Here is a 56,453-nt window from a genome sequence, read left to right on the forward strand (position 1 = left end):
GCTGGGCGGCCGCGGCTCGGGCGGCGAGGGCGTCGAGCAGTTCGTCGATGTCCACCGGCGCCTCGGGGAAGAACGCCCCGTGCTTCGCCATGAAGTCCTCGAACTGCTCCGGCGTGTCGGCCCCCCGCGCGTGCGCGTCGAGCAGTTCGTTCAGGTCGGTGAGCATGTCGTTGATCGCGGCCCGGTCGGCGTCGGTGGCGTTCTCGAGCGCCTGCTTCATCCCGGCGAACCGCTGGTCGAGCATCTCGCGCCCGAGCAGGTCCTTGATCCGCCCGTAGGCCGCGGCCGCCTGCGGACTCTGCCACCGGTAGTCGCTGAGCTCGCTCACCGCCGCGGCGGGGGAGGACGGGAGGCTGTCCAGCTGCATCTGGGCGAGGGCGCGGACGCCGTCGTCCATCTCCACGTCACGCGCCAGCTGGCCGCGCTCCTGCGTGACGGCCTGGTCCAGCAGCTCGCGGATCTCCTCGAGCGTGCCGTCGAGGTTGTGCTTGCGCGTCAGTTCGCGGCGACGCTCGGCGACACGGCGGGCGAGGTCGTCGAGCCCGGCCTGGTCACGACCACCACGGCGGAGGAACTCCCGCATCGCGCGCTCGGGTGAGTACCCGGCCATGACGTCCTGACCGATGGCGTCCATGGCCTCGCTGGTGTCGACGGGCGGCGCGAGCGGGTCCGGGCCGCCGGCGTACTTCCGGTACCGGGCGTCGCGGGCGAGCCGCCGGTTGGTCCCCGTCATGCGACCTCACATCCCATACGCTGCTTCGCCCCCGCCGGTCTCCTTGCTCACGCGACGGGCCAGGTACAGCCCCTCGAGCGCGAGTTCGATCGCCCCGGCGCGCTCGCCGTCGGTGTGCGCACCGAGCCGGTCGGCGACCTGGTCGTACAGGTCGGACTCGCCGAGTGACGGCAGGCCGGACAGGAAGTCCCGCGCGGTCACCTGCTCGCCCGTGGTGACCATCCCGCCGCGTTCGAGCGCGTCGACGAGCACGCCGAAATCGATGCCTCGGAAGTGCGCGCGCACCGTCTCGGCGGTCGCCGTGCGGAGCAGGTGCTCGAGGACGTCGTCCGCGCGGTCCTCTTCGCCCGACTCGAACTCGATCTTGCCGCCGAGCACGTCGACCGCGGTCTCGAGGTCGATCGGGCGCGCCACGGCCTCGTCCTCGCCCTGCCGTGTCGCGCGGTGGACCGCCGCGGCGGCGATGGTCTCGGCACCGGCGATCGCGAACCGCGCGCTGACGCCGCTGCGCTGGTCGACCGCGCTCGACTCGCGGAGCGCGCGGGTGAACCGGGCCAGGATCTCGACGAGCACGTCCGGCACGTCGGCGGTGAACTCGGCCTCCTGCCGGATGACCGCGATCTCGTCGTCGAGCTCGGTGGGGTAGTGGGTGCGGATCTCGGCACCGAAGCGGTCCTTGAGCGGGGTGATGATGCGCCCGCGGTTCGTGTAGTCCTCCGGGTTGGCGCTCGCGACGACGAGCACGTCGAGCGGCAGGCGGAGCACGTACCCGCGGATCTGGATGTCGCGTTCCTCCATGACGTTGAGCATCGCGACCTGGATCCGCTCGGCGAGGTCCGGGAGTTCGTTGATCGCCACGATCCCGCGGTGGCTGCGGGGGATGAGCCCGAAGTGGATCGTCTCGGGGTCACCGAGGCTGCGGCCCTCCGCGACCTTCATCGGATCGACGTCGCCGATCAGGTCCGCGACGCTCGTGTCGGGCGTCGCGAGCTTCTCGACGTACCGGTCCTCCCGGCGCCGCCACTCGATCGGCAGGGCGTCGCCCAGCTCCGCCGCCCGGCGCACGCTCTCGGTCGTGATCGGCTCGTACGGGTGCTCCCCGAGCTCGGAGCCGGCGATGACGGGCGTCCACTCGTCGAGCAGGCCGGCGAGCGTCCGGAGGATGCGCGTCTTGCCCTGGCCACGTTCCCCGAGCAGCACGACGTCGTGACCGGCGATGAGCGCACGCTCGAGCTGCGGGATCACCGTCGACTCGAACCCGTGCATGCCCGGCCAGGGATCCCGACCGGCGCGCAGGGCGGCCAGGAGGTTGTCACGGATCTCGGCGCGGACGCTCCGGGCCTGGTGGCCCGAGGCGCGGAGATCGCCGACGGTGGTCATCGTTGGACGCATCACCCCGTCAACGGTACGCCCGCCCCCCCGCGGGCGGGCGGTCAGTCGTCGAAGTCGGTGCTGCGGCTGACGGCTTCCCAGGTGTCCGCGTCCGCGCGCAGCGCGTCGAGGGCGGATCGGAAGCCGTCCGACGCGTCGTTGCCGAGCAGGAGCATGAACGGCGGCTCGTCCGACTCGACGGCGGTGATGAGCGCCTCCGCCGCCTTGGCCGGGTCGCCCTTCTGCGTGCCGTGGACGGTGTCGTGTTCCTTCCGGCGTCTGCCGGCGGTCTCGGCGTAGTCCGCGATCGGCTCGGCCGACTGGGTCAGCGAGCGTCCGGCGAAGTCCGTCCGGAACCCACCGGGCTCGACCACCATCGCGGTGATGCCGAGCGGCGCGACCTCAGCGCGGAGCGACAGGGTCAGGGCCTCCATCGCCGCCTTGACCGCGGCGTAGTAGCCGGATCCGGCGGGCGAGATGCGGGCGCCGATCGACGAGATGTTCACGATGGTGCCGGATCGGCGGCCGCGCATGCCGGGCAGCACGGCCTTGATCGTGCGGACGGTCCCGAACACGTGGGTGTCGAAGAGGGTCTGGACGGGTCCTTCCTCGCCCTCCTCGACCGCCGCCCGGTACCCGTACCCGGCGTTGTTGACGAGGACGTCGACGGCGCCGAACCGGTCCTCCGCGGCCCGCACGGCGGCGGTGACCTGCGCGTCGTCCGTGACGTCGAGCGCGAGCGCGAGCGCGGAGTCGGGGTGGTCGCGGGCGATGTCCTCGACCTTCGTCACGTCGCGCGCGGTGACGACGGCGTTGTGACCGTGGGCGAGCACGGCCCCGGCGAACGAGCGCCCGAGTCCGGTCGAGCAGCCGGTGATGAGCCAGGTGGCCATGGTGGGTCCTTCCGTGGTGGTGGAGATGGTGGTCGTGGTGGTGGACCCGGCGCCGCCGCGGGGTCAGACCCAGTGCGGCTGCGCGAGGACTCCGTGCGGGTCGACCGACGCGGCGACGCGGCGGAGGCGGGCGGTGTTGTCCCCGCTCACACGACCCGCGGCGCGTAGGCCTCGGCGAGGCGGTCCATGAGCGCGTCCTTCTCGGGGTCGACCTGCTGGCGCTCGGGGTGCGCGTCATACCAGGCGACGATCTCGCGCGCGCCCTGCCGGAACGTCGTGCGCGCCGCGAACCCGGGCACGAGCGTCCGGATCTTGGCGTTGTCGAACACCATCGTGTTCGCCTTGTCGCCGATCACCCCCGCACCCCACGCCGCGTCGTTCGCGAGGATCGCCTCGGTCGGCACGTGCACGAGTTGCGGCTCCGGCGCGTCCGCAGCGGCCGCCACCTCGGTGAACAGCTGGTTCCACGTCGGGGTCTCGTCGCCAGTGATGTGGAACGCCTCGCCGATCGCCTCGGCGCGGTCGAGGACGCCCGTGAACCCGACGGCGAAGTCGCGGCTGTGGGTGATCGTCCAGAGCGAGGTGCCGTCGCCCGGGACGACGACCGGCTTGCCGGCCCGCATCCGGGCGATCACGGTCCAGCCGCCGTCGAACGGGATGAGCGTCTCGTCGTAGGTGTGCGAGGGTCGGACGATGGTCATCGGGAAGTCGTCGTCCCGGTAGGCCTGCAGCAGGAGCTCCTCGCAGGCGATCTTGTTCCGCGAGTACTCCCAGTACGGGTTCTTCAGCGGGGTCGACTCCGTGATCGGCAGGTGGGTCGCCGGCGTCTGGTAGGCCGACGCGGAACTGATGAAGACGTACTGGCGGGTCCGTCCGGCGAACACCTCGATGTCCTGACGGACCTGGTCCGGCGTGAACACGACCCAGTTCACGACCACGTCGAACTGCGCGTCTCCGAGCGCCGCCTCCAGCGCCTCCCGATCGGCCGTGTCCGCGGTCAGCCGGGTGACCTCGTCGGGGATCGCCCGCAGGTCGCTCGATCCGCGGTTGAGCACGGTCACGTCGAACCCCTGCCGCACGGCCTCCCGCGTGCAGGAGGCGCTGATCGCGCCGCTCCCGCCGATGAACAACACCCTGGCACCCGTCATCGTCCGCTCCTTCGCGTCCGCGCCCGTGGTCCGGGCGCACGCTCCCAGCCTGGCACCCGCCGGGAGGCACGGTCCAGGTCCGGCGGTCCGGCCCGGCGCGGTCCGGCCCGGCGCGGTCCGGCCCGGGCGCGACGGGAAGGGGTCCCGCCGACGTCGGAGGGCCGGAGCGGGGTAGCGTCACTGCCGTGCTCCACCGCTCCACCTCGCCCTCACGGGTGCTCCGTCCCGGCCTCGTCCTGGTCGGCCTGCTGCTCGTCGCCGCGAACCTCCGCGCCGGGATCACGTCGGTCGGGCCGGTGCTCGCCGACGTGCAGCAATCGGTGCATATTCCCTCGGCGACGGCGTCGGCGCTCATCAGCCTGCCGTTGCTCGCGTTCGCGGCCGTCGCACCGGTCGCGCCCGCGATCGCGCGCGCCCTCGGGATCGAGCGCACGCTCGGGGTGTCCTTGGCCGCCCTGGCGGTCGGGATCGTCCTCCGCTCGGTGCCCGGACCGGCGCTGCTGTGGGTCGGCACCGTCCTGCTCGGCGTCGCGATCGCGGTGGTGAACGTCGAACTGCCCGCGCTCGTCAAGCGGGACTTCCCCGACCGCATCGGGCAGGTCACGGGCGCCTACTCCGCCGTGCAGTCGACGTTCGCCGCGATCGCGGCCGGGATCGCGGTCCCCGTCGCCGGGTCCGACGGCTCGGGCTGGCGGCTCGCGCTCGGGCTCTGGGCGGGTCTCGCGCTCGTCGCGCTGGCCGTCTTCGCGCCGCAGCTCCGGGCCCGGACGGTCGTGCCGCCGGCCGCGGACGACGTCGCGCTCGACGAGGTCCGGCACCCGGACCCGACCCACCGGTCACCGTGGCGCTCGGCGCTCGGATGGCAGGTCACGGCGTTCATGGGCCTCCAGTCGGTCGGCTACTACGTCGTCATCACGTGGCTGCCGACGATCGAACGCACCGCCGGGGTGAGCGCCGCCGCGGCGGGCGTGCACCAGTTCCTCCTCAACGCGTTCGCCATCGCGGGCAGCCTCCTGTGCTCCGCCGCGCTGCCGCGGTTCCGGGACCAGCGCATCCTGGCGTCGGTGAGCCCGCTGTTCTTCGTGGCGGCGATGGCGGGACAGCTCGTGGACCCGCACCTCGCCGCGGTGTGGGACAGCCTCATCGGTGTGTCCGGTGGAGCGTGCATCGTGCTGGCCCTGTCGTTCTTCGGCCTCCGCACCGAGCACCACCGACAGGCGGCGGGGCTGTCCGCGATGGCGCAGACCGTCGGGTACCTGTTGGCCGCGGCCGGACCGATCGCCGTGAGCGCCCTCCACGACGCGGTCGGTTCCTGGCGACCGGCACTCGTGGTGCTGCTCGTGCTCGAGGTCGCGCTCGCCGGGCTCGGCCTGCTCGCCGGGCGCCGCCGGGTGATCGGCTGAGGCTCCCCGCCCTGGTGACCAGCACGACGGCTGCCGGCACGGCCGTCAGGTGAACTGGATCGGCGTCCCCACCGGCAGGGTCGCGAGCGCGGCGGTCATCGCGGCGGAGATCCGGACGCAGCCGTGGGAGCTGCCCGTGGGGTCCGGGTAGTAGTGCAGCGCCGTCAGGGCGGAGTTCCCCCCGTACCCGGGAAGCAGGGCGGAGTGCGCCCCGGTCAGGGCGATCGGGTGGCCCTCGGTGTACGCGATCCTCGTGTCGACGTAGTCCGCCTCCATGTACGTCGAGGTGGCGGCGGGCGTCGGATCGGTCGGTGTGCCCAGCCGGGCGGCCTCGCTCGTGGCCGTCGCACCGCTCTCGGTGACGATCGCGATCGTCGAGGTCGCGTTGTCGACCCGGATCATGCGGTCCGTCCGGGTCAGGGTGAAGTCGGCCGCCCGCGCCCACGCGAAGGTCGCGCTCGGGGCGGTGGCCACACCGTTCGTGCCAGGGGTGCTCTTCCGTGACGGCGTGGACACCAGGACCATCCCGCCGTCGGCACCGGGGGAGCGTCCCCAGACCGCCGTGGCCGCTGGCCGGTTGACGGTCGGCACGGTGGCGCCGAGCGCTGCGATCGGCGCGCTGTCGGCGGCGGGGCTGGCGTACAGCGGCACGAGCGCCTGCCTCGGTGTCGCGATCTCCCACTGGTTCGCGGGGTGGGCCGTGGTGCCGTCGAGCAGGCCGGGGATGACGGCGTCGTAGTACGCCAACGGCAGCGCCGCGAGCGCCTGGGGACCGACCGGCGGCGGCACGGCCGCGAGGGTGGGTGTCGGCGCGGGCGTCGGGGTGATGCGGCGTGCCTCGGCGGTGGGGGTCGTCGCGGGCGTGGCCGGACGACCGTGGGTGACGCCGACCCCGATGCCCACCGCGACGAGCCCGACGACGACGACGCCCACCGCGACGAGCAGCGGACGCTGCCGCCGCCTCGACCGGGAGGCCCGCAGCGCGTCGGCCTGGTCGCCCGGCTCGTCGACGTGATCGGTCGTGTCCACTGTTCCCCCTCCGGCACGAGGGGCCCTCGACCCTCGTGCGCCAGGTCCATTGTCGTCCGCGGGTGCCCCGTCGTCCGCCGCCGCTCCGGACGGTCAGGCGGGACGGAACCGGCGGAGCCGCAGACTGTTGCCGACGACGAACACCGAGGACGCGGCCATGGCGGCACCCGCGATCATGGGGTCGAGCAGCCCGGCCATGGCGAGCGGGAGCGCGGCGACGTTGTACGCGAACGCCCAGAACAGGTTGCCGCGGATCGTCCGGAGTGTCCGTCGGCTCAGGGCGATCGCATCCGCCGCGGCCGCCAGGTCACTCCGGACCAGGACCACGTCCGCGGCGTCCATCGCCACGTCGGACCCCGTGCCCATCGCGATGCCGAGGTCCGCGGCGGCGATCGCGGCCGCGTCGTTCACACCGTCCCCGACCATGGCGACGACCGCCCCGGCACGTTGCAGGTCGGTCACGGCGCGGTGCTTGTCCTCGGGTCGCACCTCCGCGACCACCTCGTCGATGCCGACCTCGGTGGCGACGGCACGGGCGACCTCCTGCCCGTCGCCGGTGAGCAGGACCGTCCGGAGACCCATGCGTCGCAACCGCTCGACCGCGGCGCGACTCGTCGGGCGGACCGCGTCGGCGACGAACACCAGGCCGAGGACGTGGCCGTCGTGTGCGACCGCCACGACGGTCCGCCCGGTCGCGGTCGCCCGCTCGACGTCGGCCACGAGTGCTGCCGGCAGGGGTGTCGCTCCGAGCCCCGTGACCCAGCCTGGACGACCCACGCGGACCACGGCGCCGTCGACCACGGCCTCGACGCCGGATCCCGCGGTGGAGCGGAAGGCCAAGACGGTCGCAGCGGTGTCGTGACCCGCGCGCTCCACGAGGGCGCGCGCGACCGGGTGTTCGGACCGACGTTCCACGGCGGCGGCCAGGGCGAGCACGGTCTCCTCGTCGGTCCCCGTGCCGGGCGCGAGCACGACCTCTTGGACCTGCATGCGACCGGTGGTGACGGTGCCGGTCTTGTCGAGCACGACGGTGTCGACGCGCCGGGTGACCTCGAGCACCTGCGGGCCCGTGATGAGCACCCCGAGCTGCGATCCACGGCCGGTCCCGACGAGCAACGCCGTGGGCGTGGCGAGACCGAGGGCACAGGGACAGGCGATCACGAGCGTCGCGACGGCGGCGGCGACCGCCGGACCGGTTCCGGACCCCATCGCGAGCCAGCCGACGAGCGCGACGAGCGCCAGGCCGATCACGACGGGGACGAACACCGCGGAGACCCGGTCGGCGAGCCGTTGCACGGACGCCTTCCCCGTCTGGGCGCGGACGAGGAGGCGACCGATCCGCGCGACCTCGGTGTCGGCGCCGATGCTCGTCGCAGCGACGACCAGGGCCCCGCCGACGTTCACGGTGGAGCCGGTCACGGCGTCACCGACCGCGACCTCGACGGGCACCGACTCGCCCGTCATGATGCTGGTGTCGACGGCGGAGGTCCCCTCGACGACGACACCGTCGGTGGCGATCCGGTCGCCGGGACGGACGACGAACCGGTCGTCGACGCGGAGCGCCGTGGTGGGCACCTCGACCTCCCGACCGTCGCGCAGCAGGCGGGCGGTCGGGGTGCCGAGGTCGAGGAGCGCCCGCAGCGCGGCCCCCGAGCGACGACGGGCCCGGAGTTCGGCCACGCGGCCGGCGAGCAGGAACACGGTCACGACCGCGGCCACCTCGGCGTAGGAGTGCGTCCCGGCCACGTCCCGGCCGGCGAGACCGGCCACCAGGGACCAGACCGACCAGAGCAGGGAGGCGGTCACCCCGAGCGACACGAGCGTGTCCATCGTCGCGGCGCCGTGTCGGGCGTTCACGACCGCCGACCGGTGGAACGGCCACGCGCCCCACGCCGCGATCGGGAGCGCCAGCACGAGCGCGACCCAGGTCGACCCGGGGAACCGCAGGACGGGCACCATCGACAGCGCGACCACGGGCAGGGCGAGCGCGGCGGAGACAGCGAGTCGGCGGCGCAGGGGGAGGGCGGGGTCCCGTTCCTCGACGTCCGGTTCGGGCAGGTGCGCGTGGTACCCGGCGGCCTCGACCGTCCGGATCGCGTCGGGGACCCCGATCTCCGGCGGGAGGAGGACCGTGGCGGTCTCGGTCGCGTAGTTGACGCTCGCCGCCACGCCGGGCAGCTTGTTGAGCTTGCGTTCGATGCGGTTCGCGCACGATGCGCAGGTCATGCCCTCGATCGCGAGGTCGACCGGTGCGGCGGTGTCGCTCATGCCTCCGCCAGCGCGTACCCCGCGTCGTCGACGGCGGCCGCGGCCTCGGCGTCGCCGAGCGGACGCTCGCTCGTGACCGTCGCGGTCGAGATCCCGCCGACCTGCAGGTCCACCACGACGCCGAGGACGCCCGGGAGCTCGCGGAACGCCTCGTCGACGCTCATGACGCAGTGCTCGCAGGTCATCCCGCTGATCCGGTAGTCGGTCGTCGTCGGCTCGGTCATGCTCGTCTCCCTCGGTCGTCGCGATACCCTGGCGGGGTACCGCACCACGATACCGCCACCGACCGGGAGGCACGGCATGACCGACGAGACCACGCACCACCACGGGTACATCTCCGCGAAGGACGACTACCTGAAACGGCTCCGGCGCATCGAGGGGCAGGCGCGCGGCCTGCAGCGGATGGTCGACGAGGAGCAGTACTGCATCGACATCCTGACCCAGGTCTCCGCGATGACGAAGGCCCTGCAGTCGGTCGCCCTCGGACTGCTCGACGACCACCTCGCGCACTGCGTCGCCGACGCCGTCGCGGAGGGCGGCGATGCCGCGGACGAACGCATCCGAGAGGCATCGGCGGCGATCGCGCGACTCGTGCGCTCCTGATCGGGCGCGGCCGCCGGTGACGGTGGTGCTCCCTACGCTGCAGTCCGTGGCCGAACCGGTGGGTGTGTGGTGGGCTCGACGGCAGTGGTCGCGCGGGCGCGAGGTGCCCTACGCCGTCGGTGAGTTCCGCGAGGCATGGCGTTCCTTCCCGGTCCTCGTGCGCCAGTACCACCCCGACCGCAACAGCGGCATCGTCCTCAGCCAGATCCCGCCCGCCGCCGACGTCTTCCTGAGTTGGGAGTGTGACGCGGGCCACGTGTTCGTCGCCACACCGAGCGAACAGCGGTCCCGTCCCGGCCGGGAGCGCCGGCGGTCCTCGTGGTGTCCCGAGTGTGCCGCGCAAGCCCGACCCCGCGGACCGCTGACCCTGCTGCACCCCGCCGTGGTGCCGGCCACGGGTCGGGGCGGGGTCACCGGGCCGGCATCCGACGCACCACGTGCGCCCGCTCCGCTCGCGACGCGTCCGACTCGACCCACACGTCGTGGCCGGGACGTCTGCACCCGGACCCCCGACCTCCCGGTGGGGACCCCGTTCCGCAGTGCGTGCGCCCCGCGCCCGGCGTCCGCGGTGGAGGCGCAGCTGCGTGCCGACCTCCGCGCGCGGCTCGAGCACACCGAGGGCGACAACGCGGTGCGTCTCGCCCGACCCTTCTTCGACCACCTCGAGGCGTGGCCCGACGTCGTGCTCCCGGAGCTCCGCGTCGCGATCGAGTACGACTCGACGGGACGCCACGGTCTCGAGCACGTGGGCCGCCGTGAGGACGCCGACCGCCGGAAGGACCGTGCCCTCCGAGCCGCGGGGTGGGAGGTCATCCGCATCCGGACCGGACGGCTCCCGGCACTCGGGCCGCACGACATCGAGGCCGGCGGGTGGTCCCGGCGGACGCTCGCCCGGCTCGTGGACGAACTGCGGGCGGTGCGCGGGGACCTGCTCGTCGACGCCTACCTGCGCGACTGACACCGGGCACGGTCCGTACGGGGCCCGAGATCAGGTCCGGAGCGCGACGGCCTCGCTCACCCAGCGCGTGTAGAGGTCCCACGGCGCCGGCTGGCCGTCCGTCACGCGGCCGACGTGCTGGCGGAGGTCGTCCTCGATCCTGAACCACTCCGACCCGGGGTACCGCAGGTGCGCGAACTGGTGGTGTCGGGCGCGTTCCAGGGCGCGCCCACCCCGTTCGAACCCGAGGAGTTCCTCGTGCCAGAGCCGGGCGAGCCGCTGGCGGGGGTTGGCGGAGGTGCCGATCTTGATGCGCTCCTCGAAGCGGATGTAGTAGACGACGTCGACGCGTGGCGGACGTGCCTCGCCGTCGGGCACCGCCCCGACGCGCCACTCGCACACCCCGCAGACCCACCCAGAGGGATACCGCACGCCGGTCCGTGCTCCGCAGGCGGCGCACGGCGCGGGGAGGACGTCGTCGACACCGCCCGTGGCGCCGGCCCACTCGGCCGCCACGGCCAGGTGCTGCGCGCAGAGCGCGACGGGCGCGTCCGGAGGGACCGGGCGGCGGCAGGACGAGCCGCACATCGGACCCGCACAGGCGGCCGCCCGTGTTCCCCGCGAGCGTCGCGCGGCGGTCCCGTGGCCACGGTCGTCGATCCCGTCGTCGTTCGTCACCCTCGCACGGTACGGCGGACCCCCGACGCGACGGCGCTCCCGCACGCGATGTGCACGGCAGGGCGGTCCGTTCCACTCCGCTCCGAAACGGCTGGGAATCGGATTGCCGTACGGAGTCCAGGAAGACCGACTCCCGCGGAAACACGGGGACCGGGAAAGCATACCGAGTATCCTTTTCCTGAACCATGCTCACGCATGGTTGTATGACGGCCATGGGGAAGATCTGGGAGTTCGGTCGGCGCACGAGCGGCAGCGCGGGGGAGGCGCTCCTCACCGCCGCTGACCGCGCGTCGCTCGCGACCGTGTCGGGCGCGGTCACCACGGCACGACCGTGGTTGCACTTCTGGTACTGCGACACCGAGCGGGACGCCCGAGCAGCGGCCGACCGCATGCGCGAGTCCGGATGGGGCATCCGTCGCCTCGGCCGGGCCGTCGGTGAGGACGGATGGGCCGTGATCGCGGTCCGCACCGTCTCCGTGATCGACGAACGCACGGTGTCCGACGCCCGGCGGTTCTTCACCGACCTGGCCCGTCGCCACCACGGTGACTACGACGGCTGGGAGTACGGCGTCGACGCGCCCGCTCCCTCGCATGCACTTCGGCTCTGACGACGACGTCGACCGACCACGACACCGCTGATCGCGACCGGGCCCGAGGCGGCCGCGCGCGGCGGGGAGCACGGCGCCGGGAGGTCCTCCGGCGCCGACACGCGGAAGCGGCGGCGCGCACAGCGCGCCGCCGCTTCCCTACGCTGTCCCTCGTGCAGCTGTTCCTGATCCGCCACGGGGAGACCCCCACGAACGTCGTCAAGCGCCTCGAGACCCGCGTCCCGGGTCCGGACCTCACCCCGACGGGACGCGAGCAGGCCGACGCCCTCGCGGCATCGTTCGTGAGCCGCAGGCTGGACGCCGTCTACGTCTCACCGCTCGTCCGGACGCACCAGACCGCGGCCCCGCTCCTCCAGGGGCGTGACCTGGTCGCGGTGGAACTCCCGGGCCTGCTCGAGATCGAGGCGGGTGAGCTCGAGGGTCACGACGACCGTGCCGCCGTCGAGCGGTACCACGGCACGATCGGTGCGTGGGTCGCGGGGGACCTCGACCGTGCGATGCCCGGCGCCATCACGGGCCGCACCTTCCTCGATCGATTCGACGGTGCAGTGGAGCAGATCGCGACCGCCGGCGACGAGGTCGTGGTCGCGGTGAGCTCGGGCGCGGCCATCCGGGCGTGGGTCGGCCTCCGGGTGGACAACGTGGACCTCGCGTTCGTGGCCGACCACGTCCTCGGCAACACGGGTGTCGTCGAGCTCCAGGGGTCACCGGACGACGGGTGGACCTGCGTCGCCTGGGAGGGTGCCGGAGTGACCGCGGGCGCGACCGACGCGGCCGGTGGCGTCATCTGACCGCGGCTGGCGGGATCTGACGACGGTCGGAGACCACTCCTCGGCGACCCATGCCGCGCCTCCCGGCCGACGCCGCCCGCGACCCGAGTCGACGAGCGTGGAGAGGGTCCGGGCGCGACCCGAACGCACCCGGACCCTCCGGTGCCCGGCGTCGCGATGTGCGACGGGGCGTCCACGCGGACGATCGCGCCATGACCCGAACACGGCTCGGTCGCCCCGTGGGCCCGCCTGGTGGCGGGCTGGTCCAGTGTCGATCGCGGTCCCGACGGGTGCAGGGGGGATGCATCCACCAGGAGCGCGTGCATGACCGACGCTGGAGGTCTGGCTCACGGCACGGGCCGACCCTTCCGTCGGCGCTGCCGGAGGACGACAGCGCCGACCGCGGCCTGGAGCAACCCTGCGGCGACCGCGGCGAACGGAGCGAGGTGCCCCGTGGACGGCGCGAGCGCGAGGAGTCCGGACGCCGCGGTGGCGGCGCCGATCGCGGCGACGACGACCGAGATGCGGCGTGGTGTCGCAGCGACCCTCCGCACGACGACGGCGGCTGTCACCGCCGCGGCTCCCGCCGTCACCATGAGGCCGGCCTCCACGACCCCGGCCGACGCGATCGGCGGCGAGGGCAGCAGCGGCACGACCCCGACCAGGAGGCCGGCGCCGCCGAACACGGCGAACGAGACCCGCCCGATCCACGACCCACGGACGGCGTCCCATGCGCCGCCGTCGCCGAACCCGAGCACGAACGCGGCCATGAAGGTCGCGGCACCACCGAGCATCGCGAACGACGCCTGACCGGACGGTCCGGCGGGACCGCCGGTGGGACCGGCGAGCTGGGCGATGACGCTGAGCAGGGCGCCCACCACCAGCGCGGTGCCACCGAGGAGCATCGTGCTGCTCCGCGGTGCGGTGACGCGCGCTGTGGTCATGTCGGCTCCGGGTCGGTCGGCGGTGGACGGGGACGACGCCGGTACCACCCCTGAGACCACGACACCGGTGCCGTTCCGTCCGATCACCAGCAGCGTAACGGCAAAACCGTACTGTTGGGTATGCTTCTTGGCCCCACTCCGGGGGTGTCGGTCCGGCGGCGCCCGGGGAGGACGGGGGTTCGACCCCAAAACGGGGGACGCGGCCTGTCCCCGTGTACCGCTCCGCCCGTGGACCAGGCAGGCGCGGACCCCGGACGGCGGGACGCCCCGCTCCTCGCGATCCGCGGCACTCCGGGCGCGCGGGCAGCACGACGGCGAGGGCGTGGTGCCGCACGACACGCGTCGTGTACCCCGCGCGAGGTGCACGTCGCCGTCGGGGCGGCGCGACCGTGTGGAACGGGTGGTGTCGCGACGGACCGCTGCCCCATACGATGCTCATGACCGCCACCGAACGTACGTCCAGTACGCGAACCCGAGAGACCGACCTGTCCCCTCACGCGCATCTCCTCCCGGGAGCCCTGGTGCACCGCCGTCAGCTGACGGAGGTGCTGCTCACTGCGCTCGAGCGGACGAGCGACAGCACCTTCGTGGCGGACGTGCACTGGCCGAGGCGGCACGCGTACTTCGGACCGTGGGGCACGGACGACGTCGCCGTCGGACCCGCGCTCGCGCTCGAGACGCTCCGTCAGACCGCGATCGCACTCGCGCACCTGCACCTCGGGGTGCCGTTCGGACAGGCGTTCGTGATGGAGTCGATGCGCGTCGAGGTCGCCGACGACGCGGTCCGCCGCTCCGACCGCCCCGGATCGCCGACCATCGACGTCGTGGTCTCGGAGCTCGTCGAGCGCAAGGGCGTCGCCGCGTCCTACGACTCGATGCTCACGGTCCGCGACGGCGACCACGTCCTCGCCCGCGGGGGCGGTCGTGCCCGCACCATCCCCGGACCCGTGTACCGCCGGATGCGCGAGGGCGCGCCGTCCTCAGCGGACGTCGATCGCCTGCCGCCTCGCCCGAGTCCGGCCGCGCACGGGCTGGTGGGCGCGCCGACGCCGGACTTCGTCCTGCTGTCCGGTGCCGCGGGCAGCGACGCGTTCGAGCTCTCGCTCGACGCCACGAACCCGGTGTACTTCGACCACCCGCTCGACCACGTGCCGGGCATGGTCGTGCTCGAGGCCGCGCTGCAGGCCTTCCGCGCCCACGCGGACGATCCGACGCACACGCCCCGCGAGGTCACGGTCGAGTTCCTCGCCCACGCGGAGCTCACGAGTCCCGTGACGATCACGCTCGAGCGCGAGGACGGCACCGAGGTCGCGGTCCTGTGCCAGGACGGCGTCGTCGTGTCGCGCGTCCGCGCCTCCGCCTTCCCCGGCTGAGTCACACTGTCCCGCTGAGCGGCACTGCCCCGCTGAGCGGCACTGCCCCGCTGAGCGGCACTGCCCAGCTGAGCGGCACTGCCCAGCTGAGCGGCACTGCCCGGCCTCGTCGCACCGCCCGGCCGAGCCGCACCGCCCGACGGAGCGGTGCCGTGGGGCGTGCGGTCAGACCGCCGAACGCATGATCCGGGCCGGGAGGTCCGCCACGAGCGGCTGCCGCTCGGCCGGCACGAGCGCGGGGATGAGCAACATCGTCCACATGTTCTCGAGCTGCTGGAAGAGGTCCTCGCGGCTGTGCAGGATGTCCGAGACGAGCTGCACGCCCGTGTAGGCGGGGATGAGGAACGCCGCCAGGCGCGTGGGGTCCACGTCGGCGCGGATGTCACCCTCCTCGACCGCCGCCGCGATGAGCCCCTCGACCGTGTGGATCCAGCCCGCGTACGGCGCCTCGCGCTCGAGACCGTTGCCGCCGGCCTCGGTGGTGAGCCGCACCCCGGCGGACACGACGACCTCGTCCTTCATCTGCTGGGCGAAGGTCTGCGACATCCACATCATCCGCTCGAGCGCGGTGCGTCCGAGCAGGAACACCCGCTCGCCGTACGACTGCGCGATCTCATACTGCAGCTCGATGACCGCGTTCGCCACCTCCTCCTTCGACTTGAAGTGGTGGTAGAGCGCACCCTTGGTGACGCCCGCCTCCGAGGCGACGACGTCGAGCGACGCGTTCGCGTACCCGCGCTGCTCGAAGATCGTCGCGGCGCTCCGGACGATCTTGTCGCGCGTGACGACGGCGCGCTCCTGCTGGGCCATGGCGTCCCCTCCGACTCCCAACGGCCCCGACGGCCGCTCCGACATGGTAGCCACGCTCAGGTCCTGTTACCGTCCGCACGACACCCCTCGACGTGAATGGATGGCCCCCAGCGTGCAATCGTCCCCCGAAATGTCCTCCTCGCTGTCCTCCTCGACACCTGTCGCGGTGACCGGTCCGCTCGGGTTCATCGGGCGACGCGTCGTCGACGCGCTCGTGGCGGAGGCCGTGCCGGTCCGCGGTCTCGTGCGCCGTACGGTGCCCGAGAACGCCGCCTTCTCCCCGGTGTCCGGGGACCTGCTCGACCCGGAGGCCGTGGCCCGCCTGGTCGCGGGTGTGCAGACCGTCGTGCACAGCGCGGTCGCGATCGGCGGGGACGACGACGCCGTCCGCCGCACGAACGTGGACGGCACGCGCATCGTCGTCGAGGCGGCGGCCGAGGCAGGAGCGCGCGTGGTCCTGGTGTCCACCGCGGCGGTGTTCGGCTCCGGGCCGCACCGGGGCGGTCCGCGTCCGGGTGCGAGGCCCGAGTCCGCGACCTCCGTGAGCCGTGCGGAGGCGGAGCGGTTGGTCCTCGGAGCTGGCGGAGCCGTCGTCCGCCCGAACGTCGTCCACGGGGTGGGGGACCGATGGGTGTTCCCGTCTGCGCTGCGCCTCGTCACGGCCGTGGGGGCGGTTCCGGACACCGAGGCGCGGGTGAGCGTCGTGCACGTCCGGACACTCGGCCGCCGCATCGCGGCCGCCGCCCTCACGCGCGCATCGGGCGTCGTCCCCGTCCACACCGATCCGCCCGTGGCCGCGGGCGAGGTCGTGGTCACCGCCGCCGAGGTGCTCGGCCGCTCCCTGCCCCCGGTCGTGTCGGTGGAGGAGTTCCGCGATCGCGCCGCCGGTCGGGGCCTCAGCTCCCACCAACTCGCGATGCTGCTCGACGACGCGTGGTTCGACGTCGCCGACCCGGAGCCACTCGGCACGCTCGAGCTTGACGCCGAGGACCGCGACTGGTACCGGTCCCTCGCGGGGTGAATCCGGCCGGCGTCACTCGCGACGCCGGGCCAGCGCCGCATCGATCGCGGTCGCGCCGAGGGACACCACGGCGACCACCACGAGCACCCAGCCCGCCTCCGCCGGGGTCAGCGCGCCGGGGTGGACGGGTCGCGGGACCGCCAGGAACACGACCGCCGTGATGCCCGCGAGCGCCCCGAGCACCGTCCAGACCGTTCGACGGACCAGACCGGCGACCAGGCGTCGGTCGCGTCGGTCGGCGAGCACACGCACGTTCACGTTGAGGTGACCGGTCTCGAGGGCTTCCCCGATGCGGTCGACGCGGCGGGGCAGGCGCCGGAGTCCGGGCAGCACCGCGAGTGCCTCACGGACGAGGAGGTCCCGGACCCCGGCGGGGGTCGCCTGGTCCCGGATCTGGTCGCGGGCGAGCGTCCGGGCCTCCTCGAGCAGGTCGAACGCGGGCGTGACGGTGCGCAGCGTGCCCTCGAGGATCGCGAACGCCCGGGCGGCCGCGACGAACTCCGCGGGGACCGCCATGCCGTAGCGGCCGAAGACCTCGACGGCGGCGTCGACCGTGTCGATCCCGATGCGTGCTCCGGGTCCGAGCTCGTCGACGACGAACGTCGCGATGTCCCGTCGGAACGCCGGTTCGTCCACGGGGTCGGCGAGCGGGGCGAGCCGGAGCACCCCGTCGGCGATGCCGCGCGTGTCGGACTGCAGGTAGGCGACGAGCAGTTCCTGGACGGTCTCGCGCAGGGTGAGGTCGAGCCTCCCGACCGATCCGAAGTCGACGAGCGCCGGCCGCCCGTCGGGCATGACGAGGATGTTGCCGGGGTGCAGGTCCGCGTGGAAGACCCCGTCGACGACCACCTGCCGGATGAAGGCGCGGACCACGGTCCGCATCAGTGGTTCCAGCGACGCGGTGTCGGCCCCGTCCGCGCGGGCCGTCGCGAGCGTACGACCGTCGAGGAACTCCATGACGAGCACGCGGCGGGAGCTCAGCTCGTCGACGAGCTCGGGCAGGTGGAGTTCCGCGGCACGACGACTGCGCGCCTGCGTCGCGCGGAGTGCGGCGAGGTTCGTCGCCTCGCGGCCGAAGTCGACCTGCCGCACGAGGTCCGTCGCGTACTGGGCCGCGGCGTCCTCGACCCCGAGCCGACGTGCCTGCGCGGAGGTGCGCGCGAGGAACCGGGTGACCCGCAGCGCGATGTCGACGTCGCGGCGGATCACGACCGCGACGCCGGGTCGCTGCACCTTGACCGCGACCGTCCGGCCGTCCCGGAGGCGGGCACGGTGGACCTGCGCGATCGACGCGGCCGCGACCGGGACGGGATCGAACGCGGCGAACACCTCGTCGACGGGCGCACCGAGCTCCTCACGGAGGAGGGCCGCGACCGCGTCGGCCGGCGCGGGGGTGACGTCCTCCTGGAGATCGGCGAGGGCGGCGCGCCACTCGTCCGGCAGCAGGTCGTCACGCGTCGAGAGCAGCTGACCGATCTTGACGAACGCGCCGCCGGCCTCCTCGAGTGCGCGCCGCAACCCGGTCGCCTGCTCGACCCGGAGACCGGCCGTTCCCGGGGACCGCGAGAAGTCGAGGCGGCCGAACGGCAGCAGCCCGTTGCGCCGAGCGATGCCGAGCAGCTCCGCGAACCGGCGAGCACGGTCGCGGAGCGTCCCCGTCGTGGTGTCGTCGCCGCGGGCGAGGTCGGCCAGGCGCGGCAGGGTCGCTCGTCGGTCCGTCACGACCTGATCCTGGACCGCGACCCTGAGCACGGACGACACGGGGCACGGACGACCCTGAGCACGGACGACACGGGGCACGGACGACACGGGGCACGGACGACACGGGGCACGGACGACACGGCGCTCCGGCGACACGGCGCACCGGCGACACGACGCAACGGCGACACGACGCACCGGCGACACGACGCCCGCACCGGGACTACCGTCTGCGGCACCGCGCCCGAATCGTTCCGGCGCGGGGAGAGGAACGACGTGTTCGAGGCCGAGAACATCCGCGACTGGATCGGGCAGCCGGTCGTCGACGCCGGCGACGACCGGATCGGCAGCCTGGAGAGCATCTACTTCGACACCGCGACGTCGCAGCCGGCGTTCGCGAGCGTCCAGATCGGTCTGATCGGCCGGCAGCGACTCGTGTTCGTGCCCCTCGACGGCGCCACCGTGTCGCCCAAGCACCTCAAGGTGACCTACGACAAGAAGCTCGTCAAGGACGCGCCGTCCATCGACACCGACGGCGAGCTCGAGGCGTCGGTCGAACCGACGCTGTACCAGCACTACGGCCTCGCGTACCAGGCCGGTGCGGGCGGCGAACGGCGACTCGGGCGCCGCTGACCCCGACGACCGTCGAGCGGGCCCTGGACGTCCCCCCACATCGGCACGTCCATCCGGCCGCTCGACGGCCGTCGCACGGCCGGAGCCGCGCCTGTGCCCGAAGTCTCCCACAGGACGCGCGTCCTGGGAAATCGACGGGAACCAGGCCGGGGCGGCGTCCCTCATCGCTCCTGCCACTACGGTGGTCTGCCATGGGCATGCGTGAGGACCAACGCCGACGCACGAGGGACGCCATCCTCGAGGCCGCAGCCCTGGAATTCGGGGAACGCGGGTACCAGGCGACGACCTACGCCTCCGTAGCGGCCAGGGCGCAGGTGGCGAAGAGCCTCGTCAGCTACCACTTTGCGTCGAAGACCGACATGGTCCAGGCGATCATGGACGTGTCCTTCACGCAGGAGGGCGTGTTCGCCGCGCTGCCGGCCGCCGATCGTCCCCCGTTCGACGAACTCGCCCTGTCGACCGTCTTCGTCGCGATGCAGGAGCAGTCGGACCCCATCGGTCGGGCCGTCGTGCGGCTCGAGCGCGAGGCCGAACTCATCGACATCGACCTGCCGGTGCCGTACGTCGGGTGGATCCAGTTGTGCGCCACCACGCTGCAGCGCGCGGTCGACATCGGGGACGCCCCGCCCGAGGTCGACATCCCGTTCGAGGCGCACCTGATGGTCGCCGGGTTCGTCGGCCTCCACGAGCTCGCTGAGTCGCTCGGCGAGTACGAGGGCTTCGTCGCACGGGCCGTGTCGAACGCGCTCGACCGCTACGCGACGCTCGGTGCCACGCCCGCGGCCCTCGCGTCCGCCACCGAACGCGCGATCGAGGCGATGGAGGAGGCCGGGTGCGACGACGTCGACCGCATCCGTCGTCGGCTGCGGCGACTCGTCGGCTGACCGCCGCGCACGATCCTCACGCGGGCCGGGAGGCGTAGCATCGGTCGCCCCGCCGCCCCCGTCCCCGCTTGGTGAGGTCCCCATCCTGCTCTGCCGTCCCCTGGCCGTGATCGCCGCATCCGCCGTCCTGTCCGTCGTCGTCATCGGCACCGCCGACCCCGGTGCGGGACCGGCGGCGTCGGCGGCCACCGTGGTGCCCGCCTCCACCGCGCACCACGGTGCGCGCGCCGGGCGCGACGGTCTGCCCCCGCGCGGAGCGGAGTACGTCGCGCTCGGCGACTCCTACGCCGCCGGCTACGGCCTGCCACATGCGACGGGGGACCCGGTCCCGGCCTGCGGCCAGTCATCCGAGGACTACCCGCACCGCATCGCGGCCAGCCTGGACCTCCGGCTCGTGGACGTGACGTGCGCGGGGGCCACGAGCGCCGACGTCGTCTCGCGACGCCAGAACGGTGCCGCACCGCAGGTCGACGCGCTGAGCGACCGGACGCGGCTCGTCACGCTGTCCATCGGCGGCAACGACGCGGGGCTGTTCGCGACGGCGTCCTCGTGCGTCGCCCTGTCCCGACGCGGGCCCGTGCTGTCGGGGGCGGACGTGCCGAACTGTCGCAGCCGCCTGGTCACCGACGGGACCGACGCGCTCGCGGCGGCCGTCGAGGGTCCCGTCACCCGTGGCATCCGGTCGGCGGTGCGTGCGGTGCGGACGGCCGCGCCGCACGCCCGACTCGTCGTCGTCGGGTACCCCACGATCTTCCCGGACGCCGCCCACACACCCGCGGCGGGTTGCTTCCGCGCCGCGCTCGACGCCGCGAGCCTGACCGGGTCGTTCCCGCGCGATGCGTTCCCGTTCACGGACACGGACGTCCGCTACCTCCACGGCGTGCAGCAGCGGCTCGACCGGACGACGCGGGCCGTCGTGCACCAGGCCGGTGGGACCTACGTCTCGATGCTCTCCGCGACGGCCGCCCACTCACCGTGCTCGAGGACCCGGCCGTTCGTCCGGGGGATCACCCTGTCCGCGTCGTCCGGCCTCCGGGACGTCGACCTCGTACCCGGGGCGCTGCATCCGAACGCAGCGGGTGCCGGAGCGATGGCCACGGATGCCGGACGCCGCATCCGCGCCGTGTACGCGGAGGCCGCGGCACGGGCCCGGGAGGCACGGGCCAGCGCGTCCGCGCAGGCGCGGGCGTCCGCGTCGGCAGCGGCTCGTGCGGCCGCCGCTCGGTCCTCCGCCGACGCGGGCCGGCTGGCGATCGGCGCGGGGGTGGTCGTCCTCGGCGCTGTCGTGGTCGTCTGGGCGTTCGTGCGTCGTCGACGTCGTCCCGACGGGTCGTGACGGCCGTGGTGACGAGCGCGGGCATCGTGCTGTACCGACCGGCCGCGGCACCGGTCCCTCGTGGTGCCGCCGACCCGGAGATCGACACCGAGGTCTTCGTCGCGCACATGGGCGGCCCGTTCTGGCGGCGGCGACCACGGGCCTGGTCGTTCCCGAAGGGCGAGTACCTCGACGAGACACCGCTCGACGCCGCGCGGCGCGAGTTCCACGAGGAGATCGGCGTCCCCGCACCGGACGTGCCGTACGTCGAACTCGGCACGTTCCGCCAGGCCTCGGGCAAGCGCGTCACGCTGTTCGCGGGCGCGTCGGACCTCGTCGTGGAGACGGTCCGGAGCACGACCTTCCTCGTCGAGCTCCCGCGGGGGTCGGGCCGGATGGTGTCGTTCCCCGAGGTGGACGACGCCCGGTGGACGAGCGTCGCCGTGGCACGGACGGACCTCGTGGCGGGTCAGGTGCCCGCGCTCGACGCCCTGCTCACCCTGCTCCGTCGCGAGGAGGCGTAGCGCCGACGAGAGGGGCGGCGAGAGAGGCGTCGCGCCCACGAGAGGGGCATCGCACCCGAGAGAGGCGTTCCGCCCACGAGAGAGGCGGCGGGCTCAGGACGAGGGCCGCACACGACCGGACACGACCCCGCCCCGGACATGCACGGTGAGGGTGCCGCTCTCGCTCTGCGTCACGAGGGTGACGGACCCGGTGAGGGCGTCGGCACGGGGGAAGCACGACGTGCTCGCCGTCCGACCGTCCGCCGTCGCGAGCAGGCAGACGACCGACGCGTTCGTCCCGACCGCCGCGTACACGTCCCACGGCGTCTGGGCGTCGTCCGCGGACAGGGAGCGGTTCGTGAACACCAGGCGTGTGGAGTGCAGCCGCACGGGGGCCGAGACCGCTCCCGGGATCTGGTCGGCGAACGTCTGCGGCGCCGAGAGCAGCGCCGCGAGGGTGCGTTCCCCGTCGTTCGTGGCGGCCACGACCGACGGTCGTGACCGCTGTTGGTCGATCGTCGTCCCGACCAGTGCACCGACTCCGAACGACGCGAGTGCGGTGCCGACGATCGCGACGAGGCCGACACGGCGGAGCCGGACCGGAAGGCGGCCCCACGCTCCTCGCCTCGGCGCGCGACCGGAGCCGGAGCCGCTGGACCACCCGTCGTCGAGCGCGGTCACCGGTGCGACGTCGCTCGCCCGCGCCGAGGTCGGGTCGGGAGGTGCGGGGGCAGCGGGGCCCGCGCCCGACGGGACCCGGTCGGCAGCCATCGGCATCGAGTCGGTCCGGTCGGCGCCGGTCGGTCGAGCATCGCGCGTCCCGGTGACGACCGGCCGGCCAGGCGCGAGGGCATCGAGCGCCCGGCGAGCGGCCTGCGCCTCGGCGGGCGTGGCGTCCGGCCCGTACGCGATCGCCTGCAACGCCGCGCGCCGCCGGCCCGGGTCCGGGCCGGCGCCGCCGACCCGGTCATCGAGTGCCGACATGTCCTCCGCCGTTCGTCCCACCCATCCTGCTCCGTGGAGCGGCCCGCGGAGCGGCCGGGGTCAGTCCTCGGCCTCGGTGGCCTCCAGGTCGGCGGTCCGGGCATCGTCGTCCGTGAGCGCGTCGTCCGCGGGCGCCGCGTCGCTGTCGAAGGACAGGTCGCGCTCCAGCCGTTCCGCGGTGACCGGCTCCCCGTCGACGATCGGCGGTTCCCACTCGCGGTCGCTGCCGCTCGTTCCGTCGTTGCTCATGACGCCTCCTCGTCCGCGTGGCCGGGGCGCCCACGCTGAGCGCCCCTCGCGCCGACGCTAGGCGCGGCCCGCGACCTCCGTTCCCAGGGACGTCGTCGTCGCCGTCGGCCTAGGCTCGGCGACATGACGGAACCAGGGCACGACCAGCGCGACCCGGCTGCGGCTGCGGAGGCGGCAGCGGCGAGCACCTCCGACAGCGTGCTGCAGGGCGACCTCACCCGGCCGATGAGCGAGGACACCCAGTCGGGTGCGGCGGACTACGTGGCCACGAACACGGGCGGTGTCTCCGCCGAGCGCCGCAACCCGCTGCCGGACGAGGAGCAGGGACGAGGCACGGAGTACGACCCGGTGGACCAGGGCCCGCAGCAGGAGGGTCAGGGCGGCTGATCCCGTTCCGCGGGAGCGACGGCTGCCCGCGCGCCGCGGACCACGTTCAGCGGACTCCAGGCAAGATCACGGCATGACCGCTGCCTCCCCGCGCACCCCGGCCACGGTCGCACTCGACCGTGCCGGTGTCCCTTACACGCCGCACGTGTACGAGCACCACGAGACGGCGACGAACTTCGGCGCCGAGGCGGCCGCGGCGCTCGGGCTCCGCGAGGACCAGGTGTTCAAGACGCTCGTCGTCCAGGTCGACGAGCAGCTCGTGGTCGCGGTGGTCCCCGTCGCGAACCGGCTCGACCTCAAGGCGATCGCGAACGCGGTCGGGGGCAAGAAGGCGTCGCTCGCGGCACCGGACCTCGCGGAGCGGCGCACGGGATACGTCGTCGGCGGCATCAGCCCCGTCGGACAGCGCACCACGCTCCGAACCGTGCTCGACGCGTCGGCCGAGGACTACGCCACGATCTTCGTGAGCGGCGGACGGCGGGGGTTCGACATCGAACTCGCGCCGCGAGACCTCCTCGCGGTCACGGCGGGCGCGACGGCCGCGATCGCGCGGGACTGAGCCGGCCCCGTGGCGACCTCCTCGCGGACCTGAGTCGGGTCGACGCAACTTCTTCCCGCGCCCGGGAATGGCCGGGGCACCCCTGCGTTGTATTGAGTCGGACGCACTCAAGTTCCACAGGAGGTCCCTTTGTCAGACGTCTTCGGCCCGACCGGCAGCGACAACTCGTTCGACGAGTTCCTCGCCCGCCTGCTCCAGGGCCAGCAGCGGTCCGTGCCGTTCGGCCGGCCCGTCGACATCACGCGGCTCCTCAGCCGCCGCACCCACGAAGTGCTCCGCGCCGCGGCGACGTTCGCCGTGGAGCGCGGCCACCACGAGATCGACGCGCTGCACCTGCTCCGCGTCCTCGTGACCGCCGAGCCGTTCGCCGGGCTCGTCCGCACCGTCGGCGCCGACCCCGAGCGGTTCGCCGCCGCGGTCGACGAACGACTCCCGGAGCCGTCCGACGAGCGCCCCGAGGGCCGTCCCGCGCTCACGCCCTCAGCGCAGCGCGCGCTCCTCGACGCCGCGCAGGCCGCGCGCGCGTTCGGGTCCACGTACGTCGACCCCGAGCACGTCTTCTTCGCGCTCGTGGTCGAGCAGGACACCGTCGCCGGGCAGATGCTCGTCGCCGCGGGCGTGACGCCGCAGACCATGCAGCAGTACGCGCAGGACGCCGCCCGTGCCGCCCGCGAGGGTCGCCCGGTCGCCGACAGCACCGCGGCCGGCACACGGGGCCAGGAGTCCGACACCCCGACGCTCGACCAGTTCGGCACCGACCTCACGGCCCGCGCGCGCGAGGGCGGCATCGACCCCGTGATCGGCCGCGCCGGTGAGATCGAGCAGACCGTCGAGATCCTGCTCCGCCGTACCAAGAACAACCCGGTCCTCATCGGTGAACCGGGCGTCGGCAAGACCGCGATCGTCGAGGGCCTGGCCCAGCGCATCGTCGACGGCGACGTCCCCACGCTGCTCCAGGGCAAGCGGGTCGTCGCACTCGACATGGCCGCGATGGTCTCGGGCACGCGCTACCGCGGTGACTTCGAGGAGCGACTCACCAAGGTCATGGACGAGATCGCCGCGCACCGCGACGAGCTCATCGTGTTCGTCGACGAGCTGCACACCGTCGTCGGCGCCGGCAGCGGTGGTGACGGCGGCATGGACGCCGGCAACATCCTCAAGCCGCGCCTCGCCCGCGGTGACCTGCACATGGTCGGCGCCACGACGCTCGACGAGTACCGCCGCATCGAGAAGGACGCCGCGCTCGAACGCCGCTTCCAGCCCGTGACGGTCGGCGAGCCGAGCGTGGCCGACGCCGTGCAGATCCTCGCCGGCCTGGCGCCGCGGTACGCCGAGCACCACGGCGTCGCCTACACAGACGACGCCATCCGCGCGGCCGTCGAGATGTCACATCGCTACGTGACCGACCGCTTCCTGCCCGACAAGGCCATCGACCTCATCGACCAGGCCGGCGCGCGGCGCCGTCTCGCCCTCAGCGGCACGGTCGACGTCGACGCCCTGCGTGCCGAGATCGTCGACCTGCAGTCCGCCAAGGACCGCGCGGTCGCCGAGGAGCAGTACGAGGAGGCATCGCGGCTCCGTGACGCCATCGACGGACTGGAGGCCCGGATCGAGTCCGCCACCGCGCCCACCGCGACCGACGCGAGCAGCGCCTCCCGGACGGAGGCCGACACGACGATCACCGAGGCGGACATCGCCGAGGTCGTCGCCCGTGCGACCGGCATCCCCGCCTCGCGGCTCACCGCGGACGACCGCGCCCGGCTCGCGGTCCTGGAGGACGACCTGCACGCACGGGTGATCGGGCAGGACGACGCGGTCGCCGCCATCGCCAAGTCCGTCCGTCGCAGCCGCACCGGCATGGGCGACCCGCGTCGCCCCGTCGGGAGCTTCCTGTTCCTCGGCCCGACCGGTGTCGGCAAGACCGAGCTGGCGAAGGCGCTCGCGTCGAGCCTGTTCGGCGACGAGACCGCGATGCTCCGCTTCGACATGAGCGAGTTCGGGGAGCGCCACACGGTCAGTCGGCTCGTCGGCGCCCCTCCCGGGTACGTCGGGTACGACGAAGCCGGGCAGCTCACCGAGCGTGTCCGCCGGAACCCGTACTCGGTGATCCTGCTCGACGAGATCGAGAAGGCGCACCCGGACGTGTTCAACCTGCTCCTGCAGGTGCTCGACGACGGACGACTCACCGACGGGCAGGGACGCACCGTGGACTTCCGGAACACGGTCGTGATCATGACGTCGAACCTCGGGTCCGAGTTCCTCGCCAGCCGTTCGGGCGCCCTCGGGTTCTCGGCGGCGACCGACGCCTCGGGGTACGAGGAGCAGGACCTGCGGAACCGGGTGATGGGCAAGCTCCGCGAGGCCATGCGGCCCGAGTTCCTCAACCGGATCGACGAGATCGTGCTGTTCCGCAAGCTCGACCGCGCGCAGCTGCACGCCATCGTCGGGCTCCTGCTCGCCGACACCGCACGTCGGGTGGCCGCGCAGGACCTCGACCTGGAGGTCCGTCCCGCCGCAGTCGACTGGCTCGCCGAGCACGGGTACGAACCCGAGTACGGCGCCCGTCCGCTGCGTCGGCTCATCCAGCGCGAGGTCGAGGACCGCGTCGCGGACCTCATGGTCCGCTCCGAGGTCGCGGCCGGCGAGACCATCGCGATCGACGTGGTCGCCGACCAGCTCGTCGCCACCGTGGACCGGGACGCCCGCGTGCGGGTCTAGTCCACTCCGGGTGGAGGAACGCCCCCGGTGTCGCATCGACACCGGGGGCGTTCCCGTCGCTTGTCCGGGCGGTGCCACGGACCGGACGGGCGTCAGCGCGCGGCGTTCTGCACGAGTCCGACCGCGTACGACGCGAACCAGTCGCCGGCCGCCGGCCCACCGTTGCACGTGCCGTCACTCGCACCGGGTGTCTTCACCCACAGCAGCGCGTCGAGCTGGCCGCTGCCGTACGTGACGTGCGGGTCCTGACCGAGGCCGGCACCCGCTGGGTTGCACCAGTCGCCGCGGGCACCGCGACCGTTCCGCGAGACGTCGATGACGAAGTGCGATCCGCCGGTGAGGGCGGACACCTTGCCGGCGTAGGAGCGCTCCGGGTCGACGGCGTTGAAGTTCGACACGTTCGTGAAGAACCCGCGCGCCTGGCTGACGCCCGCCTGGTTCAGCTCCGAGGCCGTGACGGCCGGCGTGTTCCAGCTCGAGTTCCCCCCGTCGAGGTACGCGGGGACACCGGCGGCGTGGAACTGTGCGACCGCTGTCCCGAGGAGCGGGAGCCGCGTCGACGCGTCCTGCGAACACGACGGGAGCATCGCGAGCGAGTCGGGCTCGACGAGCACGACCGCGCGATGACCGTGGAGGTCGTCCGCGATCTGCTGGTTCCACGCGGTGTACTGCGCGGGCGTCAGCCCACCAGCGGAGTACCCGCCGCAGTCCCGGTCGGGGATCGCGTAGGTGACGAACACCGGGGTGGTGCCCTTCGATTCTGCGCTCGCCAGGTTCCGTGCGATGGTGCTGTCGAGCAGGCCGCCCTGGAACCACTCGCCCAACCAGATCGCGATCGGCTGGCGTGCGATCGTCCGCGCCGCCGCTGCCTCGGTGGCCCGGCCCTGTGCGGCGAGGGTCGCTGCCGCCTGCGCCGGCTGGCTGTCGGGCTGGACGTACAGACCGCCCTGGTAGATCGTCTGCGTCGGAGCAGTACGGATCGTCGCCGGTGTGACGGTGGCGGTCGCCGCCGATGCGCTGGCGGTCTCGGTGATGGCCGTCGTGGTGCTGATCGACGCGACGGCGGCGGCCACGAGGGCCGCACGGACGATGCGGTTCATCGGTTGTTCCCCTGGGTGATCGCTGACAGACGTCCTGTACGTCTGCCGTGTGTGGGGGACAAGTCAACCGGCCGCCGTTCCGCTTGTCCACGCGGACCGGAGGGGCTTGCCAACCGCCACGCCGTGTGCTCCTCGCCGGCCAGCAGGACGGCCTGTACCCCGGTGGGCGGTCCGGATCGGCGCACGGCGTACCCCGTCGCGCGCCGGTACCGACGGCACGTCGGCCAGCGCCGTCCCCGTACGGTTGGGGCATGACCGAGCACGCCGCGTCCCTCGTCGAACGACTCACCGCCGTGGTGCCGGACTTCCCGAAGCCGGGGATCCTCTTCCGCGACGTCACCCCGGTGTTCGCCGATCCCGTCGCGTTCTCGACCGTCTGTGGCGCACTCGCCGAGCCGTTCACGGACGTCGAGGCCGTGGCGGGCAAAGAGGCGCGCGGGTTCGCGTTGGCCGGGGGGATCGCCGTCCAGCGGGGCCGGGGTGTGCTCACCGTCCGCAAGGCGGGGAAGCTCCCCGGCGAGGTCCTCAGCGAGCAGTACGCGCTCGAGTACGGCGAGGCCGCGGTGGAGCTGCGCCCCGGACAACTGCCCGAGGGCACGCGCGTCCTCGTGGTCGACGACGTCCTCGCGACGGGTGGTACCGCCGAGGCGACCATCACGCTGCTCGAACGTGCCGGGTACCACGCGGTCGGGTTCGCAGCGCTCCTCGAACTGGACGGCCTCGGGGGCCGGGCCCGTCTCGAGGGTCGACTGCCGGTGCACACCCTCGGGACCGCGCCCGCCTGACGCCTCGCGCGCGCTGCGCAGCGAGCACTCCCGCCACGGTGCGGGCCGGGGTCGTCGACGGGGCGGTGCGGGCCTCCCGGCCGACTAGTGTTGGTGCACCACCGAACGAGGGAGCCCCACCACCGTGACCGAGTCAGTCGTCCCCGCCGCCGACCAGCCCGACGTGCCGCCGGCACCCGCGACCGTGACGGCGACGACCACGACGACCGGGACCGAGCTGTTCGCGGGCGAGCGGTCGGTCGTGGCGATCCGGGTCGACGGTGTGCTCCGTGACCTCGCGGCCGAGGTCTCCGCCGGGGCGGTCGTCGAGCCCGTGACCCTCGCTGAGCAGGACGGCCTCGACATCCTCCGGCACTCGACCGCGCACGTGCTCGCGCAGGCCGTGCAGGCGATCAACCCCGAGGCGAAGCTCGGCATCGGACCGCCCGTCACCGACGGCTTCTACTACGACTTCGACGTGGCCGAGCCGTTCACGCCCGAGGACCTCAAGGCCATCGAGAAGGGCATGGACCGCATCATCCGGCAGGGCCAGCGGTTCGTCCGTCGCGTGGTGAGCGACGACGAGGCGCGCGAGCTCATGGCGGGGGAGCCTTACAAGCAGGAGCTGATCGGCCTCAAGGGCGCGGCGAGCGAGGGTGACGCCGGCGAGAGCGTCGAGGTCGGTGCCGGCGAACTCACCGTCTACGAGAACGTGGACCCGAAGTCCGGCGAGGTCGTCTGGCAGGACCTCTGCCGCGGGCCGCACCTGCCCACGACCCGGGTCATCGGCAACGCCGCGAAGCTCATGCGGGTGGCTGCGGCCTACTGGCGTGGCTCCGAGAAGAACCCGCAGCTCCAGCGGATCTACGGCACCGCATGGCCCGACAAGGACCAGCTCCGCGCGTACCTCGAGCGCCTCGAGGAAGCCGCCAAGCGCGACCACCGCAAGCTCGGGGCCGAGCTCGACCTGTTCTCGTTCCCGGACGAGATCGGCTCGGGCCTCGCGATCTTCCACCCCAAGGGCGGGATCGTCCGCCGCGAGATGGAGGACTACTCGCGGCGCCGCCACGAGGCCGAGGGCTACTCCTTCGTCAACACGCCGCACATCACCAAGGGCGACCTCTTCGAACAGTCCGGCCACCTCGGGTGGTACAAGGACGGCATGTTCCCGCCGATGCACCTCGACGAGGCACGGAACGACGAGGGCGAGATCACCCGGCAGGGCGCCGATTACTACCTCAAGCCGATGAACTGCCCGATGCACATCCTCGTGTACCGCTCGCAGGCCCGGTCCTACCGCGACCTCCCGCTCCGGCTGTTCGAGTTCGGGACCGTGTACCGGAACGAGAAGTCCGGTGTCATCCACGGCCTGACCCGTGTCCGTGGTCTCACGATGGACGACGCCCACATCTTCACGACGCGCGAGCAGATGAAGGACGAGCTCACCCGCACGCTGAACTTCGTGCTGTCGCTGCTCCGCGACTACGGCCTCACCGACTTCTACCTCGAGCTCTCCACGAAGGACCCGGACAAGTACGTCGGCTCCGACGAGGTCTGGGAGGAAGCCACGAGCACCCTGGCGGAGGTCGCCGCCGATTCCGGTCTCGAGCTCGTGCCGGACCCGGGCGGAGCGGCGTTCTACGGTCCGAAGATCTCGGTCCAGGCCCGTGATGCGATCGGCCGCACGTGGCAGATGTCGACGGTGCAGCTCGACTTCAACCTGCCCGAGCGTTTCGGCCTCGAGTACACCGCCGCGGACGGATCGCGTCAGCGTCCGGTGATGATCCACCGCGCGCTCTTCGGGTCGATCGAGCGGTTCTTCGGCGTCCTCACCGAGCACTACGCGGGTGCCTTCCCCGCGTGGCTCGCACCGGTGCAGGTCGTCGGGATCCCGGTGGCCGAGGAGTACGGCGACTACCTCGACGAGGTCGTCACGCGGCTCCGCGAGCAGGGCGTGCGCGCCGAGGTCGACCACTCTGACGACCGCATGCAGAAGAAGATCCGCACCCACACCAAGCAGAAGGTCCCGTTCATGCTCATCGCGGGCGATGAGGACCGGCAGCAGGGCGCCGTGAGCTTCCGGTTCCGCGACGGCAGCCAGCACAACGGCGTGCCGATCCAGGAGGCCGTGGACCGCATCACGACGGCCATCCGCGAGCGGGCTCAGGTCTGACCGTGGCGGAGACCCCGGGAACGGAGGGCGACCCCTTCGTCATCCGCTCCTCCGCGGACATGGCCGCCGTGCCCGACGCGTTCCAGCGCCTCTGGACGCCGCACCGCGCGGTGTACATCGAGCAGGGACGCGCGGGGGAGGGGCGTGGCCAGAAGGACGACTGCCCGTTCTGCGTCGCGCCGACCCTGCCGGACGAGGACGCCCTCATCGTGGCCCGCGGCCGGACGGCATTCGTGCTGCTCAACCTCTACCCGTACAACAACGGCCACCTGCTCGTCTGCCCCTACCGCCACGTGCCCCTGTACGACGAGGCGACCGACGAGGAAGCCGCCGAGATGACCGCCCTCACGCGCACCGCGATGGGCGTGCTCCGGACCGTGGCGCACTGCGACGGCTTCAACATCGGCATGAACCAGGGCGAGATCGCCGGCGCGGGCGTCGCGGCGCACCTGCATCAGCACATCGTGCCGCGCTGGGCGTCCGACTCGAACTTCTTCCCGATCATCGCGCGGACGAAGGCGATCACCCAGCTCCTCGGCGAGACCCGGCGCCTGGTGGCCGAGGCGTGGCCGCACGAGTCGCGTGTTCGCCCAGCGTGATCACGCTCCGCCGGGCAACTAGACTGGGTGGATCATGAGCGACAGCACCGCATCGACCACCGATCCCGCCTCGACCCCCGGCACCTCGATCACCGGTTCCTCGCGCGTCAAGCGCGGCCTCGCCGAAATGCTCAAGGGCGGCGTCATCATGGACGTCATCGACGCAGAGCAGGCGCGCATCGCCGAGGACGCCGGCGCGACGGCGGTCATGGCGCTCGAGCGTGTCCCCGCCGACATCCGGGCCCAGGGCGGCGTCGCCCGCATGTCCGACCCGTCGATGATCGAGGACATCATCGCCGCCGTGTCGATCCCCGTCATGGCGAAGGCACGCATCGGCCACTTCGTCGAGGCCCAGGTGCTGCAGGAGCTCGGTGTCGACTACATCGACGAGTCCGAGGTCCTCTCGCCGGCGGACTACGTCAACCACATCGACAAGTGGGACTTCACCACGCCCTTCGTGTGCGGCGCGACGAACCTCGGTGAGGCCCTCCGTCGCATCACCGAGGGTGCGGCGATGATCCGCTCCAAGGGCGAGGCCGGCACGGGCGACGTCTCCGAGGCGACGCGGCACATCCGCACGATCTCGAAGGAGATCGCCGCGCTCCGCAACCTCAAGGACGACGAGCTCTACGTCGCCGCCAAGGAGCTGCAGGCTCCGTACGACGTCGTCAAGGAGGTCGCCCGGACGGGTGCGCTGCCCGTCGTGCTGTTCACCGCGGGCGGCGTGGCCACCCCGGCGGACGCGGCGATGATGATGCAGCTCGGCGCGGACGGCGTGTTCGTCGGCTCGGGCATCTTCAAGTCCGGCGACCCGGCGAAGCGCGCCGCGGCGATCGTCAAGGCCGTCGCGTTCCACGACGACCCGAAGGTCATCGCCGAGGTCTCCCGCGGTCTGGGCGAGGCGATGGTCGGCATCAACGTGGCCGACGTCCCCGCGCCGCACCGCCTCGCCGAGCGTGGCTGGTAGCCCCGTCGTCGGGAGCGTCCGGCCCCGGATCGGGGTCCTCGCACTCCAGGGCGACTTCCGGGAGCACATCGCGTCGCTGACGGCGCTCGGTGCCGAGGTCGTGCCGCTCCGTCGCCCGGAGGAACTCGCGAGCCTCCAGGGCGTCGTGATCCCGGGGGGCGAGTCCAGCGTGATGGACAAACTGGCGCGGTCGTTCGGTCTCGCCGAGCCGTTGTCCCAGGCCATCCACGAGGGCCTGCCGACGTACGGCACCTGCGCCGGGATGATCATGCTGTCGTCGCGCATCCAGGACGGCATCGACGGGCAGCAGACGCTCGACGTGCTCGACACGACGGTCCGCCGCAACGCGTTCGGCAACCAGAACGACTCGTTCGAGATCGACATCCCGATGCCGGACCTCGGCGAGGCCCCGGTGCACGCCGTGTTCATCCGTGCCCCGGTGGTCGAGGACCACGGTCCCGACGTGCAGGTCATCGGCGCCCTGCCCGACGGCCGACCGATCGCGGTGCAGCAGGGCAACGTCATCGCCTCGGCGTTCCACCCCGAGGTCAGCGGCGAGGACCGCTTCCACCGCCGCTTCCTCCAGCTCGTCGCCGACGCCTGACCCGGTCGGCGCGCGCCAGCGGGGAGGCGCGGCACCACCCGTCCCGTCCCTCCCGGCCTGTACGATGACCGGGATCACCAGAACCGATCGAGGAGAACCGTGTCCGGGCATTCCAAGTGGGCAACGACCAAGCACAAGAAGGCGGTCATCGACCAGCGCCGTGCGAAGTCCTTCGCGAAGCTCATCAAGAACATCGAGGTCGCCGCCAAGATGGGCGGTGCGGACCTCTCGGGCAACCCGACGCTGGTCGACGCCGTGCAGAAGGCGAAGAAGACCTCCGTCCCGAACGACAACATCGACCGCGCGATCAAGCGCGGCGCCGGCCTCACCGGTGAGTCGATCGACTACCAGACGATCATGTACGAGGGCTACGGCCCGAACGGCGTCGCGATGCTGATCGAGTGCCTCACGGAGAACAAGAACCGCGCCGCGGCCGAGGTCCGGACCGCGATGACGCGCAACGGCGGCACCATGGCCGACCCGGGCAGCGTGGCCTACAACTTCGCGCGCAAGGGCGTCATCTCGGTCACCAAGACCGACGGCCTCACCGAGGACGACGTCCTCGGTGCCGTGCTCGACGCCGGTGTCGAGGAGGTCACCGACCAGGGTGGCGGGTTCGAGATCATCACCGAGGCCTCGGACCTCGTCGCCGCGCGGACGGCCCTGCAGGACGCCGGGATCGACTACGACGCCGCCGACGCCGAGTTCGTCCCCGGGCTCCGGATCGACGTCGACGCCGAGACGGCCCGCAAGGTGTTCAAGCTCATCGACGCCCTCGAGGACAGCGACGACGTGCAGAACGTCTACGCGAACTTCGCGATCCCGGCCGAGGTGCAGGCCGAGCTCGACGAGGACGAGGACTAGTCCCGTGACCGGGTCCGACCGGCCCCGTCCGTGATCCGCGTCCTCGGCGTCGATCCGGGCCTGACCCGGTGTGGCGTCGGCGTCGTCGAGGTCGCGGCCGACCGTCGGGCCCGTCTCGTGCACGTCACGGTGGTCCGCACACCGCCGGACATGGCGCTCGAGCAGCGGTTGGTCCGCATCGCCGCCGGCGTCGGTGCCGCGATGGACGAGTTCCGGCCCGATGCCGTGGCCGTCGAGCGTGTCTTCGCCCAGGCGAACGTGCGCACGGTCATGGGCACCGCCCAGGCGGCAGGACTCGCACTCCACGCAGCGGCGTCGCGGTCGATCCCCGTCACGTTGCACACCCCCTCCGAGGTCAAGGCGGCGATCAGCGGCTACGGCAACGCCGACAAGAAGCAGGTGGCGACGATGGTGGCGCGGGTGCTCGGACTGGCCGAGGCCCCGAAGCCCGCCGACGCATCGGACGCGCTCGCACTCGCGATCTGCCACGCCTGGAGGGTCGGCGCACCGACCGAGGCCGGTGCGCGGGCCGTCACGCTCACGCCGGCCCAGCGGGCGTGGCGAGAGGCCGAGCGGTCGGTGGTGTCTCGTAGGCTCGGAGGATGATCGCGAGTCTCCGAGGCACCTGCATCGACACGGCGGGCTCCCGCATGGTGGTCGAGGTCGGTGGCGTCGGGTACGGCGTGACCGTGACCCCGCAGCACGCGTTGGCCGTCCGACACGGGGCCGAGGTCTTCCTGTGGACCGTGCTCGTCGTCCGCGAGGACGACATGTCGCTGTACGGGTTCGAGACCGCCGAGGCGCTGCAGGTGTTCGACCTGCTCCGCGGCGTCTCCGGCGTCGGGCCGAAGTCCGCGATGGGGGTGCTCGCGACGATGACGCCCGCACAGGTGGCGCGCGCGGTCACCGACGACGACGACACGGCCTTCCGCAAGGTGAGCGGCATCGGCCCGAAGACGGCCAAGCTCATCACGGTGGCCCTCGCCGGCAAGCTCACCGCCGTGCACGAGGCCACCCCCTCGCCCGCGGCTCCGCACCCCGCATCGGAGGACGTCGTCATCGCCCTGGTCGGTCTCGGTTGGCGCGAGGACGCAGCGCGCACCGCCGTCGACGAGACGATCGCGAACGAGCCCGGTGTCGCAGCGATGGGCACGCAGGCGTTGCTCCGTGCCGCGCTCGGCACGCTCCGGCCGTCGGGTGCGGCGCGATGAGCGGGATCACGTCCTCCGCACCCGAGTCCGAGGCCGAGCTCGCCTTCGAGGGAGCCATGCGGCCGCGGTCCCTGGCGGAGTTCGTCGGCCAGCGCAAGGTGCGCGGGCAGCTCGAGCTCCTGCTCACGGCCGCGGCGATGCAGGAGCGCACGCCGGACCACATCCTGCTGGCCGGGCCTCCCGGGCTCGGCAAGACGACGCTCGCGATGATCGTCGCGCACGAGTCGGGGCGACCGTTGCGCATGTCGAGCGGGCCGGCCATCCAGCACGCAGGCGATCTCGCCGCCGTCCTGTCCTCACTCGTGCCGGGCGAGGTCCTGTTCATCGACGAGATCCACCGCATGGCGCGCTCCGCCGAGGAGATGCTCTACCTCGCGATGGAGGACTTCCGCATCGACATCATGGTCGGCAAGGGCGCGGGCGCGACGAGCATCCCGCTCGACCTCGCCCCGTTCACCCTCGTCGGGGCGACCACGCGGGCCGGGCTGCTGCCGAACCCGCTCCGCGATCGCTTCGGGTTCACGGCCCACCTCGAGTTCTACGAACAGGACGAGCTCGAGCAGGTCCTCGTCCGCGCCGCGGGGCTGCTCGACCTCGCCATCGACCGGTCCGCCCTCCGCGAGATCGCCGGACGGTCCCGGGGGACACCCCGCATCGCGAACCGCTTGCTGCGTCGCGTCCGCGACTACGCCCTCGTGCACGCGCCCGTCAGCGGCATCGATGCCGTCCGTGGCGCACTCGACCTGTACGACGTCGACGAGCTCGGTCTCGACCGCCTCGACCGAGCGGTCGTGGAGACCATGCTCACGCGGTTCGACGGCGGTCCGGTCGGTCTCAACACGCTCGCCGTGTCGGTGGGCGAAGAGAGCGAGACCATCGAGTCGGTCGTCGAACCGTTCCTCGTGCGCGTCGGGCTCGTGACCCGGACGCCCCGCGGCCGGATCGCGACGCCGACGGCGTGGCGGCACTTCGGACTCACACCCGGCGGCGCCGCCCAGCAGGGCTCCGCTCCCACGGCACAGCCAGAACTGTTCGAGCGCGACTGACGCTCCGAGCGGCGACGCGGGGCGGGACGATGCTCCCAGCGCGGTGCCCTAGACTACCCCCGCCCGATTCGAGCACCCCCCCGGAAGGCCCATCCCATGCAGTCTAGTCCGACCACCATCATCATGCTGGTCCTCGCGTTGGGGCTCGTGTTCCTCATGTTCCGCAACAGCCGGAAGCGGAAGCAGCAGCAGGAGACGATGACCACCAAGATGGTCCCGGGCGCGCGCGTCATGCTGTCGTTCGGGCTCTACGGCACCATCGTGTCCGTGAACGACGAGAAGGTCACGGCCGACGTCGAGATCGCGCCCGGCACCGTCGTCACCGTCCACCGCCAGACCCTGTCGCGGGTCGTCGACGACAACGGCGACGACGCCGCCACCGCGGTCGTGGGCACCACGGCCACGGGCGACGAGGAACCCCGGCCGGTGATCGCCCCGGTCGAGACCACGGGCGAGCCGGAGTTCGGCGAACGCCTCGGCAGCGACACCACCGGCGTGGTCGACCCGGACGCCAAGCGCGACGACCGCTGACCCCGACCCACCGCCCGGCCGACCCCGATCGGCCCGCCCGAGGGCGACTCCTCCGCACCCGGTAGCCGATCGGCTGCGCGGTCCGTACAGAAAGCAGAGACGCACAGGTGGCACGAACGACACCGGTCAAGAAGGCGCTTCGCTCGCTCACCTGGTTGGTCATCATCATCGCCGCGCTCTCGGCGCTCAACGGGACGGCGACCATCCTGGCCAACAGCGCGAAGACCTCCGGATGGTGGGACTCGGCGAGCTGGGCGCCGGAACTGGCGCTCGACCTCCAGGGCGGCACGCAGATCACGCTCGCCGCCAAGCAAACGGGTGGCAACGACGTCAACGCGCAGCAGCTGCAGCAGGCGGTCGAGATCATCCGTGAGCGCATCGACGCCTCGGGAGTGTCCGAGTCCGAGATCAACACGCAGGGCTCGAACAACATCGTCGTGTCGATCCCCGGCCGGCCCGACAAGCAGACCATCCAGCGGATCGAGGCAGCCGCGAAGCTGACCTTCCGCCCCGTCCTGTACACGACCGCGGCGACGAACACCTCGGTCGGCGGCAAGGGCAAGAACGGTACGGCCTCACCGACGCCGTACAGCCCACCCGCGTCGCTCGAGGCCACGCCCACGGCGAAGCCGACGAACGCGAGCGACCCGAACTGGGTGAGCGCGCGCCTCCAGGACCTGTACGAGAACTACGACTGCAACGCGCCGGACGACGTCACCTCCGCCCCCGACTCGAAGCCGCTCGTCACGTGTGACCAGGACGGCGCCAGCAAGTACATCCTCGGCCCGGTCGAGGTCGTGGGCGCCGACATCAGCAACGCGACGTCCGGCATCGCCACGAACTCGCAGGGCGTGTCCACCGGCGAGTGGGCCGTCAACCTCAGTTTCAACGGCCAGGGCACCAAGGACTTCCGCGCGGTCACCTCGCGCCTCGTCTCGCTCACGGCGCCGCGGAACCAGTTCGCCATCGTCCTCGACGGCACGGTGATCACCGCGCCCGCCACGAACAGCGCGATCACCAACGGCAAGGCGCAGATCACGGGGTCGTTCACCGCGGACACCGCCAAGACGCTCGCCGACCAGCTCAAGTTCGGTGCCCTGCCGATCAACTTCACGGTGCAGAGCAACGAGGTCATCTCGGCGACCCTCGGTTCGGCGCAGCTCATCGGCGGTCTGATCGCCGGTCTCATCGGTCTGCTCCTCGTCGTCATCTACTCCGTGGTGCAGTACCGGGCGCTCGCGTTCGTGACCGTCCTGTCGCTCGCGGTGTCCGCCGCGATCACCTACCTGGTCATCGCGATCATGTCGTGGCGCATCGACTACCGGTTGTCCCTGGCCGGCGTGGCAGGCCTCATCGTCGCGATCGGCATCACGGCCGACTCGTTCATCGTCTACTTCGAACGCATCCGCGATGAACTCCGCGAGGGCCGCGCGCTCGAGAGCGCGGTTGAGGCGGGGTGGCGCCGTGCCTTCCGCACGATCCTGGCGTCCGACTCGGTCAACTTCCTCGCGGCCGTGACCCTCTACATCCTCGCGGTGAGCGACGTGAAGGGCTTCGCGCTGACCCTGCTGCTCACGACGATCATCGACATCATCGTCGTGACGCTGTTCACCCACCCGATGCTCCGGCTCATCGCGCGCACCCGGTTCTTCAACGAGGGACACCGCTTCAGCGGGCTTGACCCGACCGCACTCGGTGCGGTGTACCGGGGCCGCGCGCAGTTCCGTGCCCCCGTCGTGGACGGCAAGCGCCAGCGGAGCGCACGTGAGGCCGCGCGACGACAGACGATCGCCGAACGCAAGGCGCAGGGCACGACGACGACCACGGACTCCGAACGCCCTGAGACCGACGGGAAGGACTCCTGATGGCCAGCTTCAGCCAGTTCGGCAGCGACCTCTACACCGGCAAGCGCTCCTACGACATCGTCGGGCGCCGACGCCTCTGGTACACGATCGCCATCGCCGCGATCGTCATCTCCGTCGTCGTGCCGTGGCTCCGCGGTGGCTACCACCTCGGCATCGAGTTCACCGGCGGGTCGGAGTTCACCATCTCCGACGTGTCCACCCTCGATCAGGACCCGGCCACCGCTGCGGTCGAGCGAGTCGTCCCGGACGTCGTCCCGCGGGTGTCCCAGCTCGGCCGTGACTCGATCCGGGTCCAGACCTCGCAGCTGACGACCGCGCAGAACGACGACGTCGCTGCCGCGCTCGCCAAGGCGTACGACGTGTCGGACACCAAGGTCGCGTCGTCCTACATCGGTGCGACCTGGGGTGCGGACGTCCTCGACCAGGCCATCCGCGGTCTCGTGATCTTCCTGATCCTCGCTGCCGCGTTCATGACCATCTACTTCCGCACCTGGAAGATGTCGCTCTCGGCCATGGCGGCGCTGCTCCACGACCTGCTCATCACGGCCGGGGTGTACGGCATCGTCGGCTTCGAGGTCACGCCCGCCGCGGTCATCGGGTTCCTGACGATCCTCGGGTACTCCCTGTACGACACGGTCGTGGTGTTCGACAAGGTCCGCGAGAACACGGCCCAGGACGCCGAGGGCTCGCGGCGCACCTTCGCGCAGTCGGTGAACCTCGCGGTGAACCAGACGCTCGTCCGCTCGATCAACACCTCGGTGGTCGCGTTGCTGCCCGTCGCGGCGATCCTCTTCATCGGGTCGTACGTCCTCGGCGCCGGGACCCTGCGGGACATCTCGCTGGCGCTGTTCATCGGCATCATCGTGGGCACCTACTCGACGATCTTCATCGCGTCGCCGCTCTACGCACACCTGCGGATCGGCGAGGAGAAGATCCGCAAGTCGGACCAGAAGAAGCTGCAGGCCGCGGCACGACAGCCGGCCTGACCACCGAGAGGCGACCGCATGCAGGAGATCGACGTCCACGAGGCCATGCGCCGGGTCGAGGGCGGAGCGCGACTCATCGACGTCCGCGAGCAGGACGAATGGGACGCGGGCCACGCTCCGGTCGCGCGCCTGCTGCCGATGTCGGCCCTGCAGGAGCGGTGGACCGAGATCGCCGCCGACGATGAACCGGCACTGATCATCTGCCACTCCGGCCACCGGTCGGGGATGGTCGCCGACGCGCTCGAGCGGTCGGGTGTGCCGGCCGTGAGCGTGGCCGGTGGCATGGTCGCCTGGGCGCAGGCCGGGGGAGCGGTCACGACGGCCGCTGACGACGCGAGCGGGCACCACGACGCCGTGGGCGAACCGGGTTCGGACGCCTGAGTCCGCGCGCGTAGTGTTGAACGCACAGCACCCGGCGTTGCCTGCACCACGAGTGTCGGGCAGTCCGCGTGCGGACGACCGCGACCGCGGCCGAGGGACATCAGTGGGACGACGCTCCGAGCGACGTGCCGGGGCCGGAGGCGACGCATGACCGACACACGGGAATCCGCGGCGGCCGAGGGCGCCGCAGCGCGACCCGATCCGGCGACGATGCCGTCGAGCGCCCCGACCGGTGCCAACACGACCGGTTCGATCGGGTCGTTGCGCTCCCTGCTCCCGCGACTGTTCTCGCGCGCCCAACCGGCCGGGGCCGTCGACACCCTCATCCGGACGGTCCGCGCGCACCACCCGAAGGCGGACGTGACGCTCATCGAGCGCGCCTACTCCGTGGCCGAGCGCGCCCACGACGGACAGCGCCGGAAGTCGGGCGAGCCGTACATCACCCATCCGGTGGCGGTCGCGCAGATCCTGGCCGACCTCGGCATCGGGTCCATCACGATCGCGGCGGCGCTGCTCCACGACACCGTCGAGGACACCGAGTACACACTCGACGAACTCCGCGACGACTTCGGTGACGAGATCGCGATGCTCGTCGACGGCGTCACCAAGCTCGACAAGCTCAAGTACGGCGACAGCGCGCAAGCCGAGACGGTCCGCAAGATGGTCGTCGCGATGTCGAAGGACATCCGCGTCCTCGTCATCAAGCTCGCCGACCGGTTGCACAACGCGCGGACATGGGGCTTCGTCGAGTCCGCCTCCGCGACCCGGAAGGCCAAGGAGACGCTCGAGATCTACGCGCCCCTGGCGCACCGTCTCGGCATCCAGATGATCAAGCTCGAGCTCGAGGACCTGTCGTTCGCGGTCCTCCACCCGAAGCTGTACGTCGAGATCGACAGCCTCGTCAAAGAGCGCACCCCGAAGCGCGAACAGTTCGTGCAGAACGTCATCGGCCTGGTCAAGAAGGACCTCAAGGCCGCGCGCATCCGCGGCGACGTGATGGGCCGCCCGAAGCAGTACTACTCGATCTACCAGAAGATGATCGTGCGAGGGCGGGAGTTCGACGAGATCTACGACCTCGTCGGCATCCGGGTCCTCGTGCCGACGGTCCGCGATTGCTACGCCGTGCTCGGGTCGGTCCACGCGCGGTGGACCCCGCTCCCGGGACGCTTCAAGGACTACATCGCGACCCCGAAGTTCAACCTGTACCAGTCGCTGCACACGACCGTCATCGGCCCGCAGGGTCGCCCGGTCGAGATCCAGATCCGCACGCACGAGATGCACCTCCGTGCCGAGTTCGGGGTCGCGGCCCACTGGAAGTACAAGCAGCGGATGAACGGCCGCGACGTCGACACGACGAGCCACTCCGACGCCGACATGGCCTGGCTCGCGCACATCTCGGACTGGCAGGCGGAGACGAGCGACCCGACCGAGTTCCTCGACTCGCTGCGGTACGAGATCGGTGCGAAGGAGACCTACGTCTTCACGCCGCAGGGCAAGGTGATCGGGCTGCCCGCCGGAGCCACCCCCGTGGACTTCGCGTACGCGGTGCACACCGAGATCGGCCACCGCACGATGGGTGCGAAGGTGAACGGTCGGCTCGTGCCGCTCGAGAGCGAGCTGTCGAGCGGCGACGTCGTCGAGATCTTCACCTCGAAGAACCCCGACTCCGGCCCGAGCCAGGACTGGCTCGCCTTCGTCCGGAGTCCTCGGGCCCGCAACAAGATCAAGCAGTGGTTCACCAAGGAACGCCGCGAGGAAGCGATCGAGCAGGGCCGCGACGCCATCGCCCGTGCGATGCGCAAGCAGAACCTGCCGCTCCAGCGACTCATGAGCCAGGACACCGTCGCCGAGGTCGCGTCGAGCATGCGGTACGAGGACGTCTCGGCGCTGTACGCCGCCATCGGCGAGGGACACGTCTCGACGCAGTCGGTGATCGAGAAGATCCTCGCGAGCGTCCAGACCGAGACCGAGACCGACGAACCCGAGCTGACGTTCCCCGCCCGGGTGTCGAGTCGGGTGCTCCGGAACAGCGACAGTGGTGTGCTCGTGCGCGGCGCACCGGACATCCTCGTGAAGCTCGCGAAGTGCTGCACCCCGGTGCCGGGGGACCAGATCGTCGGGTTCATCACGCGCGGACAGGGCGTGTCGGTGCACCAGGCGACGTGCTCGAACGTGCAGTCGCTCATGCAGGAGCCCGACCGGATGATCGAGGTCGAGTGGGCCCCGTCGTCGAAGAGCGTGTTCCTCGTGCAGATCCAGATCGAGGCACTCGACCGCGCTGGCCTCCTCAGCGACGTCACCCGGGTGCTCTCGGAACACCACGTCAACATCCTGTCGGCGACGGTGTCGACCTCGTCCGAGCGGTTGGCACTGTCCCGGTTCGTGTTCGAGATGGGTGACACGACCCACCTCGACCGCGTGCTGAACGCGGTACGCCGCATCGACGCCGTGTACGACGTCTACCGGGTCAGCGCGGGCTGAGCCGGCCGGGGACGGTCATCGCAGGGCCTCCTCGAGCCGGCCGACCGCCTGTCGCGAGTGTGGCGCGGACCGCGTCGCCGCCAGCGCGGTCCGGATCGCGTCCGGATGCACGAGCGCGGTCAACCGTCGCACCGCCTCGGCGTCGTCCCGCTCCCATCGCTCACCGACGCGCAGGAGGTCGACGGCCGTCCGGAGGGGGGCGGTGACACGTGCCGGACCGACGACGACGACGTCGGACCGAGTGAGCCGGGTCTCGCGAACGCGGAGCCGCGGCCGGGAGGCCCGAGCACGCGTCCCGGGGCCGGCGCAGGCCTGCAGCACGGCGGGGGCGCGTGACCGAGCACCCCAGATCCACGCCGCCGTGAGCCGCTCGGCGACGATGCGCGAGTCGGACACGGACCACGCGAACGCACTCGCCCGCGTCAGGGCGTCGTCGGGGAGCGCGACGGACGCGAAGCAGGCGTCGACCTCGTAGAGCTCGCCGTCCAGCCGCGCGGCGCAGAGCTCCGCGAGGGCGAGGTCGTCAGGGGTGTGGATGCGGCGCACCGGACGAGTCTGGCGCGGCCGTCGGTCCGACGTCGTCGGTGCATCCCGCCCTGTGGAGGAGTCGCCCGACCGGGCGATCTGGGGCCGCTCAGTACGAGCTGGTGTCGTCCCCGAGGCCGGACGCCGCACCGGTACGAGCCCGATGGGCGTACTCGTCCATGATCCGTGCCGATGCGCTCGTGCCGATGCGGTCCGCCCCGGCGGCGACCATGGCGATGACGGCGTCGAGACCGCGCACCCCGCCGGACGCCTTCACCCCGACGTCCGGTCCGACCGTCGCCCGCATGAGGCGGATGTGGTCCTCGGTCGCGCCGCCGCCCGCGAAGCCCGTCGACGTCTTGACGAACGAGGCTCCCGCGCGGACGGCCGCGTGGCAGGCGGCGACGATCTCGTCGTCGGTCAGGAACGCGGTCTCGAGGATCACCTTGACGGGGACGTCGCCCGCGACCTCCACCACCGCGCGGACATCGGCCTCGACCGCGGACCAGTCGCCGCTCTTCGCCGCGCCGATCTGCTGCACCATGTCGAGCTCGAACGCGCCATCGGCGATCGCCTGACGGGCCTCCGCGGTCTTGGTGCTCGTGGTCGTCGTGCCGTGCGGGAACCCGATGACGGTGCCGACTCCCACGCCGGTACCGGTGAGGCGCTCGACGGCGTGTCGGACGTCACTCGGACGGACGCACACGCTGAGGACCCGGTGGGTCGCCGCCTCGTCGAGTTGGGTGTCGACGGCGGCGCGGTCGAGTTCGGGCTTGAGGATCGCGTGATCGATGAGACGACGGACGTCGTCGGCGGACGCGGGGAACAGTGCGGATTCCACAGCATCCGAGCGTACCGTCCCGGACATGCGTCTCCTCGTCACCGGAGCCACCGGGTACATCGGCGGCCGCCTCGTCCCGCGCCTGCTCGAGGCGGGCCACGACGTCCGTGTCCTCGCCCGGACCCCGCGCAAGCTCGACGACGTGCCGTGGCGGGATCGCGTCGAGGTGGTGCAGGGCGACCTCACCGACGCCGACGCGGTCGCTCGCGCCGTCGATGGCATGGAGGCCGTGTACTACCTCGCGCACAGCATGGGGACGCGCGGCGACTTCGAGGAGACCGAGCGCCGTGCCGCGCGCACCATGGCCTCGGCCGCACGCGCCGCCGGTGTCCGACGGTTCGTCTACCTCGGCGGGCTGCACCCGGACGGCGCGACGAGCAAGCACCTCCGCAGCCGGGCCGAGGTCGGGCAGGTCCTCCTCGACTCGGGCGTCCCCACCGTCGCCCTGCAGGCGGGGGTCGTCATCGGGTCCGGCAGCACCTCGTTCGAGATGATCCGGCACCTCACCGACGTGCTGCCATGGATGCCGGCACCGCGGTGGGTCCGGAACCGCATCCAGCCGATCGCCGTCCGCGACGTCCTGTACCACCTCGTCCGGGCGATCGAGCTACCGGCGGACGTCAACCGGACCTTCGACATCGGCGGCCCCGACGTCCTCCGCTACGGACAGATGCTCAACGCGTACGCGGTCGAGGCGGGCCTGCCCCAGCGACCGATCTCGACCCTCCCGGTCCTGACGCCCGAGCTGGCGGCCCACTGGTTCAACCTGGTGACGCCGATCCCGCGTGCCCTCGCCAAGCCGATCATCGAGTCCTTGCAGTACGAGTGCGTGCAGCGGGAACACGACATCGACGCGTTCATCCCGCATCCCGACGGCGGCCTGACCCCGTACCGGACGGCCGTCCGACTCGCGTTGCAGAAGACGCGCGAGGGCGAGGTCGAGATGAGCTGGCGCAACGCGAGCATGGACGGCGCGCCGAGCGACCCGCTGCCGAGCGACCCGGAGTGGGCCGGCCACGTCGTGGACGTCGACGATCGAACGCGCCGGACCACGGCCTCGGCTGAGGACGTCTGGCGTGTCATCGAGTCGATCGGCGGCGACAACGGCTGGTACTCGCTGCCCCTCGCCTGGGCCCTGCGCGGGTGGATGGACCGCATCGCCGGTGGCGTCGGTCTGAGCCGCGGCCGGCGGAACCCGGATCGACTCGAGACCGGGGACGTCCTGGACTGGTGGCGGGTCGAGGAGCTCGACCGGGGCCGTTACCTCCGGTTGCGAGCGGAGTTCAAGGCCCCGGGCCGCGCCTGGCTGGAGCTGTCCGTGCGGCCCACCGAGGACGGCTCCGAGTACCACCAGCGGGCGATCTGGTTCCCGCAGGGACTCGCCGGACGCCTCTACTGGTGGTCGATCCTCCCGTTCCACGGGATCATCTTCCCCGGCATGGTCGAGCGCATCACGGCGCGTGCGGAACGCGGCGGCGGACGCCAGGACCTCCCACACGAGGCGCCGCTCGGCACACCACACCGCGAGACCGCCGCGAGCGAACGCTCGGCGGCCGGATGAGGTCCCCGGGTCGCACCGGAAGCCCGCCCACGGCAGAATGGACCACGACGTCGAGGAGGCAGTCATGACCGACGAGCAGACCGGAATCGAACAAGGCGGCGCGGACGAAGCCCACGAGGCTCCCGCGGGGGAAGCAGCAGCGGACTCGTCCGCCACCCAGGCCCCACGCCAGCGGCCGTCGTCCTCGGACCACGACGGCGAACTCGTGCTGTTCGTGGGCGACAGCCTGACGGCAGGCGGCGACTGGCAGTCGTGGCTGCCGGGGGAGCGGGTGCGGAACCTCGGGGTGAACGGGGACACCACCGACGGCGTGCTCGCGCGCCTCGACGAGGTCGTCGCGGCACAGCCCGACGTCATCGTGCTGCTCATCGGCACGAACGACTTCGGCAACCACCGGGCGACCGCTGAGCACGTCGTGCGCAACGTCGAGTCCATCCTGGTGGACCTGCGCCGCGACCTGCCGGGCGTCCGGCTGCTGCTCGTGTCGATCCTGCCCCGCGCGGCGTCGTTCACACCCCGGATCGAGGAGGCGAACCGGCACCTCCGGCAGTTCGTCGCGACCTGCCGCGCGCAGTTCCTCGACCTGTGGCCGGCACTCGCCGAGGGCGACCGGATCGACCCCCGGTTCACCGAGGACGACCTGCACCTCAACGAGGACGGCTACCGCGCCGTGGTGGGCGAGCTCCTCCCCGCGCTCGAGCGGCTCCGGGACCTGCCGCCCATGTCGCGTCCGATCAACCTGGCGGACCTCCGCGACCTCCAGCGCTGATGCCGTCCGGCTCCCGCCGACAGGCGGAACCGGACTTCACACGTCCCGCTCTCGCGCCCGGCCTCCTGGCCGCGGTGGGCCTCCTGGCCTGCATCGCGCTCGTCGGCTCGTCCGGCTTCGTGTTCGTGCGTGTCGGCGTGACGTTCCTGGCGCTGGTCGTCATCGTGTTCGCGTTCCGGGCGCGAGCGTGGGTCGCCGCCGCCGTCACGCTGGCGATCGCCGTGTGCTGGAACCCCGTCGTGACGGTGCCGATCCCCGGCCAGCTGTGGGCGGCCCTCCAGATCGTCGCGGCCGCGGCGTTCGTCGCGGTGGGCATCGTCGTGAAGGTGCCCGACGACCGCACATGACGGACGGTCACGCGCGCCCTCACGCCGCTGACCGACCGCACTGACGCCGCCACCGTGGACCGATAGGATTCGGATGGCGGGCACCGTGCCCGACCGCATCGAGAAGGGCGTGGATGGCCGACGAGACCGCACCGGAGACCGAGAGTCCGCTGCTGAACCCTCATCCGTCCTCCGGCGGACTCGAACGATCCGACGTCGTGGTCCGGAAGGGCCGGCTGACGCTCCTCAACGGGCACCTCACCCCGCAGCAGTCGATGATCGAGGACCTGCTCTTCATCGACGACGCGCTCACGGCCGCCGACGTCGACCACATGCTCATCCGCGGCAACGACACCCGGCCCGTGCTCGCGCTCGACGAGCGTGACCGACAGCGCGCCGAGAGCACGCTCATGGACGCCTGCGCGAACGAGCCGTTCTACGCGAAGCCACCGGGGGAGCGCGCGGTCCTCATCGCCGACGACGGTCTCGGGCAGTCCGGGAGGGACGTGCTGCGGCTGTTCCGTCCCCGTCTGGAGCCGATCGGTCGCCTCCGCTACGGCGCGGACACCGCGGTCCAGGTCGAGTTCTGGCGCGTCACCGACACCGAGGTCCTCGCGCCCGTCGAGAACGCGATGATGCGCCGCAGTCTGCCGCTCGACGAGTTCGTCCGGACCGAGGTGGAGCGCTACGGCCGCACGTGGCAGACGATCGAGCACATGTTCGACGACCACGTCAGCGACATCACGTTCCCCATCGACATGGTCTTCTCGTGGGTCGACGGCAACGCGATCGAGTACCAGCGCGCCCGGCAAGCCCAGCAGGCCAGCGCCGTCCTGGGCGAGGGCGACGACGCCCCGGCCCGCTTCCGGCAGATCGACGAGCTCAAGTACGCACTCCGGTCGGTGCACACGTTCGCGCCCTGGATCCGCACGATCTACATCGCGACCGATTCCCCCGCCCCGGCTTGGCTCGCGGATCACCCACGGGTGCGGATCGTCCGGAGCGAGGAGTTCTTCGCCGATCCGTCGGTCCTGCCGACGCACAACTCGCAGGCCGTCGAGTCGCAGCTCCACCACATCCCCGGCTTGAGCGAACACTTCATCTACTCGAACGACGACATGTTCTTCGGCCGCTGGGTCGACCCGTCGATGTTCTTCTCGCCCGGCTCGATCACGAAGTTCATCCTCGCCACCACCCGGATCGGCCTGGGGACGAACAACGCTCAGCGCAGCGGCTTCGAGAACTCGGCACGGGTGAACCGGCAGCTCCTCCAGCAGCGGTTCGGCGCGATCACCACGCGGCACCTCGAACACGCCGCCACCCCGCTCCGCAAGAGCGTCATGTCCGAGATGGAGCACGAGTTCGCCGACGAGTTCGCGCGCACGGCAGCGTCACGGTTCCGCGCCGCCGACAACATCTCCGTGACGAACTCGCTGTACCACTACTACGCACTCATGACCGGGCGCGCCATCGTCCAGGAGAACGCGGTGGTGCAGTACGTCGACACGACCATGGTGTCCGGCCTCACGGCGCTCGACGAGCTGCTCCGCCGGCGCAACGTCGACTTCTTCTGCCTCAACGACGGGAGCTTCCCGGAGGTCTCCGACGACGAGCGCACCGCCCGGGTGACGGACTTCCTCGAGAAGTACTTCCCGTTCCCGGCCCCGTGGGAGCGGCCCACCGATGGGATCGCTCCCGCCGGAGCCGCTACCGCCGGCTGACGGGGGAGGCCGGCACCACCTCGTCGCGGAACACGGGGATGCTCGAGGTGACCGGCTGCGGTTCGACCGCGGCCGGGATGACCACGCCTGCCGCAGCGAGCCGTTCGGCAACCTGTACCGGCGCGACGCGCTCACCCACGGTCGCGTAGTGCCCGATCGGAACGACCGAGTGGACCACGGTCGATCCGTACACGTGCACGAGGTTGAACGACTGCGCACCGTCGCGCCCGCGGGTGCCACCGCCCTCGGTGACCAGGTCCTGCGTGTAGCAGGTCGCGCTGGCGACCGAGACGGGGATCCCGGCGAACTGTGACGTCGTCGAGTAGTGCAAGTGGCCACCGATGATCGAGATGATGTCGGAGCCCTCCACCACCTCGGCGAGTGCCTGCTGGTCGCGCAGTTCGACGAGGACCGTCAGGTCCTGGACACTCGGCACGGGCGGGTGGTGGAGCGCGAGGATGGTGCCGTGCGGCGCCGCCACGCTGAGTTCCTCGGCGAGCCAGTCGAGCTGCGCGGAGGTCAGTTCCCCGTAGTGGTGGCCAGGCACACTCGTGTCGAGCGTGATCACCCGGAGCCCGTTGACGTCGTACACGAAGTCCACGGGCCGGTCGGTGGGCTGCAGACCGAACAGCTCACGCCGGAACGCGCCACGCTCGTCGTGGTTGCCCATCGCCCAGATGAGCTGGGCACCGAGTCGTTCCGACGCCGGTTCGAGGATGCGGCGGACCCGTGCGTACGCTCCTGGCTCACCGCGGTCCGCGACGTCGCCCGTGACGACGATGGCCTCGGGGTGCGAACCCGACGCCTCGATCTCGTCGACGATCTGCTGCAACCGCGCAGCCGAGTCGACGTCTCCGTACAGCTCGCCGTCAGCGGCGATGAGGTGGGTGTCGGAGAGGTGGAGCAGGAAGTGGTTCGGCCTGGGGTGTTCGGCCGTCCGGATGTCCATGGAGCTCGCAATCAATCACTCGTCGAGGAACAGCGCGGCCAACGTTGTCACAGCCACGTACACCAGTCCAGCACCCGCGCGTGAACGTGCCCTGAACTGGGTGGGCGTGTCCGATCGTCCCCAGGTGAACGACGAAGCGCCCGACCACCATCGTGGTCGGGCGCTCCCGTATGTCGGTTCAGTGACCGCCGCTGCCGACCTGCGGCGCCTGGTGCGTGCCCTCGAGGTCCGGCCCGTGGTGCGCCGCATGCGCGGCGTCGAGCTCGGGCTTGGAGACGGGGGCGATGCGATCCTCGAAGAAGAACTTCGACATCCGAGCGCGGACCCGCTCGACCGGGCTGATCTTGCCACGTGCGTTCGGATGGAGCATGAGCGGCTGGTACTCGTTGAACTGCAGCAGACGCCACCGCTCGTACTCGTCGAGCTGCTCGTGGACCTCGATGTACTCGCCGTGCGGCAGGCGCACGATGCGGCCCGACTCGTACCCGTGCAGCACGATCTCGCGGTCCTTCTTCTGCAGCGCGAGGCAGACGCGCTTCGTGATCCAGAAGGCGAAGAACGGGCCGAGGACGACCATCGCCTGCACCACGTGGATGACGTGGTTCAGGGAGACCATGAAGTGCGTGGCGATGATGTCCGAACTCGCGGCGGCCCAGAGGCCGCCGTAGAGCGTCATGCCGGCGGCACCGATGGCCGTGCGGGTCGGCGCGTTGCGCGGGCGGTCGGCGATGTGGTGCTCGCGCTTGTCGCCCGTGACCCACGCCTCGAGGAACGGGTACAGCAGGATGGCGCTGATGAGCAGCACGAGCACGATGATCGGCGCGAGGATGTTCATCGAGAGCGTGTAGTTGCCCCAGATCACGAACTCCCAGTGCGGCGGGACCAGACGCAGGGCGCCGTCGGCGAAGCCGATGTACCAGTCGGGCTGGGTCCCCGCGGACACGGGGGACGGGTCGTACGGACCGTACGTCCAGATCGGGTTGATCGTGAACAGCGACGCGATCAGGGCGAGGATGCCCGCGACGATGAAGAAGAACCCGCCCGCCTTCGCGGCGAAGGCCGGGAGGATCGGGACACCGACGACGTTCTCGTTGGTGCGGCCCGGGCCGGCGTACTGCGTGTGCTTGTTGATGACGACGAGCACGAGGTGCACACCGAGCACGGCGACCAGGATCGCCGGCAGCAGCAGGATGTGCAGCGTGTACAGGCGGCCGACGATCGCGGTCCCCGGGAATTCCCCGCCGAACAGCAGGTAGGCGATCCACACGCCGATGACCGGGACACCCTCGATCATGCCGACGATGATGCGGAGGCCGTTGCCGGACAACAGGTCGTCGGGGAGCGAGTACCCCGTGAAGCCCTCGGCCATGGCGAGGACCCAGAGGAGGAAGCCGAACACCCAGTTGAGCTCACGCGGCTTGCGGAACGCGCCCGTGAAGTACACCCGGAGCATGTGCAGCATGATCGAGGCCACGAACAGCAGCGCCGCCCAGTGGTGGATCTGCCGGACGAACAGACCGCCGCGGATGTCGAACGAGATGTTGAGCGTCGACTGGTACGCCGCCGACATCTCGATGCCCTTGAGCGGGACCCACGAGCCGTCGTACGAGACGTCCGCCATCGACGCCTGGAAGAAGAACGTCAGGAAGGTGCCGGACAGCAGCACGACGACGAAGCTGTAGAGCGCCACCTCGCCGAGCATGAACGACCAGTGGTCGGGGAAGATCTTGCGACCGACCTCTTTGACCAGCCCGGAGATGCTCGTGCGCTCGTCGATGTAGTTCGCGGCCGCGCCGACCAGCCGGGACGTCGGCGTCGGCGCGTTCTGCGGCGGTGTGGCCGCCGCCGGCGTGGGACCGGTGGTCCGTGTGGTGGTGGTGCTCATGAAACGCGCTCACGCTCCCAGAAGCTGGGGCCGACGGGCTCGTGGAAGTCGCTCTGCGCGACCAGGTAGCCCTCGGAGTCGACCGTGATGGGAAGTTGGGGAAGGGGCCGGCTCGCCGGGCCGAAGATGACCTCGCAGCTGTGCGCGACATCGAACGTCGACTGGTGGCACGGGCACAGCAGGTGGTGCGTCTGCTGCTCGTAGAGCGCGACGGGGCATCCGACGTGGGTGCAGATCTTCGAGTAGGCGACGATGCCGTCGTACCCCCAGTGTTCCTGGCCCTTGCGGGGATGGAGCTCCGACGGGTCCAGGCGCATGAGCAGGACGGCCGCCTTGGCCTTCTCCTCGAGCATGTCCGACTTGTCGAGCAGACCGTCGGGGATCACGTGGAAGACCGAGCCCTGGGTGACGTCGGACGCCTTGATCGGCAGGCCGGTCGGGTCCTTCGTCAGGCGCGTGCCCTGCTTCCACATCGTGTAGCTGAGGAGCTTGTTGGGGTCGGCAGCGGGCGCGAGATCGCGCACCAGCACGACACCAGGGAGCGGGAACGCCACGAGCGCACCGATGAGGCTGTTGCGGATGACCGTTCGACGGTTGAAGCCCGATTCCTTGTCGCCGAGCCGGAAGGCCTCGACGGCCTTCGCACGGGTCTCCTCGGAGCCACGGGTCGCGTGACGCTGCTCGGAGATCTCGCGGTCCACGACGAGGGTCTTGGACCAGTAGACGGCACCGAACCCGAGGGCGAGGAGCGCCAGCGTGATCGACAGACCGAGGAACAGGTTGCCGAAGCGGACCGTCGACAGGTCGCCGGCGCGGACGGGGAACGCGACGTAGGACGCGATCGCCAGGATGCTGCCGATGATCGAGATGTAGAAGAACGTCGCGACCTGACGCTCGGCCAGACGCTCCTTCTTCGGGTCGACGTCGGTCCGCCGCGGGCGGTGCGGCGGCTCACCGGGGTTCTGGAACGGTTCGGCGGGCAGGACCGCGGTACCGGCGGGGATCGAGGGCGTGTCGTGCTTCTCGACAGCGGAGGACGCGGACAGTACGTCGTCGTCGCGCTCTGTCATGGTGTTCCCTTCAGTGGTGTCGTGCGACACGGGTCGATCAGTTGGTCTTCGCGGTGAGCCAGACGGTCACCGCGACGACCGCACCGAGTCCGAAGATCCAGAGGAACAGGCCCTCTGCCACCGGGCCGATGTCACCGAGGGCGAACCCGCCCGGGGACTTCGTGTCCTGGATGTACTTCAGATAGGTGATGATGTCCGCCTTCTGCTTCGGCGTGATGTTCAGGTCGTTGAAGACCGGCATGTTCTGCGGACCGGTGAGCATGGCCTCGTAGATGTGCTTGCCCGACACCGACTTGAGGTTCGGCGCGTACTTGCCCTCGGTCAGGGCACCGCCGGCACCCGCGACGTTGTGGCACATCGCGCAGTTCACCCGGAACAGTTCGGCGCCCTTGGCCGCGTTGGCGTTGCCGTTGGTGAGGCTCGCCTTCGGGATGGACGGGCCCGGGCCGAGCGACGACACGTAGGCGGCGATGTCCGCGACCTGCTCATCCGTGAACTGCGCGGGCTTCTCCTCGACCTGCGGGCCGTTCGACGCCGCGGGCATGCGACCCGTGCCGACCTGGAAGTCGACCGAGGCGGCGCCGACGCCGATGAGCGACGGACCGGACTTCGTGCCCTGTGCGCTGAGCCCGTGGCACGTGGCGCAGTTCGACGCGAAGAGCTTCTGCCCCTCGTTGACCCGCGACTGGCTGGTGGCCGCGACCGTGGTCGACTGCGAGGAGTCCGCGTTGGCCGATGAGGTGAACAGGGCGTACGCGCCGCCGGTCGTCATCAGGCCGACGACGATCAGCGACACGGTCGCCAGCGGGGAGCGGCGGCCCTTCTTGGCGCCGGTGCGGCGCTCGGACTTGCTTCGAGAGAACATGCGCGTGGGGCTATCCGATTCCTACTTGAGAAGGTAGATGACGGCGAAGAGGCCGATCCAGACGACATCGACGAAGTGCCAGTAGTACGACACGACGATCGCGGTGGTCGCTTCCTTGTGACCGAAGTTCTTCGCGGCGAAGCCGCGGCCGAGGGTCAGGAGGAACGCGAGGAGGCCGCCGGTGACGTGGAGGCCGTGGAAGCCCGTGGTCATGAAGAAGGCAGACCCGTAGGCGCTCGAGGACAGCGTGACGCCCTCGTGCCAGAGGTTCGAGTACTCGTAGACCTGGCCGCAGATGAACACCGCGCCCATGCAGTAGGTGACGAAGAACCACTCGGTCATGCCCCAGTCGCGCGGCTTCCAGCTCGTGCGGTGCACCTGGAAGCGCTCGGCGGCGAACACCGCGAACTGGCAGGCGAAGCTCGACAGGACCAGGACGATCGTGTTCGTGGCGGCGTACGGCACGTCGAGGTGCGCGGTCTCGGTCGCCCAGAGCTTCGGGGACGTGCTGCGCAGCGTGAAGTAGATCGCGAACAGGCCGGCGAAGAACATGACCTCGCTGCCCAGCCACACGATGGTCCCCACGGCGACGGGGTTCGGCCGGTTCAGGACCGCGCCCTGGGCTGGTCTGGAGAGAGGGGTGCTTGTCACGTCGTCCATTATGGCCCGAACCACGGACAGTGTTTTCGCAGGCAACTGGCGGGTCCTTCGAAATCAGTACGATCGGGGGCATGCACGACTCGTTCTCCTGGCCGTCGGTCATCGGCTCCCTCATGGCCGGCACGGACCTGTCGATCAGCGAATCCGCATGGGCCATGGAGGACATCGTCGCCGGGCGTGCCACACCCGCCCAGATCGCGGGGTTCCTCGTCGCGCTCCGCGCCAAGGGCGAGACGGTGGACGAGGTCGTCGGGTTCCGTGACGCGATCCTCGAGAGCGCCGTCCCACTCGACGTCGACCCCATGGCGCTCGACATCGTCGGGACGGGTGGCGACGTCGTCGGGACGGTGAACGTCTCGACCATGGCGGCGATCGTCGTCGCCTCCGCCGGGGTGCCCGTCGTCAAGCACGGCAACCGTGCATCGAGTTCCCGTTCGGGGTCGTCCGACGTCCTCGCGGCACTCGGCCTCGACCTCACCCTCGACGCCGCGCGTGTCGCCGAGACGTTCCGCCGCGTCGGCCTGACGTTCGCGTTCGCGAGTGCCTTCCACCCGGGGTTCGCCCACGCCGCGTCGGTCCGCCGGGAGATCGGCGTCCCCACGGTCTTCAACTTCCTCGGGCCCCTCGTGAACCCGGCTCGGTGCGAGGCGAACGCCGTCGGCGTGGCGCAGCTCGACCTCGTGCCGATCATCACGGGCGTGTTCCAGACACGGGGTGCGACGGCACTGGTGTTCCGGGGGGACGACGGGCTCGACGAGCTCACCACGACCGGCCACAGCCACATCTGGGAGGTCAGCGGCGGCTCCGTGACCGAGCATGATCTCGACCCCCGGGACCTCGGCATCCCTCGTGCCCGCACGACCGACCTCCTGGGCGGCGAGCCCGCCGAGAACGCCGCGATCGTGCGGCGCGTGCTGGCGGGGGAGACGGGCGCGGTGCGCGACATCGTGCTCCTCAACGCCGCCGCCGGCCTCGTCGCGTTCCGGCTCGCCGCCGATCCCACACAGGTGTTGCGGCCGCTGCTGCAGCGGTTCCGCGAGGAACTCGTGGTCGCGGCCGAGGCCGTCGACTCCGGAGCGGCGGAAGCGAAGCTCGCGGCCTGGGTGGGCGAGCACCGAGCCTGAAGCGTTCCTCACGGAGCACGGGCGTGTCGACGACGCGCGTCGTCCATCCCCGTCAGGTCCGGACCGCTCGGGGACGAGGCGGGCCGCCCGGCGGGGGAGGCCGGTCCTCCCGACCGACACGCGGACGGCCCCGGCCACGGTCGTGGTCGGGGCCGTCCGTCGGCGGGCGTCAGCGGCTCAGAGGACGTCCTCGTCGACCCAGTCGAAGGTCTTCGTGACGGCCTTCTTCCAGAGCCGGATCTGGCGCGCCCGCTCGGTCTCGTCGAGCTGGGGCTCCCACCGCTTGTCCTCCTGCCAGTTCGCCCGCAGCTCGTCGAGGTTCTGCCAGAACCCGACGGCGAGACCGGCCGCGTACGCCGCACCGAGCGCGGTGGTCTCCGCGACGACCGGCCGCACGACGGGCACGTCGAGGATGTCCGCCTGGAACTGCATGAGGGCGTCGTTCGCGACCATGCCGCCGTCGACCTTGAGCTCCGTCAGGTCGACGCCCGAGTCGGCGTTGACGGCGTCGAGGACCTCGCGCGTCTGGAACGCGGTCGCCTCGAGCGCGGCGCGGGCGATGTGGCCCTTGTTCGCGTATCGGGTGAGCCCGACGATCGCACCACGGGCGTCCGAGCGCCAGTACGGCGCGAACAACCCGGAGAAGGCCGGGACGACGTACACGCCGCCGTTGTCCTCCACGGTCGTCGCGAGCGCCTCGACCTCCGGCGCGCTCCCGATCAGGCCGAGGTTGTCGCGGAGCCACTGGATGAGCGACCCGGTGACGGCAATGGAGCCCTCGAGCGCGTAGTGCGTCGGCTGGTCGCCGAGCTTGTACCCGACCGTGGTGAGGAGCCCGTTCTCCGACCGGACGATGTCGGTTCCCGTGTTGAAGATGAGGAAGTTGCCGGTGCCGTACGTGTTCTTCGACTCGCCCTGGTCGAACGCGGCCTGGCCGAACGTCGCGGCCTGTTGGTCGCCGAGGATGCCCGCGATCGGGACCTCGCGCAGCAGGTTCGACGGCTCGACCGTGCCGTACACCTCGGATGACGAGCAGATCTTCGGCAGCATCGACTTCGGCACGCCGAACTGCTCGAGGATGTCGTCGCGCCACTCGAGCGTCTCGAGGTCCATGAAGAGGGTCCGCGACGCGTTCGTCACGTCGGTCGCGTGGACGCCTCCATCCGTGCCGCCGGTGAGGTTCCAGAGCACCCAGGTGTCGGTCGTCCCGAAGAGCAGGTCACCCGCCTCGGCCTTCTCCCGCGCCCCCTCGACGTTCTCGAGGATCCACATGATCTTGGTGCCGGCGAAGTACGTCGCGAGTGGCAGGCCGACGATCGACTTGAAGCGGTCGGTGTCACCGTCCGCGAGGCGGTCGACGATGGACTGCGTGCGGGTGTCCTGCCAGACGATCGCGTTGTAGACCGGCTTGCCCGTGGTCTTGTCCCACACGACGGCGGTCTCACGCTGGTTGGTGATGCCCACGGCCGCGACGTCGTGCCGGGTGATGTCCGCCCGCGAGAGCGCCTGACCGATGACCTCGCGCGTGTTGTCCCAGATCTCGGTCGGGTCGTGCTCCACCCAGCCCGCGCGGGGGAAGATCTGCTCGTGTTCCTTCTGCCCGACGGACACGATGGACCCGGAGTGGTCGAAGACGATCGCTCGCGTGCTCGTGGTGCCCTGGTCGATGGCGACGATGTAGTCGGCCATTGGTGTGTGCTCCTCTGGGTTGTCGGTGCCGGCCGCTGGTGCGGCGCGACGGTTCGGTTGGGACCGGTCCGGGAGGGACGGGGTCCGGTCGGCGGGTCCGCTCAGGGCCCGGGACGGGGACGTGGTCGTGGAAGCCCGTGGTCGTGGAGGCCCGTGGTCCCGCGTCAGCTGACGATCGGGAGCAGTGCCACGGACAGCACCGCCGCGAGCGCGCCGCCGACGAGCGGGCCGACGACCGGGACCCAGGCGTAGGCCCAGTCATTCGATCCCTTGCCGCGGATCGGCAGGAAGGCGTGTGCGATGCGGGGACCGAGGTCACGCGCCGGGTTGATCGCGTACCCGGTCGGTCCGCCCAGGCTCACACCGATCGCGATGAC

56 protein-coding genes (2 of these 56 running past the window's edge) are annotated in these 56,453 nt (G+C 71.6%); 33 read left to right on the plus strand and 23 right to left on the minus strand.

Annotated elements, in window-relative coordinates; genetic code table 11:
• From DEI93_RS08130 to DEI93_RS08145, 4 genes are all read right to left on the minus strand, one after another.
• Positions 1–733 carry the 5' end (the start) of a vWA domain-containing protein gene (locus tag DEI93_RS08130; RefSeq protein WP_111119331.1) on the minus strand. The gene continues 1,334 nt to the left of window position 1, outside the view, so the window shows 733 of its 2,067 coding nt (coding positions 1–733); it begins with the start codon at positions 731–733; the stop codon falls past the left edge of the window.
• Between the two features lie 6 nt (positions 734–739).
• Entirely contained in the window at positions 740–2,125 is a 1,386-nt protein-coding gene (locus DEI93_RS08135) for a magnesium chelatase ATPase subunit I (RefSeq protein ID WP_111009331.1), read from the minus strand.
• A 41-nt stretch (positions 2,126–2,166) separates the two neighbouring features.
• A complete protein-coding gene (locus DEI93_RS08140) occupies positions 2,167–2,997 on the minus strand; it encodes an oxidoreductase (protein WP_111009332.1) in 831 nt (276 codons plus the stop codon).
• Between the two features lie 146 nt (positions 2,998–3,143).
• On the minus strand, positions 3,144–4,145 hold the full coding sequence (locus tag DEI93_RS08145) for an SDR family oxidoreductase (protein ID WP_111009006.1): 1,002 nt from the start codon (positions 4,143–4,145) through the stop codon (positions 3,144–3,146).
• Positions 4,146–4,330: 185 nt separating this feature from the next.
• Between DEI93_RS08145 and DEI93_RS08150 the strand changes: the two genes are divergently transcribed.
• Positions 4,331–5,548 carry an MFS transporter gene (locus tag DEI93_RS08150; RefSeq protein WP_111119332.1) on the plus strand — a complete coding sequence of 406 codons (1,218 nt, stop codon included), beginning with the start codon at positions 4,331–4,333 and terminating at the stop codon, positions 5,546–5,548.
• A gap of 45 nt (positions 5,549–5,593) precedes the next feature.
• On the opposite strand, the gene DEI93_RS08155 is transcribed toward DEI93_RS08150, so the two are convergent.
• The 3 genes from DEI93_RS08155 to DEI93_RS08165 form a co-directional block, all read right to left on the minus strand.
• A complete protein-coding gene (locus DEI93_RS08155) occupies positions 5,594–6,577 on the minus strand; it encodes a L,D-transpeptidase family protein (RefSeq protein ID WP_111025581.1) in 984 nt (327 codons plus the stop codon).
• A gap of 93 nt (positions 6,578–6,670) precedes the next feature.
• Complete coding sequence (locus DEI93_RS08160; RefSeq protein WP_111119333.1) at positions 6,671–8,845, minus strand: heavy metal translocating P-type ATPase; 2,175 nt, start codon at positions 8,843–8,845, stop codon at positions 6,671–6,673.
• Positions 8,842–9,069, minus strand: coding sequence for a heavy-metal-associated domain-containing protein (locus DEI93_RS08165; protein WP_111119334.1), 228 nt, complete (start codon positions 9,067–9,069; stop codon positions 8,842–8,844). The genes DEI93_RS08160 and DEI93_RS08165 overlap by 4 nt, the downstream gene beginning before the upstream one ends.
• A 76-nt stretch (positions 9,070–9,145) precedes the next feature.
• Here DEI93_RS08165 and DEI93_RS08170 point away from each other — a divergent pair, with 76 nt between their 5' ends.
• Together DEI93_RS08170 and DEI93_RS08175 are read left to right on the plus strand one after the other, a co-directional pair.
• Positions 9,146–9,448, plus strand: a complete 303-nt coding sequence (locus DEI93_RS08170; protein ID WP_111009011.1) for a metal-sensitive transcriptional regulator — start codon at positions 9,146–9,148, stop codon at positions 9,446–9,448.
• Positions 9,449–9,494: 46 nt separating this feature from the next.
• Positions 9,495–10,406, plus strand: coding sequence for a putative endonuclease domain-containing protein (locus DEI93_RS08175; protein WP_111119335.1), 912 nt, complete (start codon positions 9,495–9,497; stop codon positions 10,404–10,406).
• Between the two features lie 30 nt (positions 10,407–10,436).
• Here DEI93_RS08175 and DEI93_RS08180 read toward each other — a convergent pair whose 3' ends face one another.
• Positions 10,437–11,063: a GIY-YIG nuclease family protein gene (locus DEI93_RS08180; protein WP_502868527.1), complete on the minus strand. Its 627-nt coding sequence runs from the start codon at positions 11,061–11,063 to the stop codon at positions 10,437–10,439.
• Between the two features lie 203 nt (positions 11,064–11,266).
• On the opposite strand from DEI93_RS08180, the gene DEI93_RS08185 reads away from it, so the two are divergent.
• On the plus strand, positions 11,267–11,671 hold the full coding sequence (locus DEI93_RS08185) for a ribonuclease E inhibitor RraB (RefSeq protein ID WP_181435985.1): 405 nt from the start codon (positions 11,267–11,269) through the stop codon (positions 11,669–11,671).
• Positions 11,672–11,823: 152 nt separating this feature from the next.
• Complete coding sequence (locus tag DEI93_RS08190) at positions 11,824–12,462, plus strand: histidine phosphatase family protein (protein ID WP_111035848.1); 639 nt, start codon at positions 11,824–11,826, stop codon at positions 12,460–12,462.
• A gap of 326 nt (positions 12,463–12,788) precedes the next feature.
• Here DEI93_RS08190 and DEI93_RS08195 read toward each other — a convergent pair whose 3' ends face one another.
• Positions 12,789–13,385 (minus strand): hypothetical protein, encoded by a 597-nt coding sequence (locus tag DEI93_RS08195; RefSeq protein WP_146244361.1) that lies wholly within the window; start codon positions 13,383–13,385, stop codon positions 12,789–12,791.
• A gap of 437 nt (positions 13,386–13,822) precedes the next feature.
• On the opposite strand from DEI93_RS08195, the gene DEI93_RS08200 reads away from it, so the two are divergent.
• On the plus strand, positions 13,823–14,758 hold the full coding sequence (locus DEI93_RS08200; RefSeq protein WP_502868528.1) for a ScbA/BarX family gamma-butyrolactone biosynthesis protein: 936 nt from the start codon (positions 13,823–13,825) through the stop codon (positions 14,756–14,758).
• Between the two features lie 165 nt (positions 14,759–14,923).
• On the opposite strand, the gene DEI93_RS08205 is transcribed toward DEI93_RS08200, so the two are convergent.
• Positions 14,924–15,568, minus strand: a complete 645-nt coding sequence (locus tag DEI93_RS08205; protein ID WP_181434812.1) for a ScbR family autoregulator-binding transcription factor — start codon at positions 15,566–15,568, stop codon at positions 14,924–14,926.
• A 166-nt stretch (positions 15,569–15,734) separates the two neighbouring features.
• Between DEI93_RS08205 and DEI93_RS08210 the strand changes: the two genes are divergently transcribed.
• Entirely contained in the window at positions 15,735–16,589 is an 855-nt protein-coding gene (locus DEI93_RS08210) for an NAD-dependent epimerase/dehydratase family protein (RefSeq protein ID WP_181435986.1), read from the plus strand.
• Between the two features lie 12 nt (positions 16,590–16,601).
• Here the strand turns inward: DEI93_RS08210 and DEI93_RS08215 are convergent, their stop codons facing one another.
• A complete protein-coding gene (locus tag DEI93_RS08215; RefSeq protein ID WP_181435987.1) occupies positions 16,602–18,311 on the minus strand; it encodes an ABC1 kinase family protein in 1,710 nt (569 codons plus the stop codon).
• A gap of 252 nt (positions 18,312–18,563) precedes the next feature.
• On the opposite strand from DEI93_RS08215, the gene DEI93_RS08220 reads away from it, so the two are divergent.
• The 4 genes from DEI93_RS08220 to DEI93_RS08235 all read left to right on the plus strand — a co-directional run bounded on the left by DEI93_RS08220 (position 18,564) and on the right by DEI93_RS08235 (position 21,643).
• Entirely contained in the window at positions 18,564–18,920 is a 357-nt protein-coding gene (locus tag DEI93_RS08220) for a PRC-barrel domain-containing protein (protein WP_111035852.1), read from the plus strand.
• A 191-nt stretch (positions 18,921–19,111) separates the two neighbouring features.
• Positions 19,112–19,804 carry a TetR family transcriptional regulator gene (locus DEI93_RS08225; RefSeq protein ID WP_111009018.1) on the plus strand — a complete coding sequence of 231 codons (693 nt, stop codon included), beginning with the start codon at positions 19,112–19,114 and terminating at the stop codon, positions 19,802–19,804.
• 106 nt (positions 19,805–19,910) lie between these two features.
• The gene (locus tag DEI93_RS08230) at positions 19,911–21,140 is read left to right on the plus strand and encodes an SGNH/GDSL hydrolase family protein (RefSeq protein ID WP_181435988.1); all 1,230 of its coding nucleotides are present in this window, start codon (positions 19,911–19,913) and stop codon (positions 21,138–21,140) included.
• Entirely contained in the window at positions 21,137–21,643 is a 507-nt protein-coding gene (locus DEI93_RS08235; RefSeq protein WP_258372184.1) for an NUDIX hydrolase, read from the plus strand. Before DEI93_RS08230 ends, DEI93_RS08235 begins: the two co-directional genes overlap by 4 nt.
• 93 nt (positions 21,644–21,736) lie before the next feature.
• On the opposite strand, the gene DEI93_RS08240 is transcribed toward DEI93_RS08235, so the two are convergent.
• The gene (locus tag DEI93_RS08240; protein ID WP_146244362.1) at positions 21,737–22,606 is read right to left on the minus strand and encodes a hypothetical protein; all 870 of its coding nucleotides are present in this window, start codon (positions 22,604–22,606) and stop codon (positions 21,737–21,739) included.
• 60 nt (positions 22,607–22,666) lie between these two features.
• Positions 22,667–22,855 carry a hypothetical protein gene (locus DEI93_RS08245; protein ID WP_111013338.1) on the minus strand — a complete coding sequence of 63 codons (189 nt, stop codon included), beginning with the start codon at positions 22,853–22,855 and terminating at the stop codon, positions 22,667–22,669.
• A gap of 123 nt (positions 22,856–22,978) precedes the next feature.
• Here DEI93_RS08245 and DEI93_RS08250 point away from each other — a divergent pair, with 123 nt between their 5' ends.
• The 3 genes from DEI93_RS08250 to DEI93_RS08260 all read left to right on the plus strand — a co-directional run bounded on the left by DEI93_RS08250 (position 22,979) and on the right by DEI93_RS08260 (position 26,519).
• Positions 22,979–23,242, plus strand: coding sequence for a hypothetical protein (locus DEI93_RS08250; protein ID WP_111009022.1), 264 nt, complete (start codon positions 22,979–22,981; stop codon positions 23,240–23,242).
• A gap of 73 nt (positions 23,243–23,315) precedes the next feature.
• On the plus strand, positions 23,316–23,801 hold the full coding sequence (gene ybaK, locus DEI93_RS08255; RefSeq protein WP_111025590.1) for a Cys-tRNA(Pro) deacylase: 486 nt from the start codon (positions 23,316–23,318) through the stop codon (positions 23,799–23,801).
• A gap of 129 nt (positions 23,802–23,930) precedes the next feature.
• Positions 23,931–26,519 carry an ATP-dependent Clp protease ATP-binding subunit gene (locus DEI93_RS08260; protein WP_111119341.1) on the plus strand — a complete coding sequence of 863 codons (2,589 nt, stop codon included), beginning with the start codon at positions 23,931–23,933 and terminating at the stop codon, positions 26,517–26,519.
• A 92-nt stretch (positions 26,520–26,611) separates the two neighbouring features.
• Here DEI93_RS08260 and DEI93_RS08265 read toward each other — a convergent pair whose 3' ends face one another.
• Positions 26,612–27,619 (minus strand): glycoside hydrolase family 6 protein, encoded by a 1,008-nt coding sequence (locus DEI93_RS08265; protein WP_111119342.1) that lies wholly within the window; start codon positions 27,617–27,619, stop codon positions 26,612–26,614.
• A gap of 251 nt (positions 27,620–27,870) precedes the next feature.
• Here DEI93_RS08265 and DEI93_RS08270 point away from each other — a divergent pair, with 251 nt between their 5' ends.
• The 14 genes from DEI93_RS08270 (at position 27,871) to DEI93_RS08335 (ending at position 42,091) form a co-directional block, all read left to right on the plus strand.
• Positions 27,871–28,404, plus strand: coding sequence for an adenine phosphoribosyltransferase (locus DEI93_RS08270; protein WP_111119343.1), 534 nt, complete (start codon positions 27,871–27,873; stop codon positions 28,402–28,404).
• Between the two features lie 184 nt (positions 28,405–28,588).
• Positions 28,589–30,556: a threonine--tRNA ligase gene (gene thrS, locus DEI93_RS08275; RefSeq protein WP_111119399.1), complete on the plus strand. Its 1,968-nt coding sequence runs from the start codon at positions 28,589–28,591 to the stop codon at positions 30,554–30,556.
• Between the two features lie 59 nt (positions 30,557–30,615).
• On the plus strand, positions 30,616–31,155 hold the full coding sequence (locus DEI93_RS08280; protein ID WP_111013400.1) for an HIT family protein: 540 nt from the start codon (positions 30,616–30,618) through the stop codon (positions 31,153–31,155).
• Positions 31,156–31,189: 34 nt separating this feature from the next.
• Positions 31,190–32,122, plus strand: coding sequence for a pyridoxal 5'-phosphate synthase lyase subunit PdxS (pdxS, locus tag DEI93_RS08285; protein ID WP_111119344.1), 933 nt, complete (start codon positions 31,190–31,192; stop codon positions 32,120–32,122).
• Complete coding sequence (pdxT, locus tag DEI93_RS08290) at positions 32,112–32,726, plus strand: pyridoxal 5'-phosphate synthase glutaminase subunit PdxT (RefSeq protein ID WP_111035859.1); 615 nt, start codon at positions 32,112–32,114, stop codon at positions 32,724–32,726. Before pdxS ends, pdxT begins: the two co-directional genes overlap by 11 nt.
• Positions 32,727–32,825: 99 nt before the next feature.
• Positions 32,826–33,590, plus strand: coding sequence for a YebC/PmpR family DNA-binding transcriptional regulator (locus DEI93_RS08295; RefSeq protein ID WP_111013333.1), 765 nt, complete (start codon positions 32,826–32,828; stop codon positions 33,588–33,590).
• Between the two features lie 30 nt (positions 33,591–33,620).
• Positions 33,621–34,196: a crossover junction endodeoxyribonuclease RuvC gene (gene ruvC, locus DEI93_RS08300; protein WP_111119345.1), complete on the plus strand. Its 576-nt coding sequence runs from the start codon at positions 33,621–33,623 to the stop codon at positions 34,194–34,196.
• Positions 34,193–34,801 (plus strand): Holliday junction branch migration protein RuvA, encoded by a 609-nt coding sequence (ruvA, locus tag DEI93_RS08305; RefSeq protein WP_111071567.1) that lies wholly within the window; start codon positions 34,193–34,195, stop codon positions 34,799–34,801. Before ruvC ends, ruvA begins: the two co-directional genes overlap by 4 nt.
• Positions 34,798–35,847, plus strand: coding sequence for a Holliday junction branch migration DNA helicase RuvB (ruvB, locus tag DEI93_RS08310; RefSeq protein WP_111009032.1), 1,050 nt, complete (start codon positions 34,798–34,800; stop codon positions 35,845–35,847). The genes ruvA and ruvB overlap by 4 nt, the downstream gene beginning before the upstream one ends.
• A 96-nt stretch (positions 35,848–35,943) precedes the next feature.
• Positions 35,944–36,378 carry a preprotein translocase subunit YajC gene (gene yajC / locus DEI93_RS08315; protein WP_111119346.1) on the plus strand — a complete coding sequence of 145 codons (435 nt, stop codon included), beginning with the start codon at positions 35,944–35,946 and terminating at the stop codon, positions 36,376–36,378.
• A gap of 107 nt (positions 36,379–36,485) precedes the next feature.
• A complete protein-coding gene (secD, locus tag DEI93_RS08320) occupies positions 36,486–38,243 on the plus strand; it encodes a protein translocase subunit SecD (RefSeq protein WP_111119347.1) in 1,758 nt (585 codons plus the stop codon).
• Positions 38,243–39,229, plus strand: coding sequence for a protein translocase subunit SecF (secF, locus tag DEI93_RS08325; protein ID WP_111013331.1), 987 nt, complete (start codon positions 38,243–38,245; stop codon positions 39,227–39,229). Before secD ends, secF begins: the two co-directional genes overlap by 1 nt.
• Before the next feature lie 18 nt (positions 39,230–39,247).
• Positions 39,248–39,610 (plus strand): rhodanese-like domain-containing protein, encoded by a 363-nt coding sequence (locus DEI93_RS08330; RefSeq protein WP_111009036.1) that lies wholly within the window; start codon positions 39,248–39,250, stop codon positions 39,608–39,610.
• A gap of 210 nt (positions 39,611–39,820) precedes the next feature.
• On the plus strand, positions 39,821–42,091 hold the full coding sequence (locus DEI93_RS08335) for a RelA/SpoT family protein (protein ID WP_111009339.1): 2,271 nt from the start codon (positions 39,821–39,823) through the stop codon (positions 42,089–42,091).
• 15 nt (positions 42,092–42,106) lie between these two features.
• On the opposite strand, the gene DEI93_RS08340 is transcribed toward DEI93_RS08335, so the two are convergent.
• Positions 42,107–42,637, minus strand: a complete 531-nt coding sequence (locus DEI93_RS08340; RefSeq protein ID WP_111009037.1) for a hypothetical protein — start codon at positions 42,635–42,637, stop codon at positions 42,107–42,109.
• 88 nt (positions 42,638–42,725) lie between these two features.
• Positions 42,726–43,457, minus strand: coding sequence for a deoxyribose-phosphate aldolase (deoC, locus tag DEI93_RS08345; protein ID WP_258372185.1), 732 nt, complete (start codon positions 43,455–43,457; stop codon positions 42,726–42,728).
• Positions 43,458–43,482: 25 nt separating this feature from the next.
• On the opposite strand from deoC, the gene DEI93_RS08350 reads away from it, so the two are divergent.
• The 4 genes from DEI93_RS08350 to DEI93_RS08365 all read left to right on the plus strand — a co-directional run bounded on the left by DEI93_RS08350 (position 43,483) and on the right by DEI93_RS08365 (position 47,834).
• Complete coding sequence (locus DEI93_RS08350) at positions 43,483–45,018, plus strand: SDR family oxidoreductase (RefSeq protein ID WP_111119349.1); 1,536 nt, start codon at positions 43,483–43,485, stop codon at positions 45,016–45,018.
• Positions 45,019–45,082: 64 nt separating this feature from the next.
• The gene (locus DEI93_RS08355) at positions 45,083–45,787 is read left to right on the plus strand and encodes a GDSL-type esterase/lipase family protein (protein WP_111025706.1); all 705 of its coding nucleotides are present in this window, start codon (positions 45,083–45,085) and stop codon (positions 45,785–45,787) included.
• Complete coding sequence (locus DEI93_RS08360) at positions 45,787–46,134, plus strand: DUF6804 family protein (protein WP_111013328.1); 348 nt, start codon at positions 45,787–45,789, stop codon at positions 46,132–46,134. The genes DEI93_RS08355 and DEI93_RS08360 overlap by 1 nt, the downstream gene beginning before the upstream one ends.
• Before the next feature lie 113 nt (positions 46,135–46,247).
• A complete protein-coding gene (locus DEI93_RS08365) occupies positions 46,248–47,834 on the plus strand; it encodes a stealth family protein (protein ID WP_111071562.1) in 1,587 nt (528 codons plus the stop codon).
• On the opposite strand, the gene DEI93_RS08370 is transcribed toward DEI93_RS08365, so the two are convergent.
• The 5 genes from DEI93_RS08370 to ctaE form a co-directional block, all read right to left on the minus strand.
• Positions 47,821–48,783 carry a phosphodiesterase gene (locus tag DEI93_RS08370; RefSeq protein ID WP_111009042.1) on the minus strand — a complete coding sequence of 321 codons (963 nt, stop codon included), beginning with the start codon at positions 48,781–48,783 and terminating at the stop codon, positions 47,821–47,823. The two genes, DEI93_RS08365 and DEI93_RS08370, sit on opposite strands and share 14 nt — an antisense overlap.
• A 178-nt stretch (positions 48,784–48,961) precedes the next feature.
• Positions 48,962–50,668, minus strand: a complete 1,707-nt coding sequence (gene qcrB / locus DEI93_RS08375) for a cytochrome bc1 complex cytochrome b subunit (protein ID WP_111119350.1) — start codon at positions 50,666–50,668, stop codon at positions 48,962–48,964.
• Positions 50,665–51,738, minus strand: coding sequence for a cytochrome bc1 complex Rieske iron-sulfur subunit (qcrA, locus tag DEI93_RS08380; protein ID WP_111009044.1), 1,074 nt, complete (start codon positions 51,736–51,738; stop codon positions 50,665–50,667). Before qcrA ends, qcrB begins: the two co-directional genes overlap by 4 nt.
• A 37-nt stretch (positions 51,739–51,775) precedes the next feature.
• Positions 51,776–52,603 carry a cytochrome bc1 complex diheme cytochrome c subunit gene (gene qcrC, locus DEI93_RS08385; RefSeq protein ID WP_111009045.1) on the minus strand — a complete coding sequence of 276 codons (828 nt, stop codon included), beginning with the start codon at positions 52,601–52,603 and terminating at the stop codon, positions 51,776–51,778.
• Between the two features lie 21 nt (positions 52,604–52,624).
• Entirely contained in the window at positions 52,625–53,263 is a 639-nt protein-coding gene (gene ctaE / locus DEI93_RS08390; RefSeq protein WP_111009046.1) for an aa3-type cytochrome oxidase subunit III, read from the minus strand.
• Between the two features lie 71 nt (positions 53,264–53,334).
• On the opposite strand from ctaE, the gene trpD reads away from it, so the two are divergent.
• Positions 53,335–54,387, plus strand: a complete 1,053-nt coding sequence (gene trpD / locus DEI93_RS08395; RefSeq protein WP_111009047.1) for an anthranilate phosphoribosyltransferase — start codon at positions 53,335–53,337, stop codon at positions 54,385–54,387.
• Between the two features lie 177 nt (positions 54,388–54,564).
• Here trpD and glpK read toward each other — a convergent pair whose 3' ends face one another.
• Together glpK and DEI93_RS08405 are read right to left on the minus strand one after the other, a co-directional pair.
• Complete coding sequence (glpK, locus tag DEI93_RS08400) at positions 54,565–56,076, minus strand: glycerol kinase GlpK (protein ID WP_111009048.1); 1,512 nt, start codon at positions 56,074–56,076, stop codon at positions 54,565–54,567.
• A gap of 164 nt (positions 56,077–56,240) precedes the next feature.
• Positions 56,241–56,453 carry the 3' end of an MIP/aquaporin family protein gene (locus DEI93_RS08405; protein WP_111009049.1) on the minus strand. 513 nt of this gene lie beyond the right edge of the window, so 213 of the gene's 726 nt are visible here — the last part of the coding sequence; its start codon lies off the right edge, out of view; the stop codon is at positions 56,241–56,243.

This window comes from Curtobacterium sp. MCBD17_035 (genome assembly GCF_003234815.2).
Classification (GTDB): Bacteria; Actinomycetota; Actinomycetes; order Actinomycetales; family Microbacteriaceae; genus Curtobacterium.

Excerpts from the sequence above, each read along its gene's own strand:
- DEI93_RS08135 (WP_111009331.1), bottom strand. The coding sequence starts at position 2,125 with ATGCGTCCAACGATGACCACCGTCGGCGATCTCCGCGCCTCGGGCCAC.
- DEI93_RS08140 (WP_111009332.1), bottom strand. The coding sequence starts at position 2,997 with ATGGCCACCTGGCTCATCACCGGCTGCTCGACCGGACTCGGGCGCTCG.
- DEI93_RS08145 (WP_111009006.1), bottom strand. The coding sequence starts at position 4,145 with ATGACGGGTGCCAGGGTGTTGTTCATCGGCGGGAGCGGCGCGATCAGC.
- DEI93_RS08160 (WP_111119333.1), bottom strand. The coding sequence starts at position 8,845 with ATGAGCGACACCGCCGCACCGGTCGACCTCGCGATCGAGGGCATGACC.
- DEI93_RS08165 (WP_111119334.1), bottom strand. The coding sequence starts at position 9,069 with ATGACCGAGCCGACGACGACCGACTACCGGATCAGCGGGATGACCTGC.
- DEI93_RS08170 (WP_111009011.1), top strand. The coding sequence starts at position 9,146 with ATGACCGACGAGACCACGCACCACCACGGGTACATCTCCGCGAAGGAC.
- DEI93_RS08185 (WP_181435985.1), top strand. The coding sequence starts at position 11,267 with ATGACGGCCATGGGGAAGATCTGGGAGTTCGGTCGGCGCACGAGCGGC.
- DEI93_RS08195 (WP_146244361.1), bottom strand. The coding sequence starts at position 13,385 with ATGACCACAGCGCGCGTCACCGCACCGCGGAGCAGCACGATGCTCCTC.
- DEI93_RS08200 (WP_502868528.1), top strand. The coding sequence starts at position 13,823 with ATGACCGCCACCGAACGTACGTCCAGTACGCGAACCCGAGAGACCGAC.
- DEI93_RS08205 (WP_181434812.1), bottom strand. The coding sequence starts at position 15,568 with ATGGCCCAGCAGGAGCGCGCCGTCGTCACGCGCGACAAGATCGTCCGG.
- DEI93_RS08225 (WP_111009018.1), top strand. The coding sequence starts at position 19,112 with ATGGGCATGCGTGAGGACCAACGCCGACGCACGAGGGACGCCATCCTC.
- DEI93_RS08240 (WP_146244362.1), bottom strand. The coding sequence starts at position 22,606 with ATGTCGGCACTCGATGACCGGGTCGGCGGCGCCGGCCCGGACCCGGGC.
- DEI93_RS08245 (WP_111013338.1), bottom strand. The coding sequence starts at position 22,855 with ATGAGCAACGACGGAACGAGCGGCAGCGACCGCGAGTGGGAACCGCCG.
- DEI93_RS08250 (WP_111009022.1), top strand. The coding sequence starts at position 22,979 with ATGACGGAACCAGGGCACGACCAGCGCGACCCGGCTGCGGCTGCGGAG.
- ybaK (WP_111025590.1), top strand. The coding sequence starts at position 23,316 with ATGACCGCTGCCTCCCCGCGCACCCCGGCCACGGTCGCACTCGACCGT.
- DEI93_RS08265 (WP_111119342.1), bottom strand. The coding sequence starts at position 27,619 with ATGAACCGCATCGTCCGTGCGGCCCTCGTGGCCGCCGCCGTCGCGTCG.
- DEI93_RS08270 (WP_111119343.1), top strand. The coding sequence starts at position 27,871 with ATGACCGAGCACGCCGCGTCCCTCGTCGAACGACTCACCGCCGTGGTG.
- DEI93_RS08280 (WP_111013400.1), top strand. The coding sequence starts at position 30,616 with ATGGCCGCCGTGCCCGACGCGTTCCAGCGCCTCTGGACGCCGCACCGC.
- pdxS (WP_111119344.1), top strand. The coding sequence starts at position 31,190 with ATGAGCGACAGCACCGCATCGACCACCGATCCCGCCTCGACCCCCGGC.
- ruvA (WP_111071567.1), top strand. The coding sequence starts at position 34,193 with ATGATCGCGAGTCTCCGAGGCACCTGCATCGACACGGCGGGCTCCCGC.
- ruvB (WP_111009032.1), top strand. The coding sequence starts at position 34,798 with ATGAGCGGGATCACGTCCTCCGCACCCGAGTCCGAGGCCGAGCTCGCC.
- yajC (WP_111119346.1), top strand. The coding sequence starts at position 35,944 with ATGCAGTCTAGTCCGACCACCATCATCATGCTGGTCCTCGCGTTGGGG.
- secF (WP_111013331.1), top strand. The coding sequence starts at position 38,243 with ATGGCCAGCTTCAGCCAGTTCGGCAGCGACCTCTACACCGGCAAGCGC.
- DEI93_RS08330 (WP_111009036.1), top strand. The coding sequence starts at position 39,248 with ATGCAGGAGATCGACGTCCACGAGGCCATGCGCCGGGTCGAGGGCGGA.
- DEI93_RS08335 (WP_111009339.1), top strand. The coding sequence starts at position 39,821 with ATGCCGTCGAGCGCCCCGACCGGTGCCAACACGACCGGTTCGATCGGG.
- DEI93_RS08350 (WP_111119349.1), top strand. The coding sequence starts at position 43,483 with ATGCGTCTCCTCGTCACCGGAGCCACCGGGTACATCGGCGGCCGCCTC.
- DEI93_RS08355 (WP_111025706.1), top strand. The coding sequence starts at position 45,083 with ATGACCGACGAGCAGACCGGAATCGAACAAGGCGGCGCGGACGAAGCC.
- DEI93_RS08360 (WP_111013328.1), top strand. The coding sequence starts at position 45,787 with ATGCCGTCCGGCTCCCGCCGACAGGCGGAACCGGACTTCACACGTCCC.
- DEI93_RS08365 (WP_111071562.1), top strand. The coding sequence starts at position 46,248 with ATGGCCGACGAGACCGCACCGGAGACCGAGAGTCCGCTGCTGAACCCT.
- DEI93_RS08370 (WP_111009042.1), bottom strand. The coding sequence starts at position 48,783 with ATGGACATCCGGACGGCCGAACACCCCAGGCCGAACCACTTCCTGCTC.
- qcrB (WP_111119350.1), bottom strand. The coding sequence starts at position 50,668 with ATGAGCACCACCACCACACGGACCACCGGTCCCACGCCGGCGGCGGCC.
- qcrA (WP_111009044.1), bottom strand. The coding sequence starts at position 51,738 with ATGACAGAGCGCGACGACGACGTACTGTCCGCGTCCTCCGCTGTCGAG.
- qcrC (WP_111009045.1), bottom strand. The coding sequence starts at position 52,603 with ATGTTCTCTCGAAGCAAGTCCGAGCGCCGCACCGGCGCCAAGAAGGGC.
- ctaE (WP_111009046.1), bottom strand. The coding sequence starts at position 53,263 with ATGGACGACGTGACAAGCACCCCTCTCTCCAGACCAGCCCAGGGCGCG.
- trpD (WP_111009047.1), top strand. The coding sequence starts at position 53,335 with ATGCACGACTCGTTCTCCTGGCCGTCGGTCATCGGCTCCCTCATGGCC.
- glpK (WP_111009048.1), bottom strand. The coding sequence starts at position 56,076 with ATGGCCGACTACATCGTCGCCATCGACCAGGGCACCACGAGCACGCGA.